The 54,783-nt window shown below is 72.5% G+C and carries 55 protein-coding genes and 1 pseudogene (1 of these 56 cut by a window edge); 26 read left to right on the top strand and 30 right to left on the bottom strand.

What is annotated here, in order from left to right:
- Positions 1-21: 21 nt before the first annotated feature.
- A complete protein-coding gene (locus tag M8J73_RS25795; protein WP_055540305.1) occupies positions 22-867 on the top strand; it encodes an SDR family oxidoreductase in 846 nt (281 codons plus the stop codon).
- Positions 868-984: 117 nt separating this feature from the next.
- Positions 985-1,554, top strand: a complete 570-nt coding sequence (locus tag M8J73_RS25800) for an AMIN-like domain-containing (lipo)protein (protein WP_055540306.1) — start codon at positions 985-987, stop codon at positions 1,552-1,554.
- Between the two features lie 81 nt (positions 1,555-1,635).
- Here the strand turns inward: M8J73_RS25800 and M8J73_RS25805 are convergent, their stop codons facing one another.
- The 4 genes from M8J73_RS25805 to M8J73_RS25820 all read right to left on the bottom strand — a co-directional run bounded on the left by M8J73_RS25805 (position 1,636) and on the right by M8J73_RS25820 (position 4,444).
- Positions 1,636-2,544 (bottom strand): nuclear transport factor 2 family protein, encoded by a 909-nt coding sequence (locus M8J73_RS25805; protein ID WP_249829110.1) that lies wholly within the window; start codon positions 2,542-2,544, stop codon positions 1,636-1,638.
- A 347-nt stretch (positions 2,545-2,891) separates the two neighbouring features.
- Positions 2,892-3,695 (bottom strand): rod shape-determining protein, encoded by an 804-nt coding sequence (locus M8J73_RS25810; protein ID WP_055541258.1) that lies wholly within the window; start codon positions 3,693-3,695, stop codon positions 2,892-2,894.
- A complete protein-coding gene (locus M8J73_RS25815) occupies positions 3,692-4,060 on the bottom strand; it encodes a TraR/DksA family transcriptional regulator (protein WP_249829111.1) in 369 nt (122 codons plus the stop codon). Before M8J73_RS25815 ends, M8J73_RS25810 begins: the two co-directional genes overlap by 4 nt.
- A gap of 54 nt (positions 4,061-4,114) precedes the next feature.
- Entirely contained in the window at positions 4,115-4,444 is a 330-nt protein-coding gene (locus tag M8J73_RS25820) for a TraR/DksA family transcriptional regulator (RefSeq protein ID WP_055542963.1), read from the bottom strand.
- 236 nt (positions 4,445-4,680) lie between these two features.
- On the opposite strand from M8J73_RS25820, the gene M8J73_RS25825 reads away from it, so the two are divergent.
- The 4 genes from M8J73_RS25825 (at position 4,681) to secD (ending at position 9,322) form a co-directional block, all read left to right on the top strand.
- On the top strand, positions 4,681-5,661 hold the full coding sequence (locus tag M8J73_RS25825; protein ID WP_249829112.1) for a HAMP domain-containing sensor histidine kinase: 981 nt from the start codon (positions 4,681-4,683) through the stop codon (positions 5,659-5,661).
- Entirely contained in the window at positions 5,636-6,352 is a 717-nt protein-coding gene (locus tag M8J73_RS25830) for a response regulator (RefSeq protein WP_249829113.1), read from the top strand. The genes M8J73_RS25825 and M8J73_RS25830 overlap by 26 nt, the downstream gene beginning before the upstream one ends.
- Positions 6,353-6,451: 99 nt before the next feature.
- Positions 6,452-6,955, top strand: coding sequence for a hypothetical protein (locus M8J73_RS25835; protein ID WP_249829114.1), 504 nt, complete (start codon positions 6,452-6,454; stop codon positions 6,953-6,955).
- 72 nt (positions 6,956-7,027) lie between these two features.
- Entirely contained in the window at positions 7,028-9,322 is a 2,295-nt protein-coding gene (gene secD, locus M8J73_RS25840; RefSeq protein WP_055543371.1) for a protein translocase subunit SecD, read from the top strand.
- A gap of 485 nt (positions 9,323-9,807) precedes the next feature.
- Here the strand turns inward: secD and M8J73_RS25845 are convergent, their stop codons facing one another.
- Positions 9,808-10,476 carry an HAD family hydrolase gene (locus M8J73_RS25845; RefSeq protein WP_372504020.1) on the bottom strand — a complete coding sequence of 223 codons (669 nt, stop codon included), beginning with the start codon at positions 10,474-10,476 and terminating at the stop codon, positions 9,808-9,810.
- A 174-nt stretch (positions 10,477-10,650) separates the two neighbouring features.
- On the opposite strand from M8J73_RS25845, the gene M8J73_RS25850 reads away from it, so the two are divergent.
- From M8J73_RS25850 to M8J73_RS25860, 3 genes are all read left to right on the top strand, one after another.
- Positions 10,651-11,418 carry a restriction endonuclease gene (locus M8J73_RS25850; protein ID WP_372504018.1) on the top strand — a complete coding sequence of 256 codons (768 nt, stop codon included), beginning with the start codon at positions 10,651-10,653 and terminating at the stop codon, positions 11,416-11,418.
- Between the two features lie 472 nt (positions 11,419-11,890).
- Positions 11,891-12,928 carry a LacI family DNA-binding transcriptional regulator gene (locus M8J73_RS25855; protein WP_055543101.1) on the top strand — a complete coding sequence of 346 codons (1,038 nt, stop codon included), beginning with the start codon at positions 11,891-11,893 and terminating at the stop codon, positions 12,926-12,928.
- A gap of 322 nt (positions 12,929-13,250) precedes the next feature.
- Entirely contained in the window at positions 13,251-13,814 is a 564-nt protein-coding gene (locus M8J73_RS25860; RefSeq protein ID WP_055543100.1) for a snapalysin family zinc-dependent metalloprotease, read from the top strand.
- Positions 13,815-13,965: 151 nt separating this feature from the next.
- On the opposite strand, the gene M8J73_RS25865 is transcribed toward M8J73_RS25860, so the two are convergent.
- Positions 13,966-16,032 (bottom strand): hypothetical protein, encoded by a 2,067-nt coding sequence (locus M8J73_RS25865; RefSeq protein ID WP_249829116.1) that lies wholly within the window; start codon positions 16,030-16,032, stop codon positions 13,966-13,968.
- Between the two features lie 251 nt (positions 16,033-16,283).
- Here M8J73_RS25865 and M8J73_RS25870 point away from each other — a divergent pair, with 251 nt between their 5' ends.
- The gene (locus M8J73_RS25870) at positions 16,284-17,156 is read left to right on the top strand and encodes a beta propeller repeat protein (RefSeq protein WP_055543130.1); all 873 of its coding nucleotides are present in this window, start codon (positions 16,284-16,286) and stop codon (positions 17,154-17,156) included.
- A gap of 109 nt (positions 17,157-17,265) precedes the next feature.
- The gene (locus tag M8J73_RS25875) at positions 17,266-18,093 is read left to right on the top strand and encodes a VOC family protein (RefSeq protein ID WP_055543131.1); all 828 of its coding nucleotides are present in this window, start codon (positions 17,266-17,268) and stop codon (positions 18,091-18,093) included.
- 37 nt (positions 18,094-18,130) lie between these two features.
- Here M8J73_RS25875 and M8J73_RS25880 read toward each other — a convergent pair whose 3' ends face one another.
- Positions 18,131-19,399, bottom strand: coding sequence for an MFS transporter (locus tag M8J73_RS25880; protein WP_249829117.1), 1,269 nt, complete (start codon positions 19,397-19,399; stop codon positions 18,131-18,133).
- 239 nt (positions 19,400-19,638) lie between these two features.
- Here M8J73_RS25880 and M8J73_RS44900 point away from each other — a divergent pair, with 239 nt between their 5' ends.
- On the top strand, positions 19,639-20,250 hold the full coding sequence (locus tag M8J73_RS44900) for a calcium-binding protein (RefSeq protein ID WP_274757676.1): 612 nt from the start codon (positions 19,639-19,641) through the stop codon (positions 20,248-20,250).
- A 55-nt stretch (positions 20,251-20,305) separates the two neighbouring features.
- On the opposite strand, the gene M8J73_RS25890 is transcribed toward M8J73_RS44900, so the two are convergent.
- Complete coding sequence (locus tag M8J73_RS25890; RefSeq protein WP_079055036.1) at positions 20,306-20,806, bottom strand: universal stress protein; 501 nt, start codon at positions 20,804-20,806, stop codon at positions 20,306-20,308.
- A gap of 172 nt (positions 20,807-20,978) precedes the next feature.
- Here M8J73_RS25890 and M8J73_RS25895 point away from each other — a divergent pair, with 172 nt between their 5' ends.
- Positions 20,979-21,893 (top strand): universal stress protein, encoded by a 915-nt coding sequence (locus M8J73_RS25895; protein WP_055540637.1) that lies wholly within the window; start codon positions 20,979-20,981, stop codon positions 21,891-21,893.
- A 57-nt stretch (positions 21,894-21,950) separates the two neighbouring features.
- Here the strand turns inward: M8J73_RS25895 and M8J73_RS25900 are convergent, their stop codons facing one another.
- Entirely contained in the window at positions 21,951-22,607 is a 657-nt protein-coding gene (locus tag M8J73_RS25900) for a DUF4389 domain-containing protein (protein WP_055540636.1), read from the bottom strand.
- 245 nt (positions 22,608-22,852) lie between these two features.
- On the opposite strand from M8J73_RS25900, the gene M8J73_RS25905 reads away from it, so the two are divergent.
- Positions 22,853-23,824 carry a universal stress protein gene (locus M8J73_RS25905; RefSeq protein WP_055540635.1) on the top strand — a complete coding sequence of 324 codons (972 nt, stop codon included), beginning with the start codon at positions 22,853-22,855 and terminating at the stop codon, positions 23,822-23,824.
- Between the two features lie 85 nt (positions 23,825-23,909).
- Here the strand turns inward: M8J73_RS25905 and M8J73_RS25910 are convergent, their stop codons facing one another.
- The 3 genes from M8J73_RS25910 to M8J73_RS25920 all read right to left on the bottom strand — a co-directional run bounded on the left by M8J73_RS25910 (position 23,910) and on the right by M8J73_RS25920 (position 26,426).
- A complete protein-coding gene (locus M8J73_RS25910) occupies positions 23,910-24,899 on the bottom strand; it encodes an Acg family FMN-binding oxidoreductase (protein ID WP_055540640.1) in 990 nt (329 codons plus the stop codon).
- A gap of 88 nt (positions 24,900-24,987) precedes the next feature.
- Positions 24,988-25,308, bottom strand: a complete 321-nt coding sequence (locus M8J73_RS25915) for an SHOCT domain-containing protein (RefSeq protein ID WP_055540639.1) — start codon at positions 25,306-25,308, stop codon at positions 24,988-24,990.
- A 242-nt stretch (positions 25,309-25,550) separates the two neighbouring features.
- The gene (locus tag M8J73_RS25920) at positions 25,551-26,426 is read right to left on the bottom strand and encodes a universal stress protein (protein ID WP_055540634.1); all 876 of its coding nucleotides are present in this window, start codon (positions 26,424-26,426) and stop codon (positions 25,551-25,553) included.
- Positions 26,427-26,788: 362 nt separating this feature from the next.
- Between M8J73_RS25920 and M8J73_RS25925 the strand changes: the two genes are divergently transcribed.
- Together M8J73_RS25925 and M8J73_RS25930 are read left to right on the top strand one after the other, a co-directional pair.
- Entirely contained in the window at positions 26,789-27,100 is a 312-nt protein-coding gene (locus M8J73_RS25925) for a DUF1876 domain-containing protein (protein WP_055540633.1), read from the top strand.
- A gap of 123 nt (positions 27,101-27,223) precedes the next feature.
- The gene (locus tag M8J73_RS25930) at positions 27,224-28,162 is read left to right on the top strand and encodes a pyridoxamine 5'-phosphate oxidase family protein (RefSeq protein WP_249829118.1); all 939 of its coding nucleotides are present in this window, start codon (positions 27,224-27,226) and stop codon (positions 28,160-28,162) included.
- A 179-nt stretch (positions 28,163-28,341) separates the two neighbouring features.
- On the opposite strand, the gene M8J73_RS25935 is transcribed toward M8J73_RS25930, so the two are convergent.
- The 8 genes from M8J73_RS25935 to M8J73_RS25970 form a co-directional block, all read right to left on the bottom strand.
- A complete protein-coding gene (locus tag M8J73_RS25935; protein WP_055542578.1) occupies positions 28,342-28,692 on the bottom strand; it encodes an ArsR/SmtB family transcription factor in 351 nt (116 codons plus the stop codon).
- 241 nt (positions 28,693-28,933) lie between these two features.
- Entirely contained in the window at positions 28,934-29,359 is a 426-nt protein-coding gene (locus tag M8J73_RS25940; RefSeq protein WP_055542577.1) for an ATP-binding protein, read from the bottom strand.
- Positions 29,356-30,990 (bottom strand): SulP family inorganic anion transporter, encoded by a 1,635-nt coding sequence (locus tag M8J73_RS25945; RefSeq protein WP_283947012.1) that lies wholly within the window; start codon positions 30,988-30,990, stop codon positions 29,356-29,358. Before M8J73_RS25945 ends, M8J73_RS25940 begins: the two co-directional genes overlap by 4 nt.
- 213 nt (positions 30,991-31,203) lie before the next feature.
- On the bottom strand, positions 31,204-31,785 hold the full coding sequence (locus M8J73_RS25950) for an Rv1733c family protein (protein ID WP_055542575.1): 582 nt from the start codon (positions 31,783-31,785) through the stop codon (positions 31,204-31,206).
- A 396-nt stretch (positions 31,786-32,181) separates the two neighbouring features.
- Positions 32,182-32,760, bottom strand: a complete 579-nt coding sequence (locus M8J73_RS25955; protein WP_157873360.1) for a universal stress protein — start codon at positions 32,758-32,760, stop codon at positions 32,182-32,184.
- A gap of 100 nt (positions 32,761-32,860) precedes the next feature.
- Positions 32,861-33,175 carry a hypothetical protein gene (locus M8J73_RS25960; RefSeq protein ID WP_240501730.1) on the bottom strand — a complete coding sequence of 105 codons (315 nt, stop codon included), beginning with the start codon at positions 33,173-33,175 and terminating at the stop codon, positions 32,861-32,863.
- Positions 33,176-33,369: 194 nt separating this feature from the next.
- Positions 33,370-34,263 carry a universal stress protein gene (locus tag M8J73_RS25965; protein ID WP_055542573.1) on the bottom strand — a complete coding sequence of 298 codons (894 nt, stop codon included), beginning with the start codon at positions 34,261-34,263 and terminating at the stop codon, positions 33,370-33,372.
- Between the two features lie 156 nt (positions 34,264-34,419).
- Positions 34,420-35,412 (bottom strand): Acg family FMN-binding oxidoreductase, encoded by a 993-nt coding sequence (locus M8J73_RS25970; RefSeq protein WP_249829119.1) that lies wholly within the window; start codon positions 35,410-35,412, stop codon positions 34,420-34,422.
- 210 nt (positions 35,413-35,622) lie between these two features.
- Here M8J73_RS25970 and M8J73_RS25975 point away from each other — a divergent pair, with 210 nt between their 5' ends.
- The 3 genes from M8J73_RS25975 to M8J73_RS25985 all read left to right on the top strand — a co-directional run bounded on the left by M8J73_RS25975 (position 35,623) and on the right by M8J73_RS25985 (position 37,905).
- On the top strand, positions 35,623-35,943 hold the full coding sequence (locus tag M8J73_RS25975) for a hypothetical protein (RefSeq protein ID WP_055543347.1): 321 nt from the start codon (positions 35,623-35,625) through the stop codon (positions 35,941-35,943).
- Between the two features lie 137 nt (positions 35,944-36,080).
- Positions 36,081-36,989, top strand: coding sequence for a universal stress protein (locus M8J73_RS25980; RefSeq protein WP_055540128.1), 909 nt, complete (start codon positions 36,081-36,083; stop codon positions 36,987-36,989).
- A 106-nt stretch (positions 36,990-37,095) separates the two neighbouring features.
- Positions 37,096-37,905 carry a universal stress protein gene (locus tag M8J73_RS25985; protein WP_055540129.1) on the top strand — a complete coding sequence of 270 codons (810 nt, stop codon included), beginning with the start codon at positions 37,096-37,098 and terminating at the stop codon, positions 37,903-37,905.
- A 134-nt stretch (positions 37,906-38,039) separates the two neighbouring features.
- On the opposite strand, the gene M8J73_RS25990 is transcribed toward M8J73_RS25985, so the two are convergent.
- On the bottom strand, positions 38,040-38,744 hold the full coding sequence (locus M8J73_RS25990; protein ID WP_055540473.1) for a CBS domain-containing protein: 705 nt from the start codon (positions 38,742-38,744) through the stop codon (positions 38,040-38,042).
- Between the two features lie 385 nt (positions 38,745-39,129).
- On the opposite strand from M8J73_RS25990, the gene ctaD reads away from it, so the two are divergent.
- Both ctaD and M8J73_RS26000 read left to right on the top strand, forming a co-directional pair.
- Positions 39,130-40,830 (top strand): aa3-type cytochrome oxidase subunit I, encoded by a 1,701-nt coding sequence (ctaD, locus tag M8J73_RS25995; protein WP_079055017.1) that lies wholly within the window; start codon positions 39,130-39,132, stop codon positions 40,828-40,830.
- A gap of 3 nt (positions 40,831-40,833) precedes the next feature.
- On the top strand, positions 40,834-41,415 hold the full coding sequence (locus tag M8J73_RS26000) for a hypothetical protein (protein WP_055540472.1): 582 nt from the start codon (positions 40,834-40,836) through the stop codon (positions 41,413-41,415).
- Between the two features lie 12 nt (positions 41,416-41,427).
- On the opposite strand, the gene M8J73_RS26005 is transcribed toward M8J73_RS26000, so the two are convergent.
- The gene (locus M8J73_RS26005) at positions 41,428-43,002 is read right to left on the bottom strand and encodes an oleate hydratase (RefSeq protein WP_055540471.1); all 1,575 of its coding nucleotides are present in this window, start codon (positions 43,000-43,002) and stop codon (positions 41,428-41,430) included.
- A gap of 306 nt (positions 43,003-43,308) precedes the next feature.
- Here M8J73_RS26005 and M8J73_RS26010 point away from each other — a divergent pair, with 306 nt between their 5' ends.
- From M8J73_RS26010 to pflA, 3 genes are all read left to right on the top strand, one after another.
- Positions 43,309-43,941, top strand: coding sequence for a DoxX family membrane protein (locus tag M8J73_RS26010; RefSeq protein WP_055540470.1), 633 nt, complete (start codon positions 43,309-43,311; stop codon positions 43,939-43,941).
- A 354-nt stretch (positions 43,942-44,295) separates the two neighbouring features.
- The gene (gene pflB / locus M8J73_RS26015) at positions 44,296-46,557 is read left to right on the top strand and encodes a formate C-acetyltransferase (RefSeq protein WP_055540469.1); all 2,262 of its coding nucleotides are present in this window, start codon (positions 44,296-44,298) and stop codon (positions 46,555-46,557) included.
- The gene (gene pflA / locus M8J73_RS26020) at positions 46,554-47,300 is read left to right on the top strand and encodes a pyruvate formate-lyase-activating protein (protein WP_206187929.1); all 747 of its coding nucleotides are present in this window, start codon (positions 46,554-46,556) and stop codon (positions 47,298-47,300) included. The genes pflB and pflA overlap by 4 nt, the downstream gene beginning before the upstream one ends.
- 122 nt (positions 47,301-47,422) lie before the next feature.
- Here pflA and M8J73_RS26025 read toward each other — a convergent pair whose 3' ends face one another.
- Genes M8J73_RS26025 through adhP form a run of 3 tightly spaced genes read right to left on the bottom strand, consistent with a single transcriptional unit; the run spans position 47,423 to position 51,901 of the window.
- Positions 47,423-48,133 (bottom strand): CBS domain-containing protein, encoded by a 711-nt coding sequence (locus M8J73_RS26025; protein ID WP_055540468.1) that lies wholly within the window; start codon positions 48,131-48,133, stop codon positions 47,423-47,425.
- Positions 48,134-48,149: 16 nt separating this feature from the next.
- Positions 48,150-50,843 (bottom strand): pyruvate, phosphate dikinase, encoded by a 2,694-nt coding sequence (ppdK, locus tag M8J73_RS26030; protein ID WP_055540467.1) that lies wholly within the window; start codon positions 50,841-50,843, stop codon positions 48,150-48,152.
- Between the two features lie 47 nt (positions 50,844-50,890).
- Positions 50,891-51,901, bottom strand: coding sequence for an alcohol dehydrogenase AdhP (adhP, locus tag M8J73_RS26035; protein ID WP_055540466.1), 1,011 nt, complete (start codon positions 51,899-51,901; stop codon positions 50,891-50,893).
- A gap of 282 nt (positions 51,902-52,183) precedes the next feature.
- On the opposite strand from adhP, the gene M8J73_RS26040 reads away from it, so the two are divergent.
- Positions 52,184-52,876 (top strand): response regulator, encoded by a 693-nt coding sequence (locus tag M8J73_RS26040; RefSeq protein ID WP_249829120.1) that lies wholly within the window; start codon positions 52,184-52,186, stop codon positions 52,874-52,876.
- 147 nt (positions 52,877-53,023) lie between these two features.
- Here the strand turns inward: M8J73_RS26040 and M8J73_RS45575 are convergent.
- Positions 53,024-53,215, bottom strand: a pseudogene (locus M8J73_RS45575) (HAD family phosphatase); the annotation flags it as partial.
- Between M8J73_RS45575 and M8J73_RS26045 the strand changes: the two are divergent.
- Positions 53,214-53,351 (top strand): hypothetical protein, encoded by a 138-nt coding sequence (locus M8J73_RS26045; protein ID WP_249829121.1) that lies wholly within the window; start codon positions 53,214-53,216, stop codon positions 53,349-53,351. The pseudogene M8J73_RS45575 and the gene M8J73_RS26045 sit on opposite strands and share 2 nt — an antisense overlap.
- A 14-nt stretch (positions 53,352-53,365) precedes the next feature.
- Here M8J73_RS26045 and M8J73_RS44905 read toward each other — a convergent pair whose 3' ends face one another.
- The 4 genes from M8J73_RS44905 to M8J73_RS26065 form a co-directional block, all read right to left on the bottom strand.
- Positions 53,366-53,500 carry a hypothetical protein gene (locus M8J73_RS44905; RefSeq protein WP_274757677.1) on the bottom strand — a complete coding sequence of 45 codons (135 nt, stop codon included), beginning with the start codon at positions 53,498-53,500 and terminating at the stop codon, positions 53,366-53,368.
- Between the two features lie 37 nt (positions 53,501-53,537).
- Complete coding sequence (locus tag M8J73_RS26050) at positions 53,538-53,711, bottom strand: hypothetical protein (protein WP_249829122.1); 174 nt, start codon at positions 53,709-53,711, stop codon at positions 53,538-53,540.
- The gene (locus M8J73_RS26055; protein ID WP_372504019.1) at positions 53,684-54,250 is read right to left on the bottom strand and encodes an LLM class flavin-dependent oxidoreductase; all 567 of its coding nucleotides are present in this window, start codon (positions 54,248-54,250) and stop codon (positions 53,684-53,686) included. Before M8J73_RS26055 ends, M8J73_RS26050 begins: the two co-directional genes overlap by 28 nt.
- Positions 54,251-54,457: 207 nt before the next feature.
- A protein-coding gene (locus M8J73_RS26065) for a hypothetical protein (protein ID WP_249829124.1) crosses the window boundary here: on the bottom strand, positions 54,458-54,783 show its 3' portion. It continues 376 nt past the right edge of the window; only the last 326 of its 702 coding nucleotides appear in the window; its start codon lies beyond the right edge, outside the window — the gene reads right to left on this strand; it ends in the stop codon at positions 54,458-54,460.

The following is a 54,783-nucleotide window of genomic DNA, read 5'->3' on the forward strand; positions in this document are numbered from 1 at the left end:
TCATCGACAAGGGAGTTGTTCATGTTCGTTGTGACGGGGGCCACCGGCAACGTGGGCCGATCGCTGGTGCGGACCCTCGCGGCGTCCGGTGCACGGGTGACCGCGACATCCCGCGGGATCTCGGACGCCGATGTGCCGGAGAGCGTCCAGCATGTACGGGCCGACCTGACCGACCCCGAGAGCCTGCGGCCCGTGTTCGACGGAGCCGACGCGTTGTTCCTGCAGAACGGTGGCCCCAGCGCGCACCTGCTGAGCACCCGGGACATCCTCGACGTCGCCAAGGCGGGCGGTGTCGAGCGGGTCGTCCTGCTGTCCTCTCAGGGAGTGGCGACCCGGCCCGGCTCGGTCTCCCACGGTGACGTCGCGCGCGCCATCGAGAACGCGGTCCGGGAGTCGGGCATGGCCTGGACGATCCTGCGGCCCGGCGGCTTCCACTCCAACGCCTACGCCTGGGCCGAGTCCGTCCGCGCCGGACGGACCGTCAGCGCGCCCTTCGCCGACATCGGCCTGCCGACCATCGACCCGGACGACATCGCGGAGGTTGCCGCCGCGGCCCTGCGGGAGGACCACCACAGCGGACAGATCCATGAGCTGACCGGACCCGCGCTCACCACGCCCCGCCGACGGGCGGAGGCGATAGCCGACGCACTCGGCGAACCCATCCGCTTCGTCGAGCAGACCCGTGAGGAGGCCCGCGCGCAGATGCTGCGCTTCATGCCCGAGCCGGTGGTGGAGACGACGCTGGCGATCCTCGGCGAGCCCACCCCCGCCGAACAGCAGATCAGTCCCGCCGTCGAGCGGCTCCTCGGCCGCCCGGCCCGCACGTTCGACGACTGGGCCCGACGCCACGTCGCCGCCTTCCGTTAGCCGGCGTCTCCGGCCGTCCGGCAGACTTTTCCACTTTCCGGTAAGCGGAGTGCAACCGTCGGGCCGATCCGAATGTCTCCCCTGATGTCGGACATTCGTGCCCTTGGGGGGAACAGGATGACTAGAAGCAGAACGGTCTGTGTGACCGCCGCCCTCGTGACCGCCGCACTGGGTGTGGCCGTAGTACCGAGCGTGGCCGCCCCGGCCTCCGCCCCGCGCACGGCGGCCGCGTGCCCGACCGGTTGGGGCAGTCTCACCAAGACGGACTGGTCCAGCACGGCGGGCGAGTACATCACGAACGCCAGGACCGGCCGCCACGACTGCTACGACCGGTTCGTCGTCGATGTCCCCGGCGCGTCCGCGGACCAACTCGGCTACACCGTGCAGTATGTGGACCGGCTGATCGCGGACCCGAGCGGCGCGGTCATCCCGGTCACCGGCGGCGCCATCCTGGAGGTCGTCGTACGGGCACCGGCCTACGACTCCGGCGCACCCACGTACCCCGGCAAGGTCGGGAAGCGCCTGCCGGGTGTGAACCTCACCGGGTATCGCACCTTCCGGGACGCGAAGTTCGGCGGCTCCTTCGAGGGCCAGACCCAGTTCGGACTCGGAGTGCGGGCCCGTCTGCCCTTCCGGGTGCTGCAGTCGGACGGGCATCTCGTGGTGGACGTGGCCCACACCTGGTGAGCCACCGCCGCTGACCGGCCGCCGGGCGCACCCCCTCCCGACGGCCGGCGGCCGGGGTTCACCCCGGCCGCCGCTCCCGGGCTACTGCCCGTCGGCGGCGACGTCCCAGTGCTCGATGATCTTTCCGTCGACCACGCGGAAGAGGTCCGCGACGACGTAGTCGGAGCTGAAGACCCACACGAGATCCCCGTCGGCGAGGGTGTTCCCGAACCGGGTCCTTTCCCCGGTGGCCGGAGCGTCGCCGTCGGAGTCGCCGCCGGACGACGCTCCGTCCTGCGTGCCCTGCTGCATGAACTGCTTCAGCGGGGCGGTGCCGTTGGTGATCGCCGGGTTGTGCTGGTAGTACCGGGAGTCCCACCTCTCGTCGATCACGTTCACGTCCCCGTCGGAGAGCCTGCGGTACGCGGAGACCGCGAACTTCCGGTTCTTCTCCTCCTGCTCCTCGGACAGCGCCGGTGCCCCCTGCGGATACCGGTACACGTCGCTGAACAGCGAGTTCCCACTGGCCGTCTTCGCCGGGACGGTCTGCGTGATGCCCCAGTGCTCGGCCACCTTGCCGTCCCGGACCCGGTACAGGTCGACCTTGGCCTGGCCGGTCGCCTCCTTGGCCCGGGTCGCCGACGCGTGCCAGTGCACCGCCACCAGGTCGCGGTCGGCGGCCACGTGCTTGACGGTGGCCACCGCACCGGGAATCTTCGCCCTCACCTTCTTGAACAGCTCGACCTGCCCGTCGGCACCGCCGGGCACCGACTTCTCGTGCTGCACGAGGTCGGCGGCGACGAGCTCCTTCACCACGTCGGTCCGGTCCTTGTTGAACGCCTCCGTGTACAGGCGCAGAACCAGCGCCTTGTTCCGCTTCTCCTCGGCGCCGGACGGAGCGTCGGCGGCCGAGGACGTCGTCGACGAGGCGTCGGTGGCGGACGTGCCGCCGCAGGCGGTCGCGAGGAAGGCGACGGCGGCAAGCCAGGGCAGAGTCTTCCGGTAGTTCACTTGGGTCTCCCGCGTGTGGTCAGTCGGCCGGCAGGTCGACGGGCGTCGGCGATGCGTCACTGGGGGCCGGCGCCCCGAGGGGCGTGCTCCTCACCCCCGCCCCGGTGCCCTGGCCTGCGTGCTCATCCCATCGCCACGCCCGCGGCCAGGCACTCCGCCGACCAGCGGTACGACCCCCGCCGACAGGCCGGACCCGGCCCCTCCGGTCCTGGCGCCCACACCCCCTAACATGGCGCCACACGGCGCCTCGCCCTCAGCCTCGGGGAGCTCGCGGTCCTCCACTGCGCGCGTCCACCGCGCGGTCGTCTCTCGGCCCCGGCTCCCGGGTGACGCCGGCCCACCGCGGACTACGCGCCGTCCGTCGACGGGTGGGCGTGAGCGGACCGGAGAAAGGCGGCGGCGCCGCGGAGGGCGGCCGTGTGCGGCGCCGGGACCACCCGCATCGACGTGCGCAGGCTGCCGCCGAGCCGGTAGATGATGTCCGGGCGCAGAGCACCACCGCCCGCCAGGAGCAAGCCACGGCTCAGCGCGTCGGCGGTGAGGGACGTCCGGTCCTGCCGGAGCATCGAGGTGACCATGGTGGTGATCGCTTCGACGATCTCCTCGGGGTCACCGGCGCGGGAGACGTCGGCGGTACCGAGGGCCGTACGGCGGGCGTCGAAGACGAGGCCGTCGCACAGCAGGACGGCCTCGGTGAGATGCGCACCGATGTCGACGACCAGCAGCGGACGCGACAGGTCGGCCCGGGCGGCGAGGGCGACGGCGCGGGCCGTGGACACGGTCAGCACCGCGCGTGGCCGCAGCACCTCCACGGCGGTGCGGGCCCGTTCCCGGTAGAGGGGACCGTCCAGCACGGGTGTCGTGACCACCACCAACGGGCGGGTGAGGCCGGGCAGGCGGTGACCGAGCAGCCGGTCGAGCAGACGGGCCGTCCCGGGGACGTCCACGATCGTGCCGCGCTGGATCGGGTACACCGCGTCGGTGCCCGGACAGGTCACCGTGGGCACGTCGAGGATCACGCCGCGGCCGGCGATCCACGCCCGGGTGCGCAGGCTGCCCAGGTCGAGGGCGAGACCGCAGCACCGCCGGCACTGCGGCCAGGGCCGGTGGCCGGCCGGGAACGCGGCGCGGGGACGGCGGATGACGGTCATCGCCCGGCCTCCCGCACCTGCTGGCATCGCCCGCAGTAGCGGGCCTGCGGTACGACGGCCAGCCGTTCGCGGTCGACGGGGCGCCGGCACAGGTGGCAGACGCCGTAGCGGCCCTCGGCGATGCGCCGCAGCGCCGCCTCGACGTCGGCGAGGACCATACGCGCGGACGCGGCGAGCTTCACATGGACTTCGGCCTGCGCCGGGCAGCGGCGCCCGCGCAGGTCCTCGGCGCGGGACGCCGCGGCGATCTGCCGCAACTGTTCCCGGCGGAAAAGGAGTTGTTCGCGCAGGTTCTCCTGCAGCGCGGCGAGGTCCTCGGGCGACAGATGCGTGGCCTGGACGCCGATGGTCTGGTGGTTCACCACTTCACCCCTTGTGAGCAGGGCGGGAGACAGTAACGGGCGGGACGGCGGGTTGGATCAGGGGGCGGCGCGGCGCTGGCAGGCGACACAGTGCCGCGTGTACGGGAGGATCTCCAGGCGCTCCGCGGGGACGGGCGCGGAACAGCCCACACAAGTGCCGTAGGTCCCCTCGTCGATACGGGCGAACGCAGCGTCGATCTCCTTGAGTACCTTGCCGATCGCGTCGGCCTGCGCCGACATCAGGGGGTCCTCGGCGCTCTGCCCACCCTCACGCAGTGCCCGGAGCTGGGCGATGCGACTGTTGCGGGCGTGTTCGAGACGCTGCCGCGCGTCGTGCGCGGTCAGTCGTGCGGGACGGGAATCGGTCCGGGAGGTGTCCAGGGGCACGGGAAGGGTCCTTCCGAAAGGGGGCCGGCGGCTCGGTCACCTTCGACTCTGCTCGTCCGCGCGCCGGGATCCCATCGGGCGCGGGCTCCATTTCCCGGAATCGCGGTACCCATGGGCATGGGTACCCGAAGACCTCCGATATGGATACCGTCCCCCCTCGCTTCCTCCTGCAATTCAAGGCAGAGTGGGGGGAGAACGGTCACAATCACAGGCTTGGCGGAGGGAGGCGTTTCCCGGTGTCGCTGTTCTGGCGGATCTTCGGGCTCAACGCCCTGGTGCTGGGCACCGCCACGGCACTGCTGCTGTGGGCTCCGGTGACCGTCTCCGTACCGGTCCTGCTGACCGAGGCGTTCATCCTGGTGGGCGGCCTCGCCGTCATGCTCGTCGCCAACGCCGCCCTGCTGCGTCTGGGCCTGGCCCCGCTGGACCGGCTGACCCGGCTGATGGCCACCGTCGACCTGCTGCGCCCCGGGCAGCGGCTCCCCGTACCCGGCACCGGCGGCGAGGTGAGCGAGCTGATCAGCACGTTCAACGCCATGCTCGACCGGCTGGAGCACGAGCGCGCCACCTCCAGCGCGCGGGTCCTGCTCGCCCAGGAGGCGGAACGCCGCCGTGTCGCCCAGGAACTGCACGACGAGGTCGGACAGAGCATGACCGCGATCCTGCTCGTGCTCAAACGGGCCGCCGACGACGCCGACGAACCGCTCCGCGAGGAGCTGCGGCAGGCACAGGAGATCACCCGGGACAGCCTCGACGAGGTCCGGCGCCTGGTGCGCCGGTTGCGACCGGGCGTACTGGACGACCTCGGCCTGGTCAGCGCCCTCACCTCCCTCACTCAGGACTTCGCCACCCACACCGGTCTGCACGTCGTGCGCCGCTTCGACACCGACCTGCCCGCCCTCGGCCCGGAGACCGAGCTCGTCCTGTACCGGGTGGCGCAGGAGAGCCTCACGAACGCGGCCCGCCACGCCGACGCCCACCGCGTCGATGTGAGCCTGCGCCGCGAGGGGGAAGCGGCCGTGCTGGAGATCACCGACGACGGCCGCGGCATCGAGGCCCCGTGCGAGGGCGCCGGTATCCGCGGCATGCGCGAACGCGCCCTGCTCGCCGGGGCCGCCCTGCACCTCACCTCCACCCCCGGCACCGGAACCCGGATCCGCCTCACCACCCCGTCCCCAGAAAGCAGCGACCATGCCCGCTCCGGCCCCGCCGCCTGACCCCGCCACTGCCCTGCCGCCCGAGGCCGCCGTGGCCTCGGTGACGCCGATCCGGATCCTGCTGGCCGACGACCACGCCCTCGTCCGGCGTGGCGTACGCCTGATCCTGGAGCGGGAACCGGACCTGCGGGTCGTCGCGGAGGCCGGGGACGGTGCGGAGGCCGTCGAGGCGGCCCGCGGCCAGGACATCGACCTGGCCGTCCTGGACATCGCCATGCCACGGATGACCGGCCTGCAGGCGACCCGCGCGCTGGCCACGCTCAAGCCGGGCCTGCGCATCCTGATGCTCACCATGCACGACAACGAGCAGTACCTGTTCCAGGCCCTCAAGGCAGGTGCCGGCGGCTATGTGCTGAAGTCCGTCGCCGACCGCGATCTGGTCGCCGCGTGCCGTGCCGCGATGCGCGACGAGCCGTTCCTCTACCCCGGCGCGGTCACCGCCCTGATCCGCACTTATCTCGACCGGGTCCGGCACGGCGAGGAGAACGCCGACAGCCTCCTCACGCCACGGGAGGAAGAGGTCCTCAAGCTCGTCGCCGAGGGCCACTCCTCCAAGGACATCGCCGACATCCTCGTCATCAGCATCAAGACGGTGCACCGCCACCGGGCCAACCTGCTGCAGAAGCTCGGCCTGCGCGACCGGCTGGAACTGACGCGGTACGCGATTCGCGCGGGACTCATCGAACCCTGACCTCCGCCGTCCGGCACCCGCCCGGCCAGGGGAGTGCAGAGAGCGGCTTCCCCTCCCGACCTGTCACCCGACTCCGCCCCCCCCAGAAAGGGACGGCGCATGCGCCAAGCACTCCGCGCCGTCCCGGCCGCCGGTCACCGGTTCGCCGCGGCCCTGGTGCTGCTCCTCGCCGTCCTGACGACGGCGATGCCGACGCCTTCCTCGCTCACTGGGCTCACCTCGCTCACTGGGCTCACCCCGCTCACTGGGCTCACCCCGCTCACCGGGCTCACCCCGCTCACCCCGCTCACCAGGCTCAACACGCTCGCCGGGCCCACCTCGCTCTCCGTACCTTCCGCGCTCGCCACGCCTTCCGTACCCTCCGCGTCTCCCCGCGCGGACACCTCCTGTGCCGTCGACTGCGCGGTCCAAGTCCTGGCTCGGCAAGGACATTCCGGCGAGCGCCCCACACTCCCGGAACACCACGCCACCGACCCCCGCGATCCCGCCCTCCTCCCGGCCGAAGGGACGTACGCCCCCGCTACGTCCGCGTACCCGGCCGTTTCTCCCGGCCGGTCGGCCCACGACCGGGGCCGGGCGCCTCCGGCATCCACCGGCATCTGAGCAACCCCCTTCCTTCCTCTTTCCGTCGCGGCCGCGCAACGGCTGCCGCGGCATGCCTGCCGGAGGCTTGTCTTGAAACGCCACAACCGCCCGCTGCGCACGGTCTCGTTGCGCACGCGCTCACTGCGCACCCGTGCGCTGCTCGCCCTCGCGGTGATCGCCGGATCGCTGGCCATCGCGCTGACCGTGCCGGTCCGTCTCGGACTCGACCTGCGCGGGGGCAGCCAGGTCGTGCTGGAGACCCGTTCCACACCTGCCGCCGAGGCGGATCGCGAGGCCACCGACCGCACCGTGGAGGTACTGCGCGGCCGTATCGACGCGCTCGGCGTCGCCGAACCCACCCTCGTCCGCTCGGGCGACCACCGCATCCTCGTCGAACTCCCCGGCGTCCAGAACCCGAAGAAGGCCACCGACGTCCTGGGCCGCACCGCGCAACTCACCGTCCACGAGGTCCTCGGCCGGGCCGAGGACGCCGAGACCACCGCGACCTCGGCCGATGCCACCGACGCACGGGTGCTGCCGGACGAGACCGGACAGCCCCTGCGACTGAAGGCCGCCGAGCTGACCGGTCAGGACGTCAAGAGCGCCGACGCCCGCATCGACCAGCAGACCGGCGCCGGATGGCACGTCACCATCGACTTCACCGACACCGGCCGCGACCGCTGGACCGGGATCACGGCCGACGCCGCCTGCCACCCGGAGGGCGACCCGCAGCGCCGGGTCGCCATCGTCCTCGACGGCAGGATCATCTCGTCGCCGCAGGTCGCGTCCGCCGTGACGTGTGGGGCGGGCATCGCCGGCGGCACCACCCAGATCACCGGCTCCTTCGACGCCACCGAGGCCCGCGAACTGGCCCTGCTCATCTCAGGCGGCGCCCTCCCCGTACCGGTGGAGGTCATCGAACAGCGCACCATCGGCGCCACCCTCGGCGACGCGGCCATCACCGCGGCCGCCCGGGCCGCCGTCATCGGCACGTCGCTGACCGCGTTGTTCGTCATCGCCGTCTACCGGCTCCTGGGCCTGCTCGCGACCCTCGCCCTGACCTGCTACGGACTGATCTCGTACGCCGCCCTGGCCGCGCTCGGAGCTACGCTGACCCTGCCCGGTCTCGCCGGGTTCGTCCTCGCCATCGGCATGGCCGTCGACGCCAACATCCTGGTCTTCGAACGCGCTCGCGAAGAGCACGCCAACCGCAACCGCCCCAGTACCCGCTCGGCGCTGGCCGCCGGGTTCCGCGGGGCGCTGAGCGCCATCGCCGACTCCAACATCACCACGCTGATCGCCGCAGGCCTGCTGTTCGCCTTCGCCTCCGGCCCGGTGCGCGGCTTCGGCGTCACCCTCGGCATCGGCGTCCTCGCCTCCATGGTCAGCGCCCTGCTGATCTCCCGCGTGCTCGCCGAGTACGCCGCGAGCCGCGCCGCCGTCCACCGCCGCCCGCGCATCACCGGCATCGCGCACACCGGTTGGGTCCGTGACCGTCTGCTGCGCCGCGGTCCGCACCTGATGCGGCATCCGCGCCGCTGGCTGGCGGTCTCCGCCGCCCTCCTCGTCGTGACGGCCTCGGGCATCCTGGTGCGCGGCCTCGACTTCGGCATCGAGTTCACCGGCGGTCGCCTCGTCGAGTACACCACCAGCGCTCCCGTGGACCCGGACCGGGCCCGTGCCGCCCTCGCCGACGCCGGATTCCCGCGCGCACTCGTCCAGTCCTCCGGCGACGGCGGGCTCACGGTCCGCGCCGAGGACCTGACCGACGCCGACACGGCCACCGTCACCGACACCATCGCCGGGCTCGGCGGCGACGCCGAGAAGGTCCGCGACGAACTGATCGGCCCCACCCTGGGGGACGAGCTGCGCCGCAACGCCCTCATCGCCCTCAGCCTGGCCCTCGGCGCCCAACTCGCCTATCTGGCGGTCCGCTTCCGCTGGAGGTTCGCCACCGCGGCTGTCGGCGCACTCGCCCATGACGTGCTGATCCTCGCCGGCGTGTTCGCCTGGCTCGGCAAACCCATCGACGGCGTCTTCCTGGCCGCCCTGCTCACCGTCATCGGCTACTCGGTCAACGACTCCGTCGTCCTCTTCGACCGTGTACGGGAACTCCTCGCCCGCGACCGCACGGCACCCCTGGCCCGCCTGATCAACCGGGCGATCCTGCAGACCCTGCCCCGCACCGTCAACACGGGGACGGGAGCGGCCCTCATCCTCACCGCCCTGGCCGTCCTCGCCGACGACGCCCTGACCGACTTCGCCCTCGCCCTGCTCATCGGCCTGGCCGTCGGCACGTACTCGTCCGTCTTCACCGCCGCCCCGTTGGCCGTGGAACTGCATCGACGCACCTCGACCAAGCGGGCAGCCCCCGAGCCCGCATGACGGCCGACGTGTCAGAACCGCGTGAGACGGCAACGAGGAGATCGATCCTCGGCAAACGGCCCTCTCATGGGGGAGGATGGCCGACATGACGATGTGAAGAGCACCTGACGACAGGTATCGGTGGCGGAAGGTCGGAACCTGGGAGACGGTCCAGGACGGTGAGCGACGGATCTGCGCGGCCTGCGGAACACCCGTTCGCTCGTACCAGTACCGCTCCTACCCGCCCGAGTCCCCCATGTTCGAGCGCTGCGTAGGGCTGGCCTGGTGCCTCGGCTGCCGGGTCTACACAGGGGCGATGGTGCACGTCCCCAGAGAACGGGTCCTGATCGACGCCTTGGCGTCACTGCCTGGCGAGCAGCGGGAGCGCCTCAAACGGAGCGAGGTCAAACTGATCGCATTCCTGGCGAAGCAACCCCACTGACGAGGCGCTCACCCACTCCGAGAAGAGGTTACGACGACCGATTCGCACAGTCTGGCGTCCGGGCTCAGACCGCGGCATTCCTCTGCGGCCCGGACGCCCAGGCGAGGATGTGGGGAACCGCTTCGCGCAGAGTGACGAAGTGGCGATGAACGCCCTCCACCGCGGCGGCGGCGTTCACGCCCCACACCGTCATCCCGGCGCGCAGCCCGGACCGCACTCCGGACGGGGCGTCCTCGATGACCAGGCAGTCCGCGGGCTGGGCGCCCAGCCGTGCGGCGGCCCGCAGATAGGGCACGGGAGAGGGCTTGCCCTCTGCCACGGCGGCCGCGTCCACGATCACGTCCGGCACGGGCAGGCCCGTGCGCGCGAAACGACCGCGCACCCGGTGCTCGTAGTTCGAGGTCACCAACGCCCAGGCCCCCGGCGGCAGACCGTGCAGCAACTCCGACGCGCCTTGGAAGGCCGCGTAGACGCCGGACCGTACGTCGTCGTCCTCCAACTCGTGCAGCAGGGCCAGACACTCGCTCGGCTCACGGCCGGCGGCGACCTGGGCGAACGTCTCCATCGGCCGCGTCCGCAGAGCCACCCGGTAGACCTCGTCGGCATCCAGCCCGTAACGCGCCGCCCAGGTCTCCCAGACCCGGCGCTGGTTGCTCACCGCGTCGATCAACGTGCCGTCGACATCGAACAGGACGACCTTCATGCGGCCCGGCCGCCCGGCTTCACTGATCACGTGTCGATCATGACAGGTGCAGCCGAAGGCGGTGCGGACGATGAAGGTGGCGATCTTGGGCAGACGGTGGGGAGTGATCATTCCCATCGATCCTGAGGGGGGCTTGGCGTGACCGTACCCGCGCGTCGAACACTGCCCATGCGTCGAACGCTGCCCGAGCGTCAGCCACTGCGCATGCGAACTCTGCCGGTGCGTCGGACACTTGGTACACGAACCCTGCCCCGACGCCGCACATCGGCCGCGCACCGCCGACATCGGTTCGACCTTCGCTCGACCGCCTTGTTCTTCGTCATCCTGGCTGTGCTGCTCAGTGTTCTCGGCTGGGTGGCCCGCATGGTGGCCGGCGCCGTCGAGAGGCGTCCCGGCTGGGTGTTGGTGCTGGTCGTCCTAGGTGTCGCCGCCCTCGTGGGCCTGCGGCGCCGCCTGTACGTGGTGAGGGCGGCGCGCCGGGCCGCGGCGGCGCTCGACGAGGCGGCGAGGGAGGCGGCCGAGGAACTGGACATCGACCTGATCCCCCGTCAGCGTCCAGCCGTCGTCGAAGTCGACCCCTGCTACGAGTCCCTGACACCGGAGGAGTTCGAGGAGGCGATCGCCGCCCTCTGTGAGCGCGACGGTTGCTCGGGCGTCGAAGTGGTGGGCGGGGCGGGCGACTTGGGTGCCGACGTCGTGGCGGTGACGCCGGACGGGCGCCGGGTCGTCATCCAGTGCAAGCACTACTGCGAAGCGAACCGCGTCGGCTCCCAGGACCTCCAGCGCTTCGGCGGCACCTGCTTCACGGTCCACGAGGCAGACGTGGCCGTACTGGTCACCACCAGCGACTTCACGGCGCCGGCGGCGGAGTACGCCGACCAGTGCGGAATCGTGTGCGTGGACGGGGAGAAGCTCAGGAGCTGGACGGACGGCACCGGACCGTGTCCTTGGGAGGCACTCCCGGAGAGGTGAAGTCAGCCGGTGCCGGAGTGCCCGGTCAGGCGCAGCGAGTAGCCCTGGGTGACTGATTCGTGCGTGTCGTGGGTGTTGGCCGCGGCCTCCGCTTCCGGCCGCTCAGTCGGCGCCACCAGGGCTGCGGGTCGTCCGGCACCACTGGGGCGCCCGGCAGTGCCGAAAAGGCGCCGACCTGCTCGTGCCAGCCGCGGAACACGCCTCGGAACATCTGATGGGGCTCGTGCGGTAGGGGGCCTCGAGAAGTGGCCACTGTGCTCTCCCTCGCTTGGTCCGTTACCGTTAACGTGAACGCTAACGGGATACTCGCTCAGAGAACGGATTCCGTCAACGCCCACCTGGCGAACGGGCGCACGGTCCGCTGGTGGTCTTCTGGCGCTGGCTCTCGTGGCAGTACCGTGCGGCGGTGCCGACCCGGCAGAAGGGTGAACCTGATTGACTGGGACACCAGGTGGCACAGGAACAGAAGTGAGTGGGCAGCGTGGCCGGACGGCGGGAAACGGAAGAGCAGCGGACGCAGGGTGCGCGCGCCGTCAAGCGCGTCACGCTCCGCGACGTCGCTCGGGTGGCGGGCGTGTCTCACCAGACCGTCTCCCGGGCGATCAACGGCAAGGGTGAGATCGATCCGGGGACCCAGCAACGCGTGCTCGACGTCGCGAGGCAGTTGCGGTACCGGCCCAGCCGGTTCGGCCGGGGGCTGGTCCGCCCGGACGTCGTATCCGTCGGGCTCATCGTCCCCGACGTGGTCAACCCCTTCTTCCCGGAGTTTGTGGCGGGAGTGATCGCCGCCGCGGACGAACGGGACTGGCAGGTGCTCGTGGCCAGTACCGAGAACGACCGGTCCCGGGAACTGGCCCTGGTCCGCTCACTCGGCCAACAGGTCGACGCTCTGGTCGGCTACATCAGCCATCCCGACGCGCAACTCGAACCGTATGTGGGCTCCGTCCCGCTGGTTCTGGTCGACCGTGGACTGGACTCGTCGCAGCACGCGTTGGTCCACATCGACACCGCTGCCGGAATCCGGGCCGGAATGCAACACCTCGTCGACCGGGGTCACCGCCGGATCGGCATGATCGACTGCGAGTGCGTGACCGCCCCGACGCTCCGGCGTCGCACCTTCCTCGACGTCGTCGGCGAACACGCGCTGCCCGTCGACGAGGACTGGATCGTCGTGGGGGAGCAGTCCCCGGACGGGGGCGCCGCCGCGTTCGAGTCGCTGCGTGCCGCGCGCCCGGAACTCACCGCCGTGGTCGCCTTCAACGACCTCGTCGCGATCGGCGCGCTCCGGGCCGCCCGCCGACTCGGCGTTCAAGTACCGGACGACTGTGCCCTCGTCGGCTACGACGGGCTCAGCGTCGTCGATCTGGTCGACCCGCCACTGACCACCCTCCACCTCGACAAGCGACGGCTGGGCGAACTCGCCGTCCACCAGGTCGACCGGCTCCTCGCAGGTGAACAGCCGCCCCCTATCGTCCTGACGCCGAGCCTGCGGGTGCGCGGCACGACGTGACCCGCTCACCGCACGGCGTCTCCGATGGCCGCGACCACATCGGGCACATCCGGGTCAGGGCCGGAACCCCAGCGTGTGGACGGCCAGCGTGTGGACGACCAGGACGGCACAGAGCGTCAACTGCACCGCTCCGATGAACCGGTGCCCGATCCGCGGCAGCGCGACGGTCGTCGAGCTCGGACGGAGAGCATGATGACGACCTCCCCGGACGACAGTCAGGCCGAGTGCCGCTCCAGATTGACGGATTCACCCTCACCGCCACCGGGAAGTGACCTTCAGAATGTCATGAGCACGACTACCTTCCCCCACAAGGAGGTCGAACATGCACATCCGTACGCTGACCGGCGGCTTGGCCGCCGCCGTCGTGGTGTCCCTGTCCCTCACGGGCGGCCAGGCCGTGGCCGCTCCCCCCGCCGTGGCGGACGTCCCCGCCGCCGCCCGTGTCCTCACCTACGACGCCAGCGGCTCCGCCGAGTTCAGGAGCGTGGTGGACCGGGGCGCGGCGATCTGGAACGAGAGCGTCGACGCCGTCGAACTGCGGCCGGCCGCCACCGGGCAACGCGCGAACATCCGGGTCGTCGCGGACAACGGCTGGCCACGCGCCCTCACCACCTCCCTCGGCAACGGAACCGTCTACATGGGACGCCAGGCCGTCGACCAGGGCTACAACACCATTCGCATAGCCGCCCATGAACTGGGGCACATCCTGGGCCTCCCCGACCGCAAGCCCGGACCGTGCTCCAGCCTGATGTCCGGGTCCAGCGCGGGCACCGCCTGTACGAACCCGAATCCGAACGCCGCGGAGAAGGCGGAGGTCGAGGGCAACTTCGGCGGCGCGCTCGTCGGACCGGCCCCGGCGGTGCGGGCAGGGGTCACCGTGGACTGACGCCCGCCCCACCATCGGGACAGCGCCGGTGGCCCGCTGTCCCCGCACACGGGTGACCACGAGCGCCAACGAACCCGCAGTCGTACGCCCGCCGGATCCCATGCGGCGGGCGTACGCGCTCCCGCCGCACCTCCTCACGACGAAACCCCCGCTACGCCCCGCCGTCGTGCAGTACGGCGCGGACCGCCTCCGCCAAGGCCTGCGGCGCGGTGGAGCGCGTGGCGCTCAGGCAGCGGTGCCAGGGGCCGAGGCTGAGCGCTTCGACGGCCGCCGAACGCCCCCGCGCGCTGTCGCCCCATCCTTCGGCCGCAGCAGCCTTGAGGCCGCAGCGCCACACGTCGGTCCCGTCCTCCGGGTCCGTGGAGTTGGACGCTTCGGGCTCGAACTCACCGGACACCACGTCGCCGGTCACCACGTCGCCGGTCACCCCATCGGCAAAGTCATCCTCGCCGTGTCGGCGCGCCGCGGCGTCGACGGCGCACAGCGCGCGCACCCGGGTGCGCGGTTCGGTGAGGGCGCGGGCGGCCTCGACGGCCTCGGCGTACCGGTGCTCGCGCACAGCGCAGTCCACTGTCGCCAGGAGCGCCCAGTCCTGATGCTCACTGTGCTCGATGGCGGCGCCCGTGCGGACGGCTGTGCCGAAGTCGCCGCGCCGGGCGGCCCAGTGGGCGATGTCGGCGAGGACCCGCCCCTTCATCAGAGGCTCCGGCAGGCTGTCGGCGAGTTCGACGCCTTCCTCGTAGCGCCCGGACACCGCCATCGCCTCGGCGACGGCCGCGATCGCCTCGTCCCTCGTATACGACTCGACCAACTGCCGTGCCAGAGTTCGCGCTTGATCGAGTTCCCCGGTCCAGGCCAGTCCCGCCGCGGCAGCGGCGACGTCGTTCGGGTCGAGCCACGGGGGAGTGGTCAGGGCGTCGACCAGGGCGCGCGCGTGGGGTGCCAGGGCGGCGGCCCGTGTGGCGTGGCCGTCTCGGGTCAGGGAGGACGCGGCGAGGGAGAGCGCCTCGGCCTGCGCCGCCGCGTCGGGCAGCGCCCCCAGAGCCGCGAGCGCCTGTGGCACCGAGCCGGCCGCCGCCCACGCGGCGGCCACCGGGGCGAGGGCCCGCGGTGCGCGGGGGGAGCCGGCGAAGTCCCGCACCAGAGTGAGGGCCCGCTCGTCCTCGCCCCGTGCGATGAGACCTCGCGCCATGGCGGCCCGCAGTTCCGCCCTGTCCCAGGTGTGCGGCGCGGTCTCGGTCAGGGCGTGTGCGGCGTCGTCCCGGCCGGCGTCGGTGAGGGCCCTGGCGAGCGCGGACAGGGCCGCCTTGCGGTGGTCGTACGAGCGAAGGGAACGCGGAGGCTGCTCGTCCTCCGCCTTGTCCATCTCCCGTAGCAACGTCTCGGCGAGTTCCAGCGATCCAGCCCGGGCCGCGAAGGACGAGACCCATCCCAGCGCCCGGCCCCGCCGGTACGGGTCGGCGATCGCGCGCGCGATGTCCGCCCCCGAGCGGTGCAGCCCGCGGCGGGCCGCACCGCACGCGGCGTCCACGAGAGCGTCGGTCCGCGCGTCCGGGTCGCCGATGCCGCGGGCGACACCGACGGCGAGATCCGGGGCGTCCGACTCGGCCAACGCCCTGCACAGCAGGCCGAGGTGATAGGGCTCGCCCAGCGCGGTGTCCTGCCGAGTGGCGTCGGACGCCTCTCGCGCCAGTTCCCCCGCCTGCTCGTGCCGTCCCGCACGCAGATGGGCCCAGGCGACCTGGGCCTGTGCCCGGCTCCGGCTGGCGGAGAGTGTCAGGCTCCGAGCCGTGCTGGTGGCGGCGGCGAGGCCCTCGGGCGTGGACGCCAGGGCGGCGACCACGTCCGCGACGGCCTCTTCACGCTCCCGCGGAGATCGGAGGGACTTCAGCAGTTCGACTGCCTGCGTCGGCCGACCGGCGAGAGCCAACGCCTGCGCCGCCATGGCCAGTCCACGGGCCCTCAGATTGTCCGCGGTCACCCCGTCGGCGAGGGCGGCCGCCTCCAGAGCGAGCTTCCGAGCGGCGTCGGCGCGCGATTCGGTGCCCGTCCGTGTGCCGGATCCCGTACTGCTCCTCGCGTCGGTACCCGTACTGCTCCTCGCGTCGGTACCCGTACTGCTCCCCGCACCGGATCCCGTCCCGCCGCTGCCCGTCCCGCCGCTCCTCCCCGCGCCGGAGGCGACCAGAGCCGTCGCGACGCCCGCCAGGGACTCCATCCGGGTGTACGGATCCGCGGGCGACCGGGCCAGTTCGACGGCCTGCTCAAGGGCTCGGCGTGAGCGAGGGCCGCCGCACCGGCCGCCGGCGCGGCGTCCGCCCCCTCCATGAGCTCATTCCAGGACACCGCGACGGCGTCGGCGGACAACCCCTTCTCCGCCATGGCCGTGGCGATGTCCCGCAGGAGGTGGACCCGTACACGGTCCCGCACGGCAGGTGAGGGCAGCGTCCGTGCGAGATCGATCGCCCGGTGGTGGTGACCGGCCACGGCCAGCAGGGCCACGGCGTGTTCCGTCGCCTCCTCGCGACGCTGTTCGGGAACGTCGGCCGCCAGTTCCGCCGCCTCGACGGCGACCTCCGCGGCCTGCGCCGGACTGCCCGCCGCGACCAGGCTCTGGACCACTCCGGCGAAGGCCCGCAACTGCGCCAACACGTCCTGGCGGGCCCGGGCCAGGCCGACCGCTCGCCGCACGTGTCCCAGGCCCGCCCACACGGCGATCAACGCGTCCGGGAGGCTCTCACTGCGGGAACGCAGGGCGTCACGCCGCAGGGCGAGCCTGAAGGCATCACTGACGTCGCGCGGTTCGCACCTCTCGTCGGCCCGCAGGGAGTCGAACGCCGCGGCGAGTTCCGACAGCGCGTCCAGATCGGAACCGGTGCGCTGCCAGAGGCGGTGGTGGCGGTGCGCGTCCCCCGCCAGCCGTACGAGCCGGGCGGTGTCCTGCTGGGTACGCAGGAGCTGGTCGAGAACGCCGACGAGGACCTGCGCGTGCGCGGCCTCCTGATCACCTCGGACGGCGGCAAGCACTGGCGGAAGATCGTCGGCGGCGGCATCCCCTGGAAGGAGTTGGCGACCGACCCGGAGTGGCTGGACCTGGAGATCCTCGCGGACGGGCAGGTGCTCGTCGGTGAGGAAGGCGGCCGTCACTGGCTCGCCACCGACCGCACGAACACCACCTTCCGCCAGTTGAGGACCCCGGCGAAGTTCAGGTCCTTCGCCGTCGACGGCACGACGCTCCACGGGATCGTCGACGCGGCGACACCGTCGTACGACATGGTCAAGGGCGAAGGGCTGTGGATCTCCGGCGACGGCGGACGCACATGGAGGCGCCAGAAACAGTGAGGGGCAGCGGGGGACCGGGGGCCGTTGCCGGTCCCCCGCGGCGGTCGACGCGCGCTCGGCCGCGCCAGGTGTCAGGGTGAGGCCCAAGGACTCGAGAAAGGGACTTGCCGTGATCACCACCGACCTCACCCCGGGCTCCCCCTGCTGGCTGGACCTCGGCGCCCCCGACGTCCGGGCCGCCGCGGCCTTCTACGGGGCGGTGCTCGGCTGGGAGTACGAGCCCATGGGGGAGGTCGAGGGCGAGGAGATGGGGGAGGTCGAGGGCGAGGACATGGAGGGCGGCATGTTCCGGAAGGACGGCAAGGTCGTCGCCGGACTCGGCAAACTCACCGAGAAGGGCGCCCGCTCCGCCTGGATGATCTACTTCACCGTGACCGACGCGGACGCCACGACCCGCGCGGTCGAGGAGGCCGGCGGCACGGTGCGGGTGGCGCCGAGGGACCTCGGCGAGTGGGGCCGGATGGCCCAGTACAACGACTCCCTGGGCGGCCAGTTCGCGGTGTGGCAGCCGGGGAAGAACGCGGGCTTCGAACTGGCCGACGAGCCCGGTTCGCTGTCGTGGACCGAGCTGTACACGAGCGACGCCGCGGCCGCCAAGGAGTTCTACAGCAAGGTCTTCGACTGGCAGTACAGCGAGATGGAACTGCCTGGCGGCGGGGGCACGTACACCCTCATCACGCCCGCCGGACTCCCCGAGGAACGCATGCAGGGCGGCCTCATGGAGCTCGGCAAGGAGGATCTGACGCTGACGGACGGCCGGCCGTACTGGCACCCGGTGTTCGCCGTCGCCGACTGCGACGCGGCGGTCGCCGCGGTCACCGCGAACGGCGGCAGCGTGCAGATGGGACCGGAGGACGCGCCGGGCGTGGGCCGTCTGGCCGTCTGCCTCGACCCGTCGAACGCGGACTTCGTGGTGCTCACCCCGGCCCCGAACTGATCCCGCGGGGCGATCCCGTGGGGCGGGCCGACTCGGTTCAACCCACGGCCCTGGCCCGGTCCAGCGGGGGCAGATGCCGGACGGTGCGGCTCCAGGTGGCTCCCAGAGCCACAAGTCCCATGACGGACGCGATCGCCAGCAGAGCGGCCCGCACACCCCAGTGCTCCAGGACCAGTCCCGAGGCGAGCGGTCCCACCGGGGCCACCGCACCGCCGATGAGCGCGAGGCTGCTCAGCACCCTGCCCTGCAAGTGATCCGGCGTGATGGTCATCTGATAGGTGTACAGAATCGCGTTGGCCGCCGGGGCCAGGAAGAAGGCGGCGGCCAGCAGGGGGCCGATGGTCCAGGCGGTCGGCCGGACGGCCATCGCGGGAATCGCCGCGGCGGCGACCCAGAACATCGCCAGCACGACGGACGTGGGGCTGCGTCGTTGCAGCCGGGGAGCGGCCAGCGCGCCCAGCAGCCCGCCGACACCGGAGATCGCCATCATCAGGCCGACATCGGCCGGTGTCGCGCCGCTCTGCCGGGCGGCGACGATCGCGGTGAAGGTCAGCGCGGAGAACACGAGTCCGAAGCCCGCGGCCGTCACCAGCAGGACGCGCAGGAACCGTTGCCGCCACGTCCAGCGCAGACCGTCGGCGATGTCGCGCAGGAGGGACTGCGGGCGGTCCGGGGTCGAGGGGGCGGTGCGGGCGATGGGGGAGGTGGCGGCCGGGGCAGGGGCAGGGGCCTGGGCCGGGGGCTTCACGGCAAGGACCGCCGCGAAGGACAGCAGATGGGCGAGGAACTCGCCGGCGAGGGGCACCGTTCGCCCCAGGTTGAACAGCAGGCCGCCCAACGGGGGTCCGGCGATCGTGGCTCCGTACTGACGGGCCTCGTTGTGCGCGAGGGCCTGCGGCAGATGCTCGGTGGGAACCACGCGCCGTAGCAGCGCTGTCTCCGCGGGCTCGAAGAACACCCCGCAGACACCGCTGACCACCGCCACGCCCAGCAGCATCCGCCAGTCGAGGAACCCGAGCAGCGAACCGGTGACCGTGGCGGCGACGAGGACGGCTCGCGCCAGATCGCAGACGAGCATCGTGCGCCGCCGGTCCCACCGGTCGACCAGAGCGCCCGCGGGCAGACGCAGTGCGATACCGGCGGCCATCGCCGCGGAACCGATCAGACCGGCGTGTACGGCCGAGCCGGTCAGCTGGAGTGCCAGCAGGGGATAGGCGACCGAGGCGACCTGGGCGCCCAGGGTCGAGGACAGGGTGGCGCTCCAGAGCAGGACGAAGTCACGGTTGCGACGCAGCGGCTCACTCATGATCCGGATTATGTACAGAATATAAAGAACGTACAACTCCGTTAAGTGATCCGTTGGTGATCCGAGTGGTGATTTCGGGGCTCGGAGGGCATGAGCTCGGGGGGACGCGGGGGTGTGTCGCAGGACCGCTAATTGGGGGCTGGGCCCCCATGTGTCGCCCCCCGCTCCCGCCCAGCATGGATCAGGGCTGGACCAGCCCAGGTTCATCAGGGGGAACAGGAGGAGCATTGAAGATCTCCATGCGCAACGCGACGCAGGCCGGTGTCACGGCCCTGGCGCTCGGCGCGGCCACGGTGCTGTCGACGGGGCAGGCCCATGCCGCGACCGGTGTACGGGTGGACTCGGTCCGCATCCACGTCAACGCCGTGGCCGGAAAGGCGAACGACCTCTCCATCACGCGGTCCAACAGCACCGTGACCATCAGCGACGGCGGCGACGCCGTCACCGCGGGGTCCGGCTGCACCCAGGTCGACCGCGACACCGTCACCTGCCCGTACGGCAACCGCACCCTCACGCTCGACATGGGGGACCTCGGCGACATCGTCCTCGTGACCGGCGGTGTGCCCGCCGACATCAGCGGGGGCTCGGGCGACGACATCATCACGATCGACTACACCGCCACGGCGAGGACCTTCCTCAACGGTCAGGCGGGACACGACACCATCTTCGGCGGGGCCGGGGTCGACAACATCACCGGTGGCGCCGGGGACGACGTCATGTTCGGCAGGAACGGCGACGACCGCCTGGACGCCGGCGACTTCACGGCCGGCAACGACCGCTCCTTCGGAGACGCCGGCACCGACACCTGCACGGGGGACGCCAACGACCTGAAGGACAGCTGCGAACGCTGAGGTGCGCGGTCGTCACGCGGTCGCCTGCGCGTCGTGCGCGACCCGGTGGCGGTGGTCACGTCCGAGAGTCGGCCGGTACCACCGCCACCGGGCACACCGCTTCGTCCAGCAGGGCGCGCACGGTCGCACGGGAACGCGCACCCGGCTCGCTCCCCACCACGACGATCCCGGCCCCGGAGGCGTGGTGGGTGAGCGCCTGGACGGGGGACAGCAGGACGACGTCCTCAAGCACCCGAACGTCCGGGTACCGTTCCCGCCACGGACGCAGCGCGTCGGCCAGGACCTGCACCTCGTGGTCCTCCCATGTCGCACGGTCCCTCTCAGGTACGGCGAACGGCCACTCGGCGGCGCTCGCGGGAAGCGCCCAGGCGTGCACGACACGGAGACGCACCCCTCGCGCCCGGGCACAGTGGAAGGCGAAGTCGACCGCGCCGGCGACAGCGTCCCGCGCGTCCATCCCGAGGACGACCTCTCCGGCGCGACGCCCGCCGCCGGTCCCGTGTCCGGCGGGGTTCCGCGCCACCGGCGCGTCAGGGGAAGCCGTCGTCGGTTCCATCACAGTCCGCCCTTCCGCCCCAGTGGGTGGGAAACTTCGGTGCCACCCAGCCTCCGCCGCGCCTGCCGCCCCCGACAGAGGCCGACCGGACCCGTGCACGGGACCCAGGTCCCTCGTGCCACGGGCCCGACGGAGATCAGAGTGGAGACCCACCCCTCAAGGAGGTCTCCCGATGTCTTCTACGGTCACCGTCGGTCTGGACGGCTCGGACGAGAGCCTGGCCGCGGCCGACTGGGCCGCTCGCGAGGCAGCTCTGCGCGGCCTGCCGCTCCGGCTCGTACACGCCGGGGGACAGGAGCCGCACGCCTACGTCCCGTTCGCCGGTGAGCCGGTGCCGCCGCCGGGGGCCGACCGCTCGGTCAGCCTCCTGCCCGAGGCGCGGGCCCGGCTGGCTCACCGCCACCCCGGGCTACGGGTGAGCACCGAGCGACTTCCCGGCCGTACGGTGCCCGCTCTGGTCGCCGCCGCGGAGGAGTCGGAACTCCTCGTGCTCGGCTCACGCGGCCTCGGGCGCACGGACGGGGTCCTGCTCGGTTCCGTGGCCCTCGCCGTGGTGGCCAGGGCCGGGCGACCGGTCGTCCTGGTCGGTTCCGGCGAGGGCGAGGGCCGGACGCGCGGGGCGGACTCGGCCGGCGACTCCGCCGCCCGGGCCGGGCTCCCGAGGGATGTGGTGGTGGGACTCGACCTCGGTGCACCCGACGACCTCGTCCTCGGCTTCGCCTTTGACGCCGCCTCCCGGCGTGCCGCGGCGCTGCGCGTGGTCCACGGCTGGGACGCGCGGGCAGCCCGTGCCGCGGAGGCCGACACCAAGGTGGCGTCCCACCGGGGTCGACGGGGTGCCGAGGCGCCGCCGGGACCGGCCGAGGTGCTGCGGCCGTGGCGGGACAAGTACCCCGGTGTCCAGGTCACGGAGGAAGCGGTGATCGGCAACGCGGGGGCGCACCTGGTGGACGCCTCGTGCGACGCCGCCCTGGTGGTCGTGGGCCGACGCGGACGGGCGGGACACGTAGGCCCACGCCTGGGCCCGATCACCCACCACGTCGTCCAGCACACCGCCTCACCGGTGGCGGTGGTACCGCACGACTGACGGCGCGGGGCCAGGGGCCCGACTGACGACGCGGGGGCCTCGCGCGGTCACCCGACATCAGGGACGCGGAGCGGGCTCCTCGCCGCCCTGGTCGAGCCTGAAGGGCGGATACACATCCGTGAGCAGGGCGGCATAGGCAGCCACCCGCAGCACCCAGCGGTTCAGCCCCATCACCAGGTCGAACAGCCCGCGCGGATACCGGTCCGTCGCCGCCAGCGCGATCCCGGCGAACAACACCAGCAGCCCGATGAGCCCTCCCGAGAACCACACCATCCGTACGCCGCCCAGAAGGAACCCCAGCACCAGATAGTGCGGGATCGCCAGCAGCCACCACTTCACCAGGACCAGACCACGGGAGAGCTGCTCCGGGTACGCCACGTCCCAGTGGGTCGGATAGTCGGGGACGTCGGCGAGGGTGAACGGCGGGTAGCGGTCCGTGCCCAGACCACCGTACGCGTAGTACGCCACCCGCCAACTCCAGCGCAGGACACCGACGTTGAAATCGAACAACGACCGCGGGTAGCGGCCGGTGAACAGGATCGCGAAGAACGCGATGACACCGACCACCGTGAACGCCACCCAGAGGAACATCAGGACGACGTAGTGGGGGAACGCCAACAGCCACTTCACCAGCCACAGCCAGCGCGAGAGCGGGGTGTCGAGCCGTGCGCTCAGCCGGGCGGGGTGTGGGGACGCGATGAACTCGGTGCTCATGAGGACCGATCCCTTCGTCGTTCGGCGACGGTCACTTCCGGGACTCCCGGTGGTGGCGAGATCAGGCGCGCTGTCCGGGGCCTCCACTCCAGCTTCCGGTCACGGGCCGGGACGCGCACATGGGCTGAAGGGGGACAGGACGCGGGGCCGAGCAGCCTCCCGTGAGGACCTGCCGGGCCCTGCCCCTGTGCATCTCTCGGCGTGACGCTGAAATCGAAGGAGAACCTGCCGTCGGAGGTGCCGAGATGCGTTCACCCGTGGTCGCCGGAGTCGATGGATCCGCGGAGAGCCTGGCCGCCGTGGCATGGGCGGCCCGCGAGGCCGTACGCCGGGACCTGCCCCTGCACCTGGTGCACGTCCTGGACAGGCGCACCCGCCGCCGGGAGGACGAGATCACGCGCGCCGCGCAGCGGCGTCTGGGGCGGAGCCATCTCACGCGGGCCGAGCAACGCGCCCGCGCCGAGTGCCCCGATGTCCGGCTCTCCGACGAGCAGCTGGAGGGCCCCGCCGTCACCGCGCTGGTGAAGGCCGCCGACCAGGCGGACACGCTGGTCCTCGGCTCGCGCGGGCTGAGCGGCTTCACCGGCTTCCTCGTGGGCTCCGTCGCGCTCGGCGTCGTCGCCAGGGCGACACGCCCCGTCGTCCTCGTTCGGGCCGGGGAGCGGGCAGAGGACGAGCGTCTGCTGCCCGCCGACGGAGGTGACGTCGAGGGAACGGACGAGCGTCAGCCAGTCGGCAGAGGCGGCGTCGGGGGAGACGACCGGGGAGGGGCTTCGGCCGGCACCGGTTATCGGGACGTCGTGGTCGCCGTCGACCTGGGCGACGCCTGCGACGAGGTCATCGAGTTCGCTTTCGAGGCGGCCCGGCTCCGGCACGCCCGGCTGCGGGCCGTGCACGCATGGTGCGCGGCCGGCCCGATGGGGCTCGGCCCCGGTGACATCGCCCTCGTGGACCGGCCGCGGCAGGGCGAGGAGTGGCAGGGCTTCCTGGACGCCGTGCTCCGGACGTGGTGCGACAAGTACCCGGACGTGGAGGTCCTGGCGACGGTGGTGGAGGACAGGCCCAGGACCGCGCTGGTCCGAGCCGCCTCGGGAGCGAGCCTGCTCGTCGTCGGACACCGGCTCGGCGACCCCACCCCCGGCCCCCGCACCGGACCCGTCACCCACGCCGTGATCCACCACGTCGGCTGCCCCGTGGCCGTCGTACCCGTGCTTTAGGGGCCACGGTGCTCCTGTCCGGCGTGTCCTGATCGTGGGGCCGCCCGCGCGGGCCGCGGCTGATGCCGTCCGGCGGCAGGGCGCCTCAGTCGATGGTGAGCACCTCGTCCACCGGTCGGCGTGGTGTCGCCGGGCCCGAGGGGCCGTAGCCGAGCCGGATGACCATCTGGACGAAACCCATCGCGGACTCCGGGTCGCGGGTGATCCAGCGGACCTCGGGCCGTTCGAGGGCCTGGGACGTGAGGGAGGTGGCCAGCCCGTCGAGGGTGGCCTGGAGCAGGACGCGTTCCATGGCCTGCCCCGCCACCAGCCAGTCCCTCGGCCGGTCGTCCCTGGTGCCCAGGACGGCGAGCTGGGGCGCGCTCTCGAACACGGCGCTCTCACGGCCGGGAAGCGGCTGACGGCCGGCGAAGTCGCGTACGGGCGCCCCGCCGTGGTGCTTGACGGGGCCGAAGGCGTAGTCCGGTACCCCGTCATCCGCCGTGAGCGCCGCCTCCGGGCCCGTGCGGACCCAGCGCCTCAGTTCCTCCTCCGCCGCCGGGTCCCGCGCGTCACGCCCCTCGGCGTCCCGGACCGAGTCCAGCAGGGTCTGTACGTGCCAGGTGTCGGGGAACGCGAGCCGAGCCCCCTCCAGCAGGGCGGCGGCGCTGAGGCCGTCCCTGATGGCGTCGGGCACCGCCTCGTCGGAGAACGGCTGCCTGCTGGTGCGGCGACGGTGGATCGCCGGGTACAGCGGGCCCAGGTTGTCCTCGGGCGGAGTCTGTCCGGTGAGCCGTACGACCGCGAGCAACCGGGGGTCCGAGGGGTCGGGCAGCAGTTCGGTGACCGGAGTCCAGCCGGCGTGGGCGGCGGCGACGCGCAGATTGAACAGGGCAGCGGCGCAGCCCAGGTGAAGGGCCCGGGCCGTCGGGTCCGTCCTCGGCATCGCGCGGTCGAGGTCCGCCCGGATGTGGAAGGTACCGTCGCCGGGCAGGAAGCGGAACTCCCAGGGCTGGGCGTTGTGCATGGACGGAGCCGCCGTGGCGTCCTCCACCAGGGCTGTCAGGGTCTTCTCGTCGAGTGCGTGTAGGGACACCACAGCTGCTTCCCTCCAGTGCCGACCGGCCGAGGTGGGGTTGGGTGACGTGTGTGCTCCGGCCGGTCGGCTCGACTCGTGCCGGGCATCAGGGTGTGCCGGACGGGGCGCTCGTTCCCGAACGCAGAACGGTCAGGCGTCGGCGGTACTCGTCCTCGTCGATGTCGCCACGGGCGAAGCGCTCGGCGAGGAGTTGCTCGGGGGAGAGGCCTCCCGGTGGAGGACCACCGACCCAGGTGTTCGCCCCGCCCGCACTTGTCGACCTTTCCGCCTTGTCCGCTCCGGACGCTCCGGACAGTGAGCGGAACAGGAGCACGCCGAGGGCGATCAGCGCGGCCCAGAAGAGGATCATGCCCGCCGACATGACGAACCAGCCCCACCCGCCGAGATCATGGCCGTACCAGAACATCGTGGTCACCCGCTTCCTCACGATCACCGGGCGAGGGCCTGACCCCCGCGCCTGAGGCGCTCACTCCCACTGTCGTCACCGCAGCTCCTTCCGGCATGGGCCGAAGAGGCAGACCGGCGGGGTCGTTGGTCCCTGCCGCGGGGCCGGCGGTGGGACGCGGGGAGGTGGCGGACGTGGCCGGTGGCGGAGAGGGAGCTCGTCGGCCGCCGGGCGGGACCGCTCACCGCCGGGTGTCCGCCCGGTCAGCCGTGCGGTACGACCGCGACGGGACAGCGCGCGTGGTGGACCGCCGCCTGGGCGACGGGACCGAGACGGGGGACCGGGGTGTGGCGGTGCCTGCGGCGGCCCACGACGAGGAGGCCGGCACCCTCCACGGCCGACAGGACCGCTCGCGCGGGACTGTCCAGGCGCACGGTGTCCGACACGTCCACCCCCGGGAACTTCTCCCGCCAGGGGCGCAGCGCGCGGCTCAGGCTGGTGTGGGCCTCCCGCTTGGCGTCATGCGTCACGGTGTGGTCCATGCCCCACGGGGTGAACGCGTGCAGCGGCACCCCGTGGCCGTGGACGGCGCGCAGGGGCACACCGCGGCCCGCGGCCGTGGAGAAGGCGAACTCCAACAGGTCGTCGGACGGCCCGTGCAGCTTCAACGCCACCACCACGGCGCCCTCCGCCCCGGATCCGCGCGGGCGTTCCTCGTCACGCTCCTCGGCACGGACCAGGACCACGGGCCGCTCGGCGTGCCCCACGACGGACACGCTGATGTCGCCGAGGAAGTAGCTCTCCGCCTGGCTCACGCCCCGTGAACCGAGGACGAGCATCTCCGACTCGGCGGCCGCCTGGATCAGCGCGTGCTGGGCATCTTCCGCGACCAGGTTGCCGACGACGGTCAGACCGGGGTTGCGGGCCTGGATCTCCGCCTTGGCGTGGTGCATGAGCCGCCTCGCCCAGTAGTTCTGGTCCACCTCAGAGGGCAGCCGCGTGGGTTCGGGGACGAGCAGGGGCCAGGCGTGCAGCAGGCGCAGGGTGAGGTTGCGGCGCTCGGCCTCGTCGGCGGCCCAATGGGCGGCGGCGACGCTCTCCGGTGAGCCGTCGAGGCCTACGGTGAGGGCTTGTCCCATGGGGGCTGCCTCCGTCTCGTACGAAGCGGGAGGTCGGCGGACGTGCCACCGCCGGGGCTGTTGGCGGCCCGGTGGGGCACGGCGGTGTCCCTTCGAGAAGTACCTCGGATCGCTTCCGGGCGCATGCGCTCGGCCTTACCAGCACCGCTGACGTCGCCGAACGAACGTATCCCTGACCGTGCAGGTCACGCAGCCACCGGCCGAACAGGCGAAGCCGCGCTCGGCCGCCCGCCACCCGCCACCTGTACGCGAGTGGCCTCTGCCGGGCGGCGCGCCGATGCTGGAGACGGTGAGGGCGGCGGTCGGCCGCACTCGCCGACGACCGCCTCCGGGCACCCCGCACCAAGATGAGGAGGACCGTGATGGCCCATACCGTGGAGTGGAAAGTCCGTCTCCATCTCTTCGAGGAGGAAGGGACGACGAAGGCACGCGTGATGCTCGACACCGGGACCACGGAGCTCGTCGGACACGGCGTGGCCCACCGCAGCCCCGAGGACGTGGACGTGCCGGAGATCGGTGACGAGCTCGCGGCGGGCAGGGCCCTGCACGACCTCGGCCGGCAACTGGTGCGCGTGGCCGCCCAGGACATCGAGGCCGTGGGCGCGGCCGGCCGCGGGCCCGGTGACCTTCCGGAGACCGGCTGGCCGCTGCCCGATCAGCCGCCGGGAGGTTGACGACGGCCCGACACGACGACCTGGACCGGGTGCACGTCACGCACGCCGGCGCGGACGGGCCCGGAGCGCCGGATCGAGCCACGGTCACACGTCATAGCGGCATTCGAGGAAACGGCGGCCATCATGCGAGCTCAACTCGGTGACCGACTCGTGGTCGAGAGCACCACCACCGGCGCCACCCGGCGCGACGGCGAGATCGTCGGACTCCACCACGAGGACGGGACGCCCCCCTACGACGTGCGCTGGTCGGACACGGACGAGGTGACCCTTGTCTTCCCCGGCCCGGACGCTCACATCCACCACATCGAACACCGGCCCGTCGGCGGGCGAGAGCAGTCCCGGCCGTCCGTGCCGCCCGCGGACGGCGGCGGGGCGCGCACCGGCACCGAGGCTTCCGAGACCGCGTCGGGCAGACCGCCCAACCCCGGTGACATCGGCCGCCGTGTCGCGGCCGAACGCCTCCGCCGGGGGCTGACCCGGGAAGAGGCGGCCCGCCGTGCCGGAATGGCACCGGAGTACCTGGCCTACCTGGAGGAACAGCCGGCCGATCCGACCAAGGCCAGCCTCATCGGCCTGGCCGACGCCCTGGACACGACCGTCGCCGCCCTGCGCGGCGCCGGAGTCGACCTGCCGTCCGGCCAGGGCCAGGCGCTCCGGCACCCCCTGCTGGTGGACCTCGACCCCGACGAGTGCCGTGCCCTGCTGTCCACGCACGGTGTGGGCCGGGTGGCGGTCTCGTCGGCGAGCAGCCCGGCGGTGGTCCCGGTGAACTACGAGGTCGTCGGCGACACGATCGCGTTCCGGACCGCGCCGGAGTCGGTTCCGGCGGCGGCCGTGGGGTCGGAGGTGGCCTTCGAGGTCGACCATGTGGACGAGGCGATGAGCCAGGGCTGGAGCGTCCTCGCCGTCGGAACCGCGCGGGTGGTCACCGAACCCGACGAGGTGCGTCGGCTGGTGGAGGGCGCCCACTCCACGCCCTGGGCCGGAGGCGTCCGCGAGATGTGGGTGGCGATCCGCCCCACACGCGTCACCGGGCGCCGCATCGTCCCGGCGGAGCCGTGAGAGGGAACTGCCGACAGTCCCCTGCCCCCCACGACACCACCGCCGCGAAACGGTGCCCGTGCGGATGCCCGCCCCCTACCCCCTACCGGCTGACCCCGGCCCCCGCGCGGACGCCGGCCCCCGGGCCGACCAGGGCTGCTCCTGCCGCCGTTCCACGGTTCACGACCGCGAGACCGCTGTCACGACGGTGGTTTTCCCTCGCTCTGCGCGGCCTGGAGGTCGGCCAGCAGTTCGGCCTGTCCGGCGAGCACCCCGGAGAGGATGGTCCGTGCCACGCGCAGCAGTTCGGCGACGTCGGGGCTGGTCAGCGAGTAGTACACCGTCGACCCCTCCTTGCGGTTCTTGACCAGGTTGGCGCGGCGCAGCACCGCGAGCTGCTGCGACAGATGGGCGGGCTCGATGCCCACCTCGGGCAGCATCTCCGCGACCGCGTGCTCACGCTCGCTCAGCAGTTCCAGGACCCGGATGCGGGCCGGGTGGCCCAGCGTCTTGAAGAACTCGGCCTTCAGTTGGTACAGCGGCGTACTCATCGTGCCGTCGCCTCCTCGACGCGACCGTACGGTCTCACCGGCAGGGGCGCGGCGGGTCGCATCCACTCACTCGTCAGGAACATGCGGTCCATCCTCGCCTGCCGCCCCGACCACGCCGAAACCGCGCAGGAGAACCAAGCAGCCGGACGAGCAGCCGGACCAGCAATCTGACGCGGCCATGTCGACTTCCCCGCCATGGCCGCCGAGTACGCCCCCTCTGCCGCAGCCGCCCGCATCGCCCTCACAGGGGCAGAGTGATCCATATGCTCTTGCCGTTCCCATCGGTGTCCGGGTCGATGACGGCGGTGCCGCCCAGGCCGAGCGTCAGTTCCATGACGGTGGCCAGCCCTCCGGTGCCGTTGCCTGCGAGCGCGCCGTACAGCGGGGGCTGGTAGGGGTGGCGGTCGTGGACGGCGAGGGCGAGCCGGTCCCGGTCCGCCGCGTAGATCACGGTCAGCTGCGGTGACAGGAGGGCGGCGTGCCGGACGCTGTTGGCCACCAGCTCGCCGAGGATCAGCAGGGCCGGGTCCACGGTGGGGTGCCGTAGCCCGATCCCCCATTCGGTCAGGGCCTGCTCGGCGGTCTCCCGGGCCAGGCGTACGGCGGCCGGCATGGTCGGGAGGGTGAGCACGTGCCGGAGCGGCAGCGCGTCCAGTCGCGTGGTCATCCCCGTACCGTCCGTCCCTGGCCGGTGTCCGCGGGCAGGATCCCGGCCGTCTCCAGGTGGTGGCGGGCCGCCCGGATCGCCTCCGGTGTGGAGGCGTACTCCCGGCCGTCGTGCCTCAGCAGCTCCAGCGCGCCGACGGAGTCCAGGACCCGGCGCTGACCGGGTCGTATCCCGGAGGCCAGGACGAGGATTCCGCGCCGCGTCAGCCTCTCCACCGCGTCCTTCAGCACGAGGGCACCGGTGGCGTCCATCGTGGACACGCGGGACATGCGCAGGATGACGACCCGTACGTCGGCCACCTCGGTCAGCTCCAGCAGGAAGCGGTGCGCGGCGGCGAAGAACAGCGGCCCGTCGATGCGGTACGCCACGATGTGCTCGGCGAGCAGGGCGTGCTCCTCGGCGCTGTGGTCGCCCCGGTCGAGCGGCACCCGGTCCAGACGGGCCTGCTTGGCGACGGCGCGCAGGGCGAGCGCTCCCGCCACCGCCAGGCCGATGATCACCGCGTACACGAGGTCCAGGGCAAGGGTCGCGACCGCGGTCAGGACGAGGATCAACGCGTCCGAGCGGGTCGCGCGGGCCATCGCCCGCAGTGAACCGACCTCGACCATGCGGACCGCGGTCGCCAGCAGCACCCCGGCCAGGGCCGCGAGCGGGATCCTCGCCACCAGGGGTGCCGCCGCGAAGACGATCACGGCGAGGATCGCGGCATGGGTCAGGGCCGCCAGCCGGGAACCGGCGCCCGTACGGACGTTGACGGCGGTCCGCGCGATCGCTCCGGTCGCGGGCACCCCGCCGAACAGCGGGGCCGCGAGGTTGGCCAGCCCCTGGCCGAACAGTTCACGGTCGGGGTCGTGCCGCCGCCCCACCGTCATACCGTCCGCCACCGAGGCCGACAGCAGGGACTCCAGGGCCGCGAGCGCCGCGACGGCCACGGCAGGGGCGAGCAGGGAGCCGAGTGCGCCCGGGTCGAGGAAGCCGAGCGAGGGTGCGGGCAGTCCGGACGGGAGGTCACCGATGGGCGCGGCGTCGAGGTCCGCGACCTGGGCGACGACCGTGGCCGCGACGACGGCTACGAGGGAGAACGGGACGGTCGGCCACAGACGGGCGCCCACCAGCATGATCACGGCGACGGACACCGCGAGGCCGACCGCGGTCCAGTCCGGGTTCCCCGCGAACTCCGCGGCGGCCCGCCACGCCACCACCAGCACCCGGTCGCCGTCGGGCGCGGGCACGCCGAGCGCGTGGGGCACCTGCTGGAGCCCGATGACGCAGGCGATGCCGAGGGTGAAGCCCTCCACCACGGGCGCCGGTACGTAGCGCATGCAGGATCCGGCCCGCAGCACGGCCAGGGCCATGAGCATCACACCGGCCATCAGCCCGACGGTGAGCACACCCGTCGTCCCGTACTCGCCGACGATCGGCACCAGCACGACGGTCATAGCCCCGGTCGGCCCGGACACCTGGAGGTCGGAACCGCCGAACAGGGCGGCGAGCGCACCGGCCACCACGGCGGTCGCCAGCCCCGCCTCGGCCCCGAGACCCGAGGAGACACCGAAGCCGAGCGCGAGCGGCAGGGCCACGATCGCCACGGTGAGCCCCGCGAGCAGATCCCGTCTCGGGGAGCGCCCCATGGCCGCCAGGTCGGCGCGCGAGGGCAGCAGCGCGGTGAGCCGCGCCGCGGCCTGGTTCAGCGGAACGGACACGACCCCTCGGCTTCCCTGCGGCGCCCCGTCTCGGAGCGGACCCCATGCGCCGCGCCCGGCGGACACGGGCACGGCAACACAGCATCTAGTGAATTGCTAAATTTTGCAATTCCGCAGGTGGGGGGAGGGGGAACCGGGGTGTCAGCTCGTCTTGTGGCCCCATCGCGGGCCGACCAGGGTCCATTCCCTGCCCCACTGCTCGACACGGCGCCGGTCGAGCCACCACCGTCCGGCACGGCCGACGCCGTACGTCAGGCCGCTCAGGGAGAGCGCCGCGGCCGTGCCGAGCGCGCCGGCCTCGATCGCCGCTTCGTTCTGGGTGGGTGGCTCACTGGTCAGGGCGCCCGTTCCGTCGATCCAGACCGTGACCTGAGCGTCGGCCTTCCGACCGCCCTCCACCAGCGTCCTTCCGGTGCGCCGGGTGCCGTCCGGTGCGTTCCAGCGGACCTCCGCAGAGGAGCGGTCGCCCGTGCTGTACGGACCCGAACCCGGCTCAGGGACGTCGGCGAGGAGTACGGCCGGGACCGAACGCCGCTGGGCGCGCTGGTCGGCGAAGACCTCCTGCGCCGCCTGCGCGGTCAGGAAGCCGGCCAGGCTGCCTCCGATCACCATGACCGCCCAGACGGCGAGCACGACCCACGCCTCCAGTACGTCCTCGTGGCGCCGCAGCGGATTGCTCCGCCATCGCCACAGGAGCTTCTTCCCTCGCCTGCTGCCGGCCATCGGTCCGCACCTCCTCCTCGTCGTCCCTGTGGAAGGTGCCAGTCGGAACACCGCCGTCACATGGGCCGTTCAGGTGCCGTCATCAGGGCCGACCGGGGCCGACTCGCCGCCCGGCGAGGGTCGTTCGGCCCTGGCCGAGTCGTGCGGCGCGCGGGCGGAGCGCTTTGGGCGGGTGCGGTGGGCGACCGTCGTGGGGGGTGACGCCCTGCGGTCGGCCGGCGGCACGCGAGCCGGGACGCAGGACGGGAAGGGCTCCACCCGCTTCTCGCGGATCCTGATTGCGCGGTGCGCGACCTCGCGGGCCGCTTCTCCGCGTCTCTCCTACGGGGCCCTTCCCGTCGGTTTCAGGACAACACGAGGACGGCGAACGCGCCAGGGCCGAACGCCCCCGACTTGTCACCTCCGCACTGGAGCCGTGACCCGTGCCACGAGAGCCCGGACGTCGCACTCGCCCTGACCATCGCCCCCGTCCCACGAAAGCGGCCCGCCCCCGGACGTTGCCGGGGACGGCTCCGGGGCGGGCACCGCGACCACGGGAACCGTCGCGTGGAGCAGGCACTCCCGGCCGACCGCCCCGATCGGGGGCAGCCCGAACGCGCCATGCGCCCGGCGTCCCAGAACGAGCAGGCGCGCGCCGCGGGCATGTCGGAGAAGCACCCGAACGGGTGGTCCCTGCGTCACGACGGCGTGGACGTCGGCGGCTATCCGTGGGCCGAGGGCCTCTCGCAGCGTGTCGGCGAGCAATCCCGCGGCTCTCACCCGCTGTTCGGTGACCGTCGGGCGGGCCGACGGGGGAGCGTACGGGGCGAGTGTGGGGCCGGCCGGCTCCCAGGCGTGCACGGCGACGACCTCCGCGTGGACGGCGCGGGCCTCCCGGACCGCCCAGCGCAGCGCGGACACGGACGCTTCGGAGCCGTCGACGCCCACGACGACGGCCTTCTCGCCGGGGACGTTCTCGGCGGTGATTTCCGGCATGGCGGCCTCCCTCAACGGCCTCTGGACCCACCATGCGGTGGCGCGGGGCGACAGCACTTGGGCCGAGGGGGCTCGTCCCGCCGGCCGAACGGCCCCCGGTTCACACTCGGGCAGCTCCGGCTCCGGCTCCGGAACTGGCGGTAGCTGCGGCAGCTCCGGCGCCGGTTGCGGCGAGGGACTCGGCCCGGGCGGCGTGGGTGAGCAGTCGGTGAGCCAGATCGCGTGCCTCCTCGGCCGTCAGCGCGGCCCAGACGCCGGGTTCGTCACCCTGGTCCGGCCCCACGCGCAAGGTCACCCGGGTGATCGGCCGGGCCGCCGTCAGCGTCAGGCACTTCACCGTGATGCTGCGCCCGCAGGAGGTCACCAACGGGGGCTGGTCACCCGGTGAATGCCGCTCCTGCCCTGGAGCCGTCATGGGTCTCACACCTTTCTCCGAGCCGCGATGCGGGCCCCTTCCGCGGGCTTCGCCGTGAACGTCGCGACACCGGCCGGGGTATCAGGAACAGCGCCGTGCGGGCGTGTCTTGTTCCCGCGCGGGCCCGTCGGTTCGGCCGCCGTCACAGCTCTCCCGCGGAGTGCCGTCGGCGCGAACGGTCGCGCGGTCGCGGTTCAGTCGTGCGGGACGATCGCCACGGGGCAGGGCACATGGTGCAGTGCCGCGTGGGCGACCGGCCCGAGTCTCCATGGACCGGGCCGGTGCCGGGGGCGCCCCACGACGAGGAGGCGGCCGGCGACCGCGGCCGTCAGCAGCGCCTGGGAGGGATGGCCCGTGGTGACCTGCTCCTCGACGGGTGTGTCGGGGAACGTCTCCCGCCAGGGCTTCAGCGCGGCGGTCAGCCGTACGCGTTCCTCCGCCTCGAAAGGGCCGACCGGCTCGGTGACGAGCTTCCCGTGAGGGTGGGCCGCCAGGGCGGCGAGCAGGGGCAGGACCCGTACGACGTGGACGGGGGTTCCGCGCGACGCGGCCTCGGTGAAGGCGAAGTCGAGCAGCGCGTCGGCGCTCGGACCGGGCTCCTGAACGCCCACCACGACCGCGTCCTGGCTCGCCACCGCGGGCCCGCCCGGGCTGTCGTCGGCCGACGGATCGCCGGCCCGCACGGTGACGGCCGGACACCGGGACTGGCCCAGCACGTGCAGGCTGATGGAGCCCAGCAGGAAGCTCGCCAGGGAGCCGTGGCCGCGGGAACCGACGACGAGCAGGGCCGCGTCGGCGCTCCGGTCCACCAGCTCATCGGCGGCGGGGGCCGAGACCAGCTCCGTCGACAGCTCCAGGTCCCCGTAGCGGTGCAGCACCTCCGCCTCGGCCCGGCGCAGCGCGTCCCGGCCGTACTGCCGCTTGCTGCGGGCCTCTTGCGGAAGGGCCGGCACATCGAGCGGTTGGGTGGTCCACGAGTGGACCAGCACGATCGGCAGGCGCCGGGCGGCGGCCTCGCGAGCGGCCCACCAGACGGTGGTCATACCGGCGGGGGTGCCGTTGAAACCCACGGTGACAGAGCCGATCATGGCCCACCTCCGCTGTCGGCGTGCCGGCCGTCGCGTCGTCACGCCTCGCCCCCACTTCCGTCTCCTCCATTTTCTCCCCGCTGGGGGTGCGAGGGTCAGGGGCCGGACGGCACGCGCCCCCGGGCCCTCCGGCCCTGCGCGGGGGCCACGAGTCCGTCAGGACGCGAACAGCACGTCCGTGTCCAGCATCTGCCGGGCGGGACGGCGCGGGGACGGCGGGCCCTCCGGGCCGTAGCCCAACCGGACCACCATCTGCGCGTGGGCGCGGAGGGCGTCGCCCGGGGGCACGACCCGCTCCCGCAGATCCGGCCACTCCAGCGCCTGGTGCAGGAGCGACGCCCGCAGCCCGTGGGCGGTGGCCACCAGCAGGACGCGTTGGAGTGCCTGCCCGGCGCGCAGCCAGTCCGACCTGCGGTCGTGCGAGGTGGACAGCACGGCGATGGACGGCCGCTTCTCGAAGGGACGCGTGGCCAACACGGACGGACGCCGGTGCGCGCCGAAGTCCCGCAGGGGCATCCGCTCCCAGAAGTCCTGCGGTCCGATCGCCGCCGGCGGCATGCCGAGAGCGGCCGCGTTCGGCTCGTGCACCCAACGGCGGCTCTCCGCCGCCCGGTCGGGGTCGGCCGTGTTGCGGCGCTCGGCATCACGGAACAGCCGCAGCACCCGCTCCGTCCCACCCGGGCCGGGGCGGCTCAGCAGGGCGCCCTCACTGTGCGCGGCCTCGGCGAGTTCCGCCGCCACCGCGCCGGGCAGGGGTGCTTCGGAGAACGGGAACCGGCTGCTGTGCCGGCGCCACAGCGCCTCGTACAGCCGGGGAACGGCCGCGTTCCGCACCGGCCCGCCGAGCCGTACGGTGGCCAACAGATCCGGTTCGCCGGGCCGGGGCAGCAGCCGGGTCACCGGCTCCCGGCCGAAGTGGGCGACCGCCAGCCGGAGGTTGAGGAGGGCGCAGCCCACGGAGAGGTGCAGGGCACGGCCCGTGGGGTCGAGGTGCCGTAGCCCGCGGTCCGCCACGGCACGGACCTCCAGCGTCACCGTGTCCGGGTCGAACCGGAAGCGCCAGGGCTGGGTGTTGTGGATCGAGGGAGCGGCCACGGCCGCCGACACCATCGTCTCCAGCGTCGGGAGTGCGGGAGCTGCGGACCACATCGGGAACTCCTTCCCGCCCCGCGCCGCGGAGCCGGGGCTGGGTGGTGGACCCTGCCCACAGTGGTGGCGCCGCGCCGGACGCAGTAGGGGCCGTACGGCTCCACGGCCGGGCCGCACGGCACCCGACGGGAGCCCTTCGGCACCCTGCGCCGTGGCATGCCGGGCGCTTTCCTGGAAGAGGGGGACCGAGACCCGGAAGGGGTGCGCAGCATGGTCACGACGGCATCGGCATCGAGGTCGACCTCGCTCATCAGGAAGCGGTACGCCGTCCTGCTGGCCGGCTCCGCCGTGGTGGCCTTCGTCCTGCGGGCCGTGCGCGACGCGCTGGCACTCCGCGCGCTGCGCCGCCGCACGGACCGCCGCGCGAACCGTCGGCTGCCGACCACGCTGGTCGTGCCGATGACGCCGGTGGCTCCGGCGAGGCCGATCGCGCCGGCAGGTCCGCCGACGACCGTGCCCCCGCCCTCGCCGATGGGCTCGCCGACGGACGTGGCCGCCCGTCGCCCCGGTCCGGCTCTCGTGTCCCGCTGAGCCGTTCGGCCCGTGAGGCGGGGGGGAGTTGGGGCCCAAGGGCCCAGGGGAAGGACTTGCGGCCCCCTGCGCACCGCCGTCTCCCTCCCCGATGCTCGGCTCAGGCCCATCCGGCCGGGACACAGGAGGTGCGCACCATGGTTCGGTACGTGATCGCGGGAGTCGACGGATCGACCGAGAGTCTCGCCGCCGCCCACTGGGCGGCCAGGGAATCCCTGCGCAGGGGCATGGAGCTGCGGCTCGTACACGCGTGGGAGTGGCATCCGCGTCCCCCGGCCTCCGTCCCCCTCGGGACCGGTCAGCGCGCGTGGGCCGAACAGACCCTGGACGAGGTGGTCCGCAGCGTCAGGGCCGCACACCCCGGCCTCGGCATCGAGGACCGGCTCGTGCGGGAAGCCCCGGTCGCCGCCCTGCTCGACGCCACCGACGAGGCCGAACTGCTGGTCCTCGGGTCCCGTGGGCTGAGCGGTCTCGCCGGGTTCGTCGTCGGTTCGGTCTCCCAGCGGGTCGTGGCGCGGTCGACGCGCCCCGTGGTGCTCGTCCGGTCCGGGGAGAGCGCCGCCGGTGAACACCTCCCGGCCCCGGACGGGGTGTCGCCGGACGAGATACCCGAACTCCCGTACCGCGACGTGGTCCTCGGGCTCGACGTCTCCCACCCCTGCGACGAGCTGATCGAGTTCGCGTTCGCCGCCGCCCGGCGCCGCGGCACCGGGCTCCGCGTGGTCCACGCCTACCGGGTTCCGACGGCGTACGCCGTCGACTACACCTACGACCCGGTCCCCGGAACCGAACTGCTCGCGGAACGGGAACGCGCCGTGGTCGCGGCACTCCGCCCGTGGTGCGCGAAGTTTCCCGAGGTCACTGTGGTCGAGACGGTCGTCGAGGGGCGGGCCGCGGGCGCGCTCGTCGACGCGTCGGCCGACGCCTCGCTGGTCGTCGTCGGACGCCGCATCCGGGACGCCCGGCCCGGCCCGCACACAGGGCCCGTCACCCACGCGGTCCTGCACCACGTCGGCTGCCCGGTGGCCGTCGTACCGCACACCTGAGCCCCAGCACGACTGGGCCCCGCACGACTGAGCCCCGTGTACCTGGGCCCCTCGCACCTGAGCGGATGCCCGAGAGCCGTCCGGAACCACGACAGGAGGAACGACCATGAGGATCCGTCACGTCACCGTCGGCGTGGACGGCACGATCACCGCCGTACGCGCCCTCGACCGTGCCGCCGACGAGGCGGCCCTGCGCGGCGTCGGTCTGGAGATCGTCCACGCCGTGCCGGACCTCGACGAGGCCGGCCCCGTGCTCGCGTCCGCCGCCGCACGCGTGCGCGCCCGTCGGCCCGGCACGGCCGTCACCACCGTCCCGGTCCAGGGCCACTCTGCCGGCGTGCTCGCGGAACGGGGACGGCACGCGGCACTCACCGTCGTCGGCTGCCGGGACCTCGGCGGGATCCTCGGCGCGGTGGTCGGCTCGGTGAGCGCGCGCCTGGCCGCGCACGCGCCGGGACCGCTGCTCGTCGTACGCGGCGACTCACCGATGAACAGCCACGACGAGATCATCCTCGGCCTCGACGACTCCACCGACGCGGGTACGGCGGCCTACGCCTTCCAGGAGGCCGAACTGCGCCGCGCCCGCCTGCGGATCCCCCCGTTCACCACGCATCACCCCGTGCTCTCCGCGGCGTCCCACCGGGCCAAGGGGCGGTCGATCGCGCGCCCCGCGCTCGACGCGGCGCTGGCGGACCTCGGTGAGCGGCACCCGACCGTACGCGTGGACGCCCCCGAGCCGGGCTCCGCCCCGGTACGGGCCTTGGTGGACGCCACCCGCACCGCCGACCTCGTCGTGGTCGCGGCCGGTCCCGCAACGCACGGTTCCGGCCGCCATCTCGGACCCGTGGCCCGCGAACTGCTGCACCGCTCCCACTGCCCGGTCCTGATCGTCCCCGCCGGGAACGGGACGGCGTAGCGGAGGGCGCAGGGAGGAGGGAGAGGGGGGAGAGCGGGGAGAACTGGCGGAGCGGGGAGAGCGGCCAGGTCCGGGTCGCCGCCCCAGCCGGACGGATCCGGCATCACAGCCCGGCCCCTCGCTCCCGCTCCCGGTCAGTTCGCCAGCTGGGAGCGGCGGGACATCCCCTGGTCCGACGGTGCCTCGGCGGTGTCGTCGGTCCGGTGATCCAGCTCGGCGGAGACGTCGACGACGCCGTCCACACCCCGGCACAGCCGTAGCACCACGGGGACCATGGACGCGCGCTCGACGGTGCCCCGCAGCGTGACCCGCCCTCCGACCACCCGCACGGTGATCGTGTCGGGCGCGAGGCCCAGGGTCCGTACCAGGACCTCCCCGGCGATCTCCTCCCGGATCGCGCTGTCGCCGCGCAGGAAGACGCGCAGCAGATCGGCGCGGCTGATCAGCCCCACGAGTCGTCCCGCCTCGTCGACCACGGGCAGTCGTTTGACGTGGTGTCGCTCCATGACCTGGGCGGCCTCCACCACCGTCCACTGCGGTCGCGCGGTCACGGCGGGGCTGTTCATCAGCCCCTCGGCGGTGGACGCCTCGGCCTTCGCGCCGGCGGCGTCCATCGGACGCAGCACCGGCAGCAGCCCGGCCGGGTCGAGTTGCGCGGCCTCCTTGCGCAGGAGGTCCGCCTCGGAGACGACGCCGAGGGGGCGGTCGTCGTCGTCCACGACGGGTACGGCCGTGATGTCGTACTCGGCGAGCAGTTTCGCGATCTCCTTGAAGCCGGTGTCCCGCCGCACCCGTACGACGTCCGTGGTCATGAGGTCACTCACCATCCGGTGCCGCATGCCTCTCGCCTCCTGACGACGTTCACGCTGCGTTGCTCTGCTGTGCTCTGCGCTGCTCAACTCCTCTACTCTCACTCTTCGCCGCCGCCGGGCCCGCCCCCAAGGGCCGTTCGGCCCCAGGACCTGGACCGACCAGCCCGTATGCCCCGCGGGCGGGTGCGTGTCCCGCCGCAGCTCCGCGGCGCCACGGCCCGCGGTCGGGCGGGAGCCGACAGGGACCGTTCGACCCCGTCGCGGGACGACGTGGGGACCGTTCGACCCTATCGGCGCCGGGGGCCGTTACGACGATCATGTGGCGGCGCCGGGAAGCGCCGCGTCTCCCACTCGTACGCGCGGGCGCTTCCCGGCCCTTGAGCACATGAGCAGATGGGGAGGACGCCGTCCGATGGACGAGGCGCAGCTGGACCAGGTGAAGCACACGGCGGGGGCGCGGTCGCGTCCCCCGGTCCGTGAGGAGGCCGGGGCGGCCGCCCCGGCGGTGGGGCGGTCGACGTGGGTCGACTGGCTGACGACCACCGATCACAAGAAGATCGGGACGATGTACCTGGTCACCGCGTTCGCGTTCTTCGTCGTCGGCGGTGTGATGGCCCTGATGATGCGGGCCGAACTCGCCCGCCCCGGCCTGCAGATCATGTCGAGCGAGCAGTTCAACCAGGCGTTCACCATGCACGGCTCGATCATGCTGCTGATGTTCGCCATGCCGCTGTTCACCGGCTTCGCCAACTGGATCATGCCGTTGCAGATAGGCGCCCCGGACGTCGCCTTCCCGCGGCTGAACATGCTCGCCTACTGGCTGTTCCTGTTCGGCTCGTCGATCGCCGCGTTCGGCTTCCTGACCCCGGGTGGCGCCGCCGACTTCGGCTGGTTCCTGTACGCCCCGCTGTCCGACGCCGTCCACTCGCCGGGACTCGGCGCCGACATGTGGATCATGGGCGTGGCCCTCTCCGGTTTCGGCTCGATCCTCGGCGCGGTCAACTTCATCACCACGATCATCTGCATGCGCGCACCGGGGATGACCATGTTCCGGATGCCGATCTTCACCTGGAACGTGCTGCTGACCGCCCTGCTGATCCTGTTGGTGTTCCCGGTGCTGGCGGCGGCGCTGTTCGCGCTGGAGTGCGACCGCAAGTTCGGCAGCCATGTCTTCGACGCGGCCAACGGCGGAGCACTGCTCTGGCAGCACCTGTTCTGGTTCTTCGGGCACCCGGAGGTGTACATCCTCGCGTTGCCGTTCTTCGGCATCGTCTCCGAGGTCATCCCCGTCTTCTCCCGCAAACCGATGTTCGGCTACATGGGGCTGATCGGCGCGACCATCGCCATCGCCGGACTGAGCGTGACGGTGTGGGCGCACCACATGTATGTGACGGGCGGGGTGCTGCTGCCGTTCTTCTCCTTCATGACGTTCCTGATCGCGGTGCCGACCGGTGTGAAGTTCTTCAACTGGATCGGCACGATGTGGAAGGGCAGCCTCTCCTTCGAGACGCCGATGCTGTGGACCACCGGCTTCCTCATCACGTTCGTCTTCGGCGGCCTGACCGGGGTGATCCTCGCGTCACCGCCGATGGACTTCCACCTGTCCGACTCGTACTTCGTGGTGGCCCACTTCCACTACACAGTGTTCGGCACGGTCGTGTACGCGATGTTCGCCGGATTCCACTTCTGGTGGCCGAAGTTCACCGGCAGGATGCTCGACGAACGCCTCGGCAAGATCACGTTCTGGACGCTCACCGTCGGCTTCCACCTCACCTTCCTCGTCCAGCACTGGCTCGGCGCCGAGGGCATGCCCCGCCGGTACGCCGACTACCTCGCCGCGGACGGCTTCACTGCCCTCAACTCCCTGTCCACGATCGGCTCGTTCCTGCTGGGCCTGTCGATCCTGCCGTTCGTCTACAACGTCTGGAAGACCGCGAAGTACGGCAGGAAGGTCGACGTCGACGACCCCTGGGGGTACGGCCGTTCCCTGGAGTGGGCGACCTCGTGCCCGCCGCCGCGCCACAACTTCACCTCGCTGCCGCGGATCCGCTCCGAGTCGCCGGCGTTCGACCTGCACCACCCGGAGATCGCCGCGATCGAGAGGACGGCCTGAACCGTGACGCACCCCGTCCCGGCCCTGGGCGCCGCACTGCTGACCGCCTCTGGCTGCGTGTGGTGGCTGCCGGCCCTCGCGACGCTGCGCGCGGGGGCCGACCGGCCGGACTCCGCGCGCGGTACGGCGACGGCCTGCCTGAGCGGCTGGACGACGGTCGCGGGCGTCGCCGTACTGCTTCTTGTGGCCGACCCGTGGTGGGCGCCCGGAGCCCTGGCCGCGGTGGGCGCCGCCACCACGGCCGGCCTGCTGATCCGCGCGGCCGGACGGCGCAGGAGCGAGTCACGGGAGGCCCTGGCGACCCGGCTGGCCCACCTGCACGACATCGACCGGGCCGACCCATGCCCATGGCTACCGCCCCGGGCGCGGATGTACCGCGCCCGGAACCGTTTCGTCACCGTCCTCGGAGTCGGCCTCGGCGTGGCGGTGGCCTCCGCGCTCCTGCCGGCGGCCGTCGGCCCCGGACACGGCGGGGCCGGGGCGGTCGTCGCGGTGCCCGTCCTGCTGACGGCGCTGTTCCTCGCCGTGGCGGTCGGCCGGGCCCGTGTGGCCCGCCGCTTCCCCGGGAGCCGTCCGGGGAGGTGACGGCGGTCCGTGTCACCGCCGGTGCACGGTCTCCAGCGCGGCGACCAGCACATGCGGGTCGTGGTGCCCCTTGTAGACGGCGGGCGGCTGCCGGTCGAGGTCCAGGAGCCCGGCCACGGCGGTCCACGCGGTCCGTACGGAGTACTCGACGGTGAAGGTCGCATCGGCCGGGACTTCGGCGAACTGTCCGATGAACGCCAGGTTGACCGACCCCTTGGGCACCACCTTCGGCCGGTCGTCCCGTCGGCGGGCCAGGAACTGGCTGGTGGCGTACGGCATAAGGCACGGCACGACCGTCGAGGTCGCCAGCACGCGTGCGGCCACCGCCTCGTCGAGGCGCAGATGGTGGAGGACCTCTTCGAGGATCTCCCGCCCCGAGCACATCGTCATCGGCTTCGGCGTCCGGTTGCCGGCCCGGCCGGGGTGCAGGGCGTACCCCCACCACACGCCGACGCCCTCGGGCTGGTCGGGGTGGACCGGCCGGCCGTCCGCGACGATCGTGAGCAGCCAGTCGGAGCCGGTGAACGTCATCGGCCCGTCGTGCCCGGCCCCGTACCCGCCGAACTTCGCCAGCGCGTCCAGGAACACGCCGGGATCCTCGGTGGTCACGGTGAACGACTCCACGCGGGACTCCTGGACGCGTTTGTCGAACGCGTCCGGATTGCCGAAGTCGTCGCGCCCGCGGGCCAGTCGGTGCCAGAGCAGCCAGGCGTCCGAGCGAGGGCGCGGAGGGCGCGGCGGTGAGGTGTGCGAGCCGACGCTGAAGGAGTCCGCCATGGAGCCGTTGGTCACCAGGACCAGATCGTCGGGCGCCACGGCGATCTTCTCGTCCCGTCCCCGGCGGGACAGGGAGAGGGCCGCGACCGTGATGTCCCGGTGCCCCGGCGCGAACTCGAGGTCGACGACCCGGCACCCCGTGTGGACGGTCACCCCGCGGTCGAGCAGCCAGGCCGTCAGCGGCCGTACGACGGAGTCGTACGGGTTGTAGCGGGGACGGTGCACACCCGACAGGGTCGCGAACTCCGGGAGCAGGTGGAGGAAGCGCTTGAGGTGGCGGCGGAACTCGATGGCGCTGTGCCAGGGCTGCAGGGCGAACGTGCTGCACCACAGGAACCAGAAGTTCGTGGTGAAGAAGTGCTCGCCGAAGCATTCGCTGATCCGTCTGCCGTCCAGGTGCGCCTCGGGGGTCGCGAGGCAGCGGGCCAGGTCGAAGCGGTCGCGCTCGGAGAGGCCCGTGGAACGGGTGTCGACGATCCTTCCGTCCCCGTCGACGAGACGCGCGAGGTCGTCCCAGGCGAACCGCTCGTGCTCGGCGAGGATCTCCCGCGTCACCGAAACCGAGGGGTCGTCGAGGGAGGGGATGCCGGACAGCAGGTCGTAGGTGCACCGGTACTCGGCCTCGAACATGAGCCCGCCGCGCAGGGAGTAGCCGGTGTCCGCCGTGCCGTCGGCGTCCAGACCGCCGCCGATCCGCCGCCGCTCCTCGAACAGGTGGATGTCGGAGCCGTCGAAACCGCCGTCGCGGATCAGGAAGCCCGCCGCGGCGAGCGCCGCGATGCCGCTGCCCACCAGATATGCCTTCGCCATCACACAACTCCTCGCGCTCGCCCGCCCGTCGGGAACGGAGCCCCCAGCTTCCCCGGCGCCGGTGCCGCCCGTCATGGGGCCATAGGTCACTCGTCGGGCACCCGGCGGCACACGGGAGGAACGGCCGCACACGGGACGTCCGCCCGCCAACAGGGCCTGGCGGGCGGGACGTTCGGCCCGTGTTCCGGGCCCGTGGGGCCTCTCCGGTGGGCGTCGGCGTCGCGGGACATTGAAGACGCACCGACAGGTCACCCCCTCCGCGCGGCCCACCCTCCGCGCGTCCCACCCTCGAAAGGGATGAGCATCATGGCCGTGCACCACCACCCCCAGCGTCACCCCGCGTTCCGCTTCCGGTCCCTTCGTCGCACCGGGACGGCTCCCGCCTCCGCGGACGGGACGACCGCAGCGGCGACGGCGGCGGCGACGGCGGGCCCGTACGTGTTCGCCGGGCTCCGCGTCCTGACCGGGTTCGTCTTCCTCTGGGCGTTCCTCGACAAGACGTTCGGCTTCGGCTACGCGACCCCGTCCGGCAAGGGCTGGCTCGACGGCGGTTCACCGACCGAGGGCTTCCTCAGCCACGTAGCCGTCGGCCCGATGGAGTCCACGTTCCACGACTGGGCCGGCGCCGCCTGGGCGGACTCGCTGTTCATGCTCGGACTGCTCGGCATCGGGCTCGCCCTGCTCACGGGCATCGGCCTGCGGCTCGCCGCGGCCGCCGGCACCCTGATGATGGCCCTGATGTGGGTGGCGGAATGGCCACCGGCGAAGCACCTGTCCGACGGATCGGCGAGCATGTCGACCAACCCCTTCGCCGACTACCACCTCGTCTACGCCGTCGTCCTCGTGGCCCTGGCCGCCGCAGGAGCCGGCGCCACCTGGGGCCTGGGCAAGGCGTGGGCACGCCTGCCCTTCGTCAGCCGCCACCGCTGGCTCCTCTGACGGCCGACAGCCGACAGCCGACAGCCGAAAGCCGACAGCCGACAGCCGACAGCCGACAGCCGAAAGCCGACGGCTGACGGCTGACGGGCGAGGGGTGAGGGCTCGTCACACAGGGGGCGTCTCCGCCACGACGCGGGGGCGCCCCCGTCGTTCGCGTCACCGGCAGCGGACGCGCACACCGGCAGCAGTCGGGACGCACGCACCGGCTTCCCGACCGGCAGGGCCCATCGGCCCCCACCCACGAGGGACCGATGGCGCGGCCCGGCTACGCCGACAGACCCTCCCCGCCGGCACTGCGCAGGACGAGCATCGACATGCAGAGATTCTGCGCGCGGAGCGAGGGAGAGACCGGCGATGACGGCAACGGTGACAGCTGGACCCGGTGCGACGACCGAGGCATGGCGCGGCTTCGCCGGTGCCCACTGGCGCGACCGGGTCGACGTACGGGACTTCATCCAGGCCAACTACACGCCCTACGAGGGCGACGCGGCCTTCCTCGCCGGGCCGACCGAGCGGACACTCGCCGTCTGGCACAAGGTCGCCCGGCTCTTCCCCGAGGAACGCCGCCTGGGCGTCCTCGACGTCGACCCCGGACTGCCCTCCACCATCACCTCGCACCGGCCCGGCTTCATCGACCGCGACCGGGAACTGATCGTCGGCCTCCAGACCGACGCCCCACTGAGGCGGGCCATCATGCCCAACGGCGGCCTGCGGATGGTCGAGAGCGGACTGAAGGCATACGGCTACCAGACCGACCCCCTCGTGAAGCGCGTCTTCGGGACGTACCGCAAGACCCACAACGACGGTGTCTTCGACGCCTACACGCCCGAGATGCGGGCCGCCCGCAAGGCGGGCATCATCACCGGCCTGCCCGACGCGTACGGCCGTGGCCGGATCATCGGCGACTACCGGCGCGTCGCGCTCTATGGCACCGACCGGCTGATCGAGGCCAAGCGGGCCGAGCGGGCCCTGTTGGACGCGCGGCCCTCCACCTCGGACGTCATCCGCGACCGCGAGGAACTGGCCGAGCAGATCAGGGCGTTGGGCGAACTCGCGCAGATGGCCGCCTCGTACGGCTGCGACGTCACCCGCCCCGCCGTGAGCGCGCACGAGGCGGTGCAGTGGCTGTACCTCGGCTTCCTGGCGGCGGTGAAGGAGCAGAACGGCGCCGCGATGTCGCTGGGCCGCACCTCCACCTTCCTCGACGTCTACCTCCAACGGGACCTGGAGGAGGGCACGATCGACGAGACCCGTGCCCAGGAACTCATCGACGACTTCGTGATCAAGCTGCGGATCGTACGGTTCCTGCGCACCCCCGAGTACGACGCCCTGTTCTCCGGCGACCCGACCTGGGTGACGGAGTCCATCGGCGGCATCGGCGCCGACGGCCGCCCCCTGGTCACCCGCACCTCCTTCCGCTTTCTCCAGACGCTCTACAACCTCGGCCCCGCGCCCGAGCCCAACCTGACCGTCCTGTGGTCGCCGCGGCTGCCCGAGGGGTTCAAGCGGTTCTGCGCACAGGTCTCCATCGACACCAGCGCCATCCAGTACGAGTCCGACGACCTGCTGCGCCCCCGCACCGGCGACGACACGGCGATCGCCTGCTGCGTCTCCGCGATGGCGGTGGGCCGGCAGATGCAGTTCTTCGGAGCACGGGTCAACCTGGCGAAGGCGCTGCTGTACGCGGTCAACGGCGGCCGCGACGAGATGACCGGCGACCAGATCGCCCCCGCCATGCCCGCCCTGACCGGCGACTACCTGGACTACGAGGAGCTCTGGGCGGCGTACGACCGCACGCTGGACTGGCTGGCCGCGACCTACGTCAACGCGCTCAACGTCATCCACCACATGCACGACAAGTACGCCTACGAGCGCATCGAGATGGCCCTGCACGACCACCCCGTGCACCGGTTCATGGCGTGTGGCATCGCGGGCCTGTCCGTGGCCGTGGACAGCCTCTCCGCCGTCAAGCACGCCCGCGTGAAGGTCTTCCGCGACGCGACGGGGCTCGCCGTCGACTTCCGCACCGAGGGCGAGTTCCCCGCGTACGGCAACAACGACGACCGCGCCGACCGCATCGCCGTCGACCTCGTGGAATCGTTCATGGCGAAGGTACGGCGCCATCCCACCCACCGGGACGCCGAGCACACCCAGTCGGTGCTGACCATCACCTCGAACGTCGTGTACGGCAAGCACACCGGCAACACCCCCGACGGCCGTCGCGCCGGAGCCCCCTTCGCGCCGGGCGCCAACCCGATGAACGGACGGGACCTGCACGGGGTCGCCGCCTCGGCCCTCTCCGTGGCCAAGCTCCCGTACGAACAGGCCAGGGACGGCATCTCGTTGACGACGACGATCACACCCGAGGGACTCGGCCACGACCCGGCCGAGCGTCCGGGACACCTGGTCGGCATCCTCGACGCCTACACGGCCTCCGGCGGCTTCCACATGAACGTCAACGTGCTGGACCGGGCCACGCTGGAGGACGCCATGGAGCACCCGGAGAAGTACCCGGAGCTGACCGTGCGCGTCTCCGGATACGCCGTCAACTTCGTCCGCCTGACCCGCGAGCAGCAGCTCGACGTGATCAGCCGCACCTTCCACGGAACGCTGTGAACACCACCGCCGGGCCGGTGACCGGCCGCGTCCACTCCTGGGACCTGTCCACGGGAGTGGACGGGCCCGGGACCCGGTTCGTGCTCTTCCTCAGCGGCTGCCCGCTGCGCTGCCTCTACTGCGCCAACCCGGACACCTGGCACATGCGTGACGGCAAGGAGGCCACTGTCGACGATGTGACGGCCGAGATCGAGAAGTACCGGCCCTTCGTCACCGCCGCCGGCGGGGGAGTGACGCTCACCGGCGGGGAGGCCCTGCTGCAACCCGCGTTCACGGCCGGTGTCCTGCGCCGCTGCAAGGAACTCGGCCTGCACACCGCCCTCGACACCTCCGGCTTCCTGGGCGCCCGCGCCGACGACGACCTGCTCGCCGACACCGACCTCGTCCTGCTGGACATCAAGTCCTTCGACATCCGCACCTACCGGACGCTGACGGGCGGTGACCTCGCGCCGACCCTCAGCTTCGCCACCCGCCTGGACCGGCTCGGCGTCCCCGTGTGGATCCGCTACGTCCTCGTCCCCGGCTGGACCGACGACCCGGCGGCCGTCGACGGGCTGGGTGCCTTCCTCGCCGGGCTCGGCAATGTCGACCGGGTGGACGTCCTGCCGTTCCACAAGCTCGGCGCCCACAAGTACGAGGCCCTCGGCATCCCCTTCCCGCTGAGCGACACATCCACCCCGGACCCGGGGCTGACCGAGCGGGTTCGCGAGCAGTTCCGGGAACACGGCCTGCGGGCCCTGTGACCCGGACCGGAGCGCCGGCCGAGTGGCGACTCGGCCGGCGCTCCGTCGGGATGTCCGGGTCCGGTCGGGATGTCCGGGTCCGGGAGAGCACCGCGGCCTCCCGGACCACGCCCCGGCGACGATCACGGTGCGGGACGGGCTCCGAGGGGCCGCGGATCGCCGGCGGCGATGTCGTCGACCCGGAAGGTCAGCTCGCTCACCACGCCGACCACTCCGTCCACCCGCCAGGTCAGCCGGACGGCGACCGGGACGTCACCGCGCCGCTCCAGCCGCCCCCTCAGCTTCACCACGCCGTCCCGCACCGACGCGGTGACGGCCCCCGGCGGCAGGCACAGCACACGGCTCAGGACCTCGTCGGTCACGTCCCGGCGGATCTCCTCGTCCGTGCGCAGGAACACCCGCAGCAGATCCCGCCGGGTGGCGATGCCGATCAGCCGGTCCTCCTCGTCCACCACGGGCAACCGGTCGACCCGGTGCCGCTCCATGACACGCGCGGCGTCCGCGACACGCTGCTCCGGGTGCACCGTGACGGCGGGCGACGACATCAGGTCCCCGACGGTCACGGCCGGCGCCAGGGCCGCGGCCCGACGGCCGGAGTGGCGCAACGCGGGCCCGAGGAACCGCCGGGTCCGGCCCCGACCGCCGCCCATCGCCGCCTGACGGTGGATCAGATCGGTCTCGGAGATCACTCCCACGACCTTGTCGTCGTGGTCCACCACGGGCAGACCGCTGATGCGGTACCGGTGCAGCAGCCGGGCCACCTCCTTGAACGACGTGTCCCGGCGGGCCTCGACGACCTCACGGGTCATCACCTCACCGACGATGCGCGTCATGACGCCCACTCCTTTCTCACCGGGTGTCGCCGCTCTCCGTCCCCGGCAGCGCGGCCCGCCCGGCTTCCAGGCGGGCGACCGGCACGCGGAAGGGGGAGCAGGAGACGTAGTCGAGGCCGGCGGCGTGGAAGAAGTGCACGGACTCCGGGTCGCCGCCGTGCTCGCCACAGACGCCGATCTTCAGGTCGGGGCGCACCGCGCGGCCCTCCGCCACGGCGATCTCGACCAGCCGGCCCACGCCCTCACGGTCGATCGTCTCGAACGGGGACACGGTGAAGATGCCCTTGTCGAGGTAGGCGGAGAAGAACGCCGCCTCGACGTCGTCACGGGAGAAGCCCCAGGTGGTCTGGGTCAGATCGTTGGTGCCGAAGGAGAAGAACCGCGCCTCCTCGGCGATCCGGCCCGCGGTGAGCGCGGCCCTCGGCAGCTCGATCATCGTGCCGACCGGGCACGAGAGGGCGATGCCCGAACGGTCGGCGACCTCCGCCAGGACCTGCTCCACCTCCTCGCGGACGATCCGCAGCTCCTCGACGGTGTCGACGAGGGGCACCATGATCTCCGCCCGCGGGTCGCCGCCCGCCCGCCTCCGTTCCACGACCGCCTCGGCGATCGCCCGCACCTGCATCGCGACCAGCCCCGGCGCGACCAGACCGAGGCGTACGCCGCGCAGGCCGAGCATGGGGTTCTCCTCGTGCATACGGTTCACCGCGTCCAGCAGCTGCGCGTCGTGCGTGCTGGGCGGGCTGCCCTGCGCCTCGGCGGCCGCCAGACGGACGGCCAGCTCGGTGCGGTCGGGCAGGAACTCGTGGAGCGGCGGGTCGAGGAGCCGGATGGTCACGGGCAGCCCGTCCATCGCCTCCAGGATGCCGACGAAGTCCTGCCGTTGCAGGGGAAGCAGCGCGTCCAGCGCCTGCTCGCGCGCGGCGTCGGTCCCGGCGAGGATCATCGCCTCGACCAGCTGTCTGCGGTCGCCGAGGAACATGTGCTCGGTACGGCACAGCCCGATGCCCTCGGCACCGAACCGCCGGGCCCGCGCGGCGTCCTCGGGCGTGTCGGCGTTCGCCCGCACCCCGAGCCGCCGTACGCCGTCCGCCTGCCGCATGGCTCGGGCCACGGCGGCCACCAGCCCCGTCGGCTCCTCGTCCCGTCCGCCGGTCTCGAAGTACCGCATCACCGCGGAGTCGACCAGCGGGGCCGCCCCCGGATACACGGCGCCCTCGGAGCCGTCGACGGAGATGACGGTGCCCTCCTCGACGGTGGTGCCGCCCACGGTGAAGCGGCGCCCGTGCGGATCCACCGTGATCTCCTCCGCGCCGCACACACAGACCTTGCCCATGCCGCGCGCGACGACGGCCGCGTGGCTGGTCTTGCCGCCGCGGCTGGTCAGTACGGCCTGGGCGGCGACCATGCCCGGCAGGTCGTCGGGGGTCGTCTCCTGCCGTACGAGGACGACCTTCTCCCCGGTGGCCGCCCGCCGTACCGCCTCGGCGGAGTCGAACACGGCCGCGCCCACGGCGGCGCCGGGCGAGGCCGGGATGCCGTGCGCGAGGGCCTCACCGACGGCCGAGGTGTCGAAGCGGGGGAACATCAGCCGTGCCAGTCCGCTCCCGCCGACCCGCGTCAGCGCCTCGTCCTCGCTGATCAGCCCCTCCTCGACCAGCTGGCCCGCGATGGCGAACGCCGCCTCCGCCGTCCGTTTGCCGACCCGGGTCTGGAGCATCCACAGCGTGCCGCGCTCGATGGTGAACTCGATGTCGCACAGATCCCGGTAGTGGGTCTCCAGGGTGCGCATGAGGTCGCGCAGCCGGGAGAACGACTCCGGGTCGATCCGGCCCAGCTCGTCGAGCGGGACGGTGTTGCGGATGCCGGCGACGACGTCCTCGCCCTGCGCGTTCGGCAGATAGTCGCCGTACAGGCCGGGCCGGCCGGTGGCCGGGTCGCGGGTGAAGGCGACACCGCTGCCGGAGTCGGCGCCGAGGTTGCCGAACACCATGGTCTGCACGGTGACGGCCGTGCCCAGGTCGTCGGGGATGTGTTCGCGGCGGCGGTAGATCCGGGCGCGCTCGCCGTTCCAGGACTCGAAGACCGCGAGGACCGCCCGGCGCAGCTGCTCGGCGGGCGACTGCGGGAAGTACTCACCCGTCCGGTCGCGGATCAGCTCCTTGTACGCCTCGACCAGCTCGGCCAGATCGGCCGCGTCCAGCCCCAGGTCGTCGGCGGCTCCCCGCCGCTCCTTCAGCCGGGCCATGAGGTCCTCGAACAGCGCGCCGTCGACCCCCATCACCGTACTGCCGAACATCTGCACGAGACGGCGGTAGGAGTCCCAGGCGAAGCGCTCGTTCCCGGACACCTTGGCCAGGCCCAGCACGGACTCGTCGTTCAGTCCGACGTCGAGGATCGTCTCCATCATGCCTGGCATGGAGAAACGGGCCCCGGAGCGGACGGACAGCAGCAGCGGATCGGCGGGCTCGCCCAGTCGGCGGTCCGCCGCCTCTTCCAGGGCGGTCAGGTGCTCGGAGATCTCGCGGTCCAGACCGTCCGGCGCGGAGCCGGTGGCCAGGAAGGCCCGGCAGGCCTCGGTGGTGACGGTGAAGCCGGGCGGCACCGGGAGGCCCATCCGGGTCATCTCCGCCAGATTGGCGCCCTTGCCGCCGAGGAGATCGGCCATCTCCCGGCTGCCCTCGGCGAACTCGTACACGTAACGGACCATGGCGTCGCGCTCCTTTGTCCGGCTTCCGGGGGAGGTGTGTGGCGGAGTCACATCTCGAAGACGATGCGCGCCTTGACCTGACCGTCGAGTACCTCGGCGATCGAGTCGTTGACCGTCTCCAGCGGGCGGGTCTCGTAGATCACCTTTGTGCGTCCGGCGGCGTGGAGCCGGAACACCTCGTCCAGATCCTGGCGGGTACCCACGATCGAACCGATCACGGACGTGCCGTTGAGGACGGTGTCGAAGATCGGCACCCGGATGGTGCCGCCGGCGGGCAGAGCGACCATGACCAGCTTGCCGCCACGCCTGAGACCGCCGTACACCGAGGCGAAGGCGCCCTCGTCGACGGCCAGCGCGATCGCCGCGTGGGCCCCACCGTGCCGCCTGAGCACCTCCGCCGGGTCCTCCTTGCGGGCGTCGATCAGGATGTCGGCGCCCAGCTCACGGGCGAGGTCGAGCTTGGCGTCGGTGACGTCGATCGCGGCGACGGTCGCTCCGGCGATCTTCGCGTACTGCACGGCGAGGTGGCCGAGACCGCCGATCCCGGAGACCGCCACCAGCTGGGTGGGACGCACCTCGGCGACCTTCAGGGCCTTGTACGTGGTGACGCCGGCGCAGGTCAGCGGGGCCGCGTCGCGCGGGTCGATGCCGTCGGGCACGGGGGCGGCGAAGTCCGCCGAGGCGAGCATCTTCTCCGCGTAGCCGCCGTCCACGCCGTAGCCGGTGTTCCGCTGCCGCTCGCACAGCGTCTCCCAGCCGGACAGGCAGTGCTCGCACCGCCCGCAGGCCCAGCCCAGCCAGGGCACCGCCACCCGCTGCCCCACCTCCAGATGGGTCACCCCGTCGCCGAGCGCCTCGACGACACCGACGCCCTCGTGGCCGGGGACGAACGGGAGGGTGGGCTTGACCGGCCAGTCGCCGTGCGCGGCGTGGATGTCGGTGTGGCACAGCCCGGACGCCTCCACCCGGATACGGACCTGGCCGGGGCCGGGCTGCGGATCGGGCCGCTCCTCGATCACCAAGGGCCGGCCGAACGACGTGACCACTGCTGCCTTCATGGAATGCTCCCGGAACTCTGTCGACGCGATGCCGTTCTCAGGCTCGGCCGCGCCCCGGCATGGCGGCAGGTGCTGGACGTCCTCCAGGGTGGGGCCGACCGGCCCCCGTAACCCGGTAGGGCCTTCAGGCCCTGGCCCTTCGGCCCGGGATCGCGGAGGATCTCCGGTAGGCAGTGGCCGGACGTCCCTCCCGGGGGAGTCCGGCGCACGATCGAAACAGAGCGATCGAAGCGGAGCGAACGACGCTCAGCGAACGACGCAGAGTGAACGAGGAGCGAATCGATGGCGGACGGCGACCGGCCCGGCCCCGACAACCCGATCCGGGTCTTCCTGCTGGACGACCACGAGGTGGTACGGCGCGGAGTGCACGACCTGCTGAACGACGAGCCGGACATCACCGTGGTCGGTGAGGCCGCCAACGTCGAGCAGGCCCTGGTCCGCGTCCCCGCCCTGCGCCCCCACGTGGCGGTACTGGACGTGCGCCTGCCGGACGGCGACGGGGTGACCGTGTGCCGGGAACTGCGCTCGAACATGCCGGAGCTGGCCTGTCTGATGCTGACCTCGTTCGACGACGAGGAGGCCCTGCTGGACTCGATCATGGCGGGCGCGTCCGGATACGTGCTGAAGCAGATCCAGGGCTCCGACCTGGTGTCCGCCGTCCGCACGGTCGCCGCCGGCCAGTCGCTGCTCGACCCCAGCGCCACCGCACGGTTGATGGCGCGGCTGCGGCAGGGCCAGGAGCCGGAGCCCGAGCCGGACGCCCTGCCGGGCCTGACCGAACGGGAGCGGGAGATCCTGGCGCTGATCGGTGAGGGGCTGACCAACCGCCAGATCGGTCAGCGGCTCTACCTCGCCGAGAAGACCGTCAAGAACCACATCTCCCGGCTGCTGGCGAAGCTCGGGGTGGAGCGGCGTGTCCAGGCCGCCGTCATCGCCACCCAGGCCGCGGACCGGCTCAAGCAGGACGGCAGCTGACGTCCGGGGCGAGCCGCGGGGCCGCCCCCGTCGACAGAACCAACCGCACGGCCACTCCCGGCGTCGACATCGAGCAGACTGGAGTCCTGCCGCGTGGACGTTCTCCTCGCGGTCGTCGACGAAGAGGAAGTCGGCGGGTGTGGCCCGCAGGGCGACGACGCACTGTTGGAAGGCGGCGGGGTCGGGCTTGGCCGCACCGATCCTCCCGGAGAACGCCATGTGGTCGAGGTCGTGCAGCCAGGGCTGGGCGGCGAGGAAGGCGTCCGCGTGGTCCGCGGGGATGTTGGACAGCAGGGCGACCCGGGCGCGGTCCCGCGGGGCCCGCACGTAGGTGACCATGCGGTCGTCGACGCGGGACCAGTTGTCGATGTCGATGAGCCGCAGCTCCTCGATCGTGCCCGCGTCGGCGGGGCGGGACAGCGTGTGCAGCACGTCGGTCCAGTACGCGGACGCGGTCTGCCGGCCGGCGTCGTAGGGCGGGCGATGGGTTCAGTAGGCCGTGGTGAAGGCGTCGACGGAGGTGCCGCAGCGGGCGGCCATCTTCTCCCGTGCGCCCGGGCGTTGGTGGCGGGCGATCGCCCCGAAGAGGTCGAACAGCACGATGCGGCGGCGGTCGGTGGACATGAGGGTCGGTTCCCTCGGGGTGGCGGGGAAGTTCGGGTCAGTGCCGGTGGGGCAGGGCGCGGGCGAGTGAGTCCAGTGCGGCCAGGCGGTCGGGGCCCGCCGGGGCGAGTACGACGCTGGTCGCGCCCGCGGCGTGGCGGGCGTCGATCGCCGCTCGGGCCTGGGCGGGGGTGCCCACGACGCTCAACGCGCGGACCCGGTCGGCGGGCATCGTCCGGGCGAAGTGCCGGGCGTCGGGGCTGGCGGCGCGGTGGGCGCGCAGTTCCCCGGCGAAGGGCAGGGGGCGATGTGCGCGGCCCACTCCGGCTCACCCACCGATTCCAGGGCCGCGCGGACACGGGCCAGGGCGGCCTCCTCGTCGTCCACGGCCGCGCCGTCGTAGACGACGACCTCCGGGGCGTTCCCGGAGGCGGCGGGGCCCAGGTGACGCAGGGACGCGGTGATGTAGCCGGGGGCGGCGGGCTCGGCCAGGAGGAGCCCGTCGGCGACCTCGCCCGCGACGCGCTGCGACTTGGGGCCGCGCACACCCGGGATCACCGGGGGCACGATGTCCGGGATCTCGGTGAGGACCACGCCCTCGCAGCGGACGTGCCAGCCGTTCTCGGGACCGGGCTCGCCCGCGATGAGCAGGCGCAGCGCTCTCGCGTACTCCTTGATCAGAGTCAGGGGACTCCCGGGCCAGGACCCGACCTGGCGCATCCAGTCGGGCATGCCGAGCCCGATGCCCGCGATGAGTGCAAACTCGGCCACACCGCCTACGCCCACGTCGGCCCCGCCACGGTGGTGCACACCCTGGTCACCGACACCACCGCAGCCGCCGACGAGGTCACTGCACTTGAAGCCGGGGGAACCGCCGTCCGCGCCGTCTGATGGACCGACGGGGCAACCTGCGGAAGCGATTCACCCTGCCGACGACCGGTCTCGCCCCGCGCCCGACCACGCGGCACAGAAGCCGGCTCAGCGCGCGGCCCGCCCTACCGGGCCCTCCCCACCCGGCTCGGGGCACAGCTCCGCGTACACCGGTGCGCTCTCGAAGGGGTACTCCACACAGCTCTCGCCCGCGAAGCACTGCGTCGCGTGCCGGCGCATCCGGGGGCCGTACGTCTCGTGGTCGATCAGTTCCGTGTAGCCGTCGAGTCCGCCCTCGCGGGGGAGCAGACCCGCTGTGTCGGCCAGGTATACGTCGAAGCCCGGGTACATCAGCCCCAGGAACGGCATGTCGTCGAGATCGAGGGCGAACACCGGGTACTCACCGTCGTCGTCCGGCTCGGTGACGGCCAGGA

Source organism: Streptomyces neyagawaensis, assembly GCF_023516595.1.
Classification (GTDB): domain Bacteria; phylum Actinomycetota; class Actinomycetes; order Streptomycetales; family Streptomycetaceae; genus Streptomyces; species Streptomyces neyagawaensis.

Excerpts from the sequence above, each read along its gene's own strand:
- M8J73_RS25975 (WP_055543347.1), top strand. The coding sequence starts at position 35,623 with ATGGTCACGACGGCATCGGCATCGAGGTCGACCTCGCTCATCAGGAAG.
- adhP (WP_055540466.1), bottom strand. The coding sequence starts at position 51,901 with ATGAAGGCAGCAGTGGTCACGTCGTTCGGCCGGCCCTTGGTGATCGAG.
- M8J73_RS25905 (WP_055540635.1), top strand. The coding sequence starts at position 22,853 with ATGCGTTCACCCGTGGTCGCCGGAGTCGATGGATCCGCGGAGAGCCTG.
- M8J73_RS25980 (WP_055540128.1), top strand. The coding sequence starts at position 36,081 with ATGGTTCGGTACGTGATCGCGGGAGTCGACGGATCGACCGAGAGTCTC.
- M8J73_RS25895 (WP_055540637.1), top strand. The coding sequence starts at position 20,979 with ATGTCTTCTACGGTCACCGTCGGTCTGGACGGCTCGGACGAGAGCCTG.
- M8J73_RS25860 (WP_055543100.1), top strand. The coding sequence starts at position 13,251 with ATGCACATCCGTACGCTGACCGGCGGCTTGGCCGCCGCCGTCGTGGTG.
- M8J73_RS25970 (WP_249829119.1), bottom strand. The coding sequence starts at position 35,412 with ATGTGGTCCGCAGCTCCCGCACTCCCGACGCTGGAGACGATGGTGTCG.
- M8J73_RS25940 (WP_055542577.1), bottom strand. The coding sequence starts at position 29,359 with ATGACCACGCGACTGGACGCGCTGCCGCTCCGGCACGTGCTCACCCTC.
- M8J73_RS26025 (WP_055540468.1), bottom strand. The coding sequence starts at position 48,133 with ATGACGCGCATCGTCGGTGAGGTGATGACCCGTGAGGTCGTCGAGGCC.
- M8J73_RS44900 (WP_274757676.1), top strand. The coding sequence starts at position 19,639 with ATGCGCAACGCGACGCAGGCCGGTGTCACGGCCCTGGCGCTCGGCGCG.
- M8J73_RS26005 (WP_055540471.1), bottom strand. The coding sequence starts at position 43,002 with ATGGCGAAGGCATATCTGGTGGGCAGCGGCATCGCGGCGCTCGCCGCG.
- M8J73_RS26045 (WP_249829121.1), top strand. The coding sequence starts at position 53,214 with ATGCGGTCGTCGACGCGGGACCAGTTGTCGATGTCGATGAGCCGCAGC.
- M8J73_RS26010 (WP_055540470.1), top strand. The coding sequence starts at position 43,309 with ATGGCCGTGCACCACCACCCCCAGCGTCACCCCGCGTTCCGCTTCCGG.
- M8J73_RS25965 (WP_055542573.1), bottom strand. The coding sequence starts at position 34,263 with ATGATCGGCTCTGTCACCGTGGGTTTCAACGGCACCCCCGCCGGTATG.
- M8J73_RS25930 (WP_249829118.1), top strand. The coding sequence starts at position 27,224 with ATGCGAGCTCAACTCGGTGACCGACTCGTGGTCGAGAGCACCACCACC.
- M8J73_RS25835 (WP_249829114.1), top strand. The coding sequence starts at position 6,452 with ATGCGCCAAGCACTCCGCGCCGTCCCGGCCGCCGGTCACCGGTTCGCC.
- ppdK (WP_055540467.1), bottom strand. The coding sequence starts at position 50,843 with ATGGTCCGTTACGTGTACGAGTTCGCCGAGGGCAGCCGGGAGATGGCC.
- M8J73_RS25920 (WP_055540634.1), bottom strand. The coding sequence starts at position 26,426 with ATGGGACAAGCCCTCACCGTAGGCCTCGACGGCTCACCGGAGAGCGTC.
- M8J73_RS25990 (WP_055540473.1), bottom strand. The coding sequence starts at position 38,744 with ATGCGGCACCGGATGGTGAGTGACCTCATGACCACGGACGTCGTACGG.
- M8J73_RS25945 (WP_283947012.1), bottom strand. The coding sequence starts at position 30,990 with ATGGGGCGCTCCCCGAGACGGGATCTGCTCGCGGGGCTCACCGTGGCG.
- M8J73_RS26040 (WP_249829120.1), top strand. The coding sequence starts at position 52,184 with ATGGCGGACGGCGACCGGCCCGGCCCCGACAACCCGATCCGGGTCTTC.
- M8J73_RS25925 (WP_055540633.1), top strand. The coding sequence starts at position 26,789 with ATGGCCCATACCGTGGAGTGGAAAGTCCGTCTCCATCTCTTCGAGGAG.
- M8J73_RS25830 (WP_249829113.1), top strand. The coding sequence starts at position 5,636 with ATGCCCGCTCCGGCCCCGCCGCCTGACCCCGCCACTGCCCTGCCGCCC.
- M8J73_RS25950 (WP_055542575.1), bottom strand. The coding sequence starts at position 31,785 with ATGGCCGGCAGCAGGCGAGGGAAGAAGCTCCTGTGGCGATGGCGGAGC.
- M8J73_RS25795 (WP_055540305.1), top strand. The coding sequence starts at position 22 with ATGTTCGTTGTGACGGGGGCCACCGGCAACGTGGGCCGATCGCTGGTG.
- M8J73_RS44905 (WP_274757677.1), bottom strand. The coding sequence starts at position 53,500 with ATGTCCACCGACCGCCGCCGCATCGTGCTGTTCGACCTCTTCGGGGCG.
- M8J73_RS26050 (WP_249829122.1), bottom strand. The coding sequence starts at position 53,711 with ATGCCCGCCGACCGGGTCCGCGCGTTGAGCGTCGTGGGCACCCCCGCC.
- M8J73_RS25810 (WP_055541258.1), bottom strand. The coding sequence starts at position 3,695 with ATGACCGTCATCCGCCGTCCCCGCGCCGCGTTCCCGGCCGGCCACCGG.
- M8J73_RS25960 (WP_240501730.1), bottom strand. The coding sequence starts at position 33,175 with ATGACGGCTCCAGGGCAGGAGCGGCATTCACCGGGTGACCAGCCCCCG.
- M8J73_RS25955 (WP_157873360.1), bottom strand. The coding sequence starts at position 32,760 with ATGCCGGAAATCACCGCCGAGAACGTCCCCGGCGAGAAGGCCGTCGTC.
- M8J73_RS25900 (WP_055540636.1), bottom strand. The coding sequence starts at position 22,607 with ATGAGCACCGAGTTCATCGCGTCCCCACACCCCGCCCGGCTGAGCGCA.
- M8J73_RS25880 (WP_249829117.1), bottom strand. The coding sequence starts at position 19,399 with ATGAGTGAGCCGCTGCGTCGCAACCGTGACTTCGTCCTGCTCTGGAGC.
- M8J73_RS25850 (WP_372504018.1), top strand. The coding sequence starts at position 10,651 with ATGCGAACTCTGCCGGTGCGTCGGACACTTGGTACACGAACCCTGCCC.
- pflB (WP_055540469.1), top strand. The coding sequence starts at position 44,296 with ATGACGGCAACGGTGACAGCTGGACCCGGTGCGACGACCGAGGCATGG.
- M8J73_RS25915 (WP_055540639.1), bottom strand. The coding sequence starts at position 25,308 with ATGTTCTGGTACGGCCATGATCTCGGCGGGTGGGGCTGGTTCGTCATG.
- M8J73_RS25890 (WP_079055036.1), bottom strand. The coding sequence starts at position 20,806 with ATGGAACCGACGACGGCTTCCCCTGACGCGCCGGTGGCGCGGAACCCC.
- M8J73_RS25800 (WP_055540306.1), top strand. The coding sequence starts at position 985 with ATGACTAGAAGCAGAACGGTCTGTGTGACCGCCGCCCTCGTGACCGCC.
- ctaD (WP_079055017.1), top strand. The coding sequence starts at position 39,130 with ATGGACGAGGCGCAGCTGGACCAGGTGAAGCACACGGCGGGGGCGCGG.
- M8J73_RS25935 (WP_055542578.1), bottom strand. The coding sequence starts at position 28,692 with ATGAGTACGCCGCTGTACCAACTGAAGGCCGAGTTCTTCAAGACGCTG.
- M8J73_RS25985 (WP_055540129.1), top strand. The coding sequence starts at position 37,096 with ATGAGGATCCGTCACGTCACCGTCGGCGTGGACGGCACGATCACCGCC.
- M8J73_RS25865 (WP_249829116.1), bottom strand. The coding sequence starts at position 16,032 with ATGGAGTCCCTGGCGGGCGTCGCGACGGCTCTGGTCGCCTCCGGCGCG.